At 38.9% G+C, this 57,671-nt stretch carries 62 protein-coding genes and 7 pseudogenes; 41 read left to right on the top strand and 28 right to left on the bottom strand.

From position 1 onward, the window contains the following. Nucleotides 1-38 precede the first annotated feature (38 nt). The 3 genes from PN838_RS22490 (at nt 39) to PN838_RS22500 (ending at nt 1,608) form a co-directional block, all read left to right on the top strand. A complete protein-coding gene (locus PN838_RS22490; RefSeq protein WP_272182040.1) occupies nt 39-362 on the top strand; it encodes a hypothetical protein in 324 nt (107 codons plus the stop codon). A gap of 25 nt (nt 363-387) precedes the next feature. After that, on the top strand, nt 388-1,161 hold the full coding sequence (locus PN838_RS22495; protein WP_272182691.1) for a class I SAM-dependent methyltransferase: 774 nt from the start codon (nt 388-390) through the stop codon (nt 1,159-1,161). Between the two features lie 171 nt (nt 1,162-1,332). Then, a complete protein-coding gene (locus tag PN838_RS22500; RefSeq protein WP_272182041.1) occupies nt 1,333-1,608 on the top strand; it encodes a hypothetical protein in 276 nt (91 codons plus the stop codon). Nucleotides 1,609-1,783: 175 nt separating this feature from the next. On the opposite strand, the gene PN838_RS22505 is transcribed toward PN838_RS22500, so the two are convergent. The 4 genes from PN838_RS22505 to PN838_RS22520 form a co-directional block, all read right to left on the bottom strand. Further along, entirely contained in the window at nt 1,784-2,872 is a 1,089-nt protein-coding gene (locus tag PN838_RS22505; protein WP_272182042.1) for an S-methyl thiohydantoin desulfurase family protein, read from the bottom strand. A gap of 119 nt (nt 2,873-2,991) precedes the next feature. Beyond that, nucleotides 2,992-3,126 (bottom strand): hypothetical protein, encoded by a 135-nt coding sequence (locus tag PN838_RS22510; RefSeq protein WP_272182043.1) that lies wholly within the window; start codon nt 3,124-3,126, stop codon nt 2,992-2,994. Nucleotides 3,127-3,200: 74 nt separating this feature from the next. Continuing rightward, on the bottom strand, nt 3,201-4,268 hold the full coding sequence (locus tag PN838_RS22515) for a cytosine permease (RefSeq protein WP_272182044.1): 1,068 nt from the start codon (nt 4,266-4,268) through the stop codon (nt 3,201-3,203). 62 nt (nt 4,269-4,330) lie between these two features. Next, nucleotides 4,331-6,460 (bottom strand): TonB-dependent receptor, encoded by a 2,130-nt coding sequence (locus PN838_RS22520; RefSeq protein ID WP_272182045.1) that lies wholly within the window; start codon nt 6,458-6,460, stop codon nt 4,331-4,333. Between the two features lie 195 nt (nt 6,461-6,655). Between PN838_RS22520 and PN838_RS22525 the strand changes: the two genes are divergently transcribed. Then, complete coding sequence (locus PN838_RS22525; protein WP_272182046.1) at nt 6,656-7,156, top strand: Lrp/AsnC family transcriptional regulator; 501 nt, start codon at nt 6,656-6,658, stop codon at nt 7,154-7,156. Nucleotides 7,157-7,372: 216 nt separating this feature from the next. Here the strand turns inward: PN838_RS22525 and sugE are convergent, their stop codons facing one another. Then, a complete protein-coding gene (sugE, locus tag PN838_RS22530) occupies nt 7,373-7,690 on the bottom strand; it encodes a quaternary ammonium compound efflux SMR transporter SugE (RefSeq protein WP_272182047.1) in 318 nt (105 codons plus the stop codon). 459 nt (nt 7,691-8,149) lie between these two features. Here sugE and PN838_RS22535 point away from each other — a divergent pair, with 459 nt between their 5' ends. Both PN838_RS22535 and PN838_RS22540 read left to right on the top strand, forming a co-directional pair. Next, entirely contained in the window at nt 8,150-9,130 is a 981-nt protein-coding gene (locus tag PN838_RS22535) for a sulfatase-like hydrolase/transferase (protein ID WP_272182048.1), read from the top strand. Between the two features lie 6 nt (nt 9,131-9,136). Next, on the top strand, nt 9,137-10,021 hold the full coding sequence (locus tag PN838_RS22540; RefSeq protein ID WP_272182049.1) for a HEAT repeat domain-containing protein: 885 nt from the start codon (nt 9,137-9,139) through the stop codon (nt 10,019-10,021). Nucleotides 10,022-10,391: 370 nt separating this feature from the next. Here PN838_RS22540 and PN838_RS22545 read toward each other — a convergent pair whose 3' ends face one another. From PN838_RS22545 to PN838_RS22575, 7 genes and pseudogenes are all read right to left on the bottom strand, one after another. Then, a complete protein-coding gene (locus tag PN838_RS22545) occupies nt 10,392-11,051 on the bottom strand; it encodes a universal stress protein (RefSeq protein WP_334313432.1) in 660 nt (219 codons plus the stop codon). 199 nt (nt 11,052-11,250) lie between these two features. Next, a pseudogene (locus PN838_RS22550) lies at nt 11,251-12,739 on the bottom strand (SulP family inorganic anion transporter). Nucleotides 12,740-13,139: 400 nt separating this feature from the next. Further along, on the bottom strand, nt 13,140-13,322 hold the full coding sequence (locus PN838_RS22555) for a DUF2496 domain-containing protein (protein ID WP_215964288.1): 183 nt from the start codon (nt 13,320-13,322) through the stop codon (nt 13,140-13,142). 2 nt (nt 13,323-13,324) lie between these two features. After that, nucleotides 13,325-13,597, bottom strand: a complete 273-nt coding sequence (locus tag PN838_RS22560; protein WP_215964289.1) for a late competence development ComFB family protein — start codon at nt 13,595-13,597, stop codon at nt 13,325-13,327. 129 nt (nt 13,598-13,726) lie between these two features. Then, nucleotides 13,727-14,640, bottom strand: a pseudogene (locus PN838_RS22565) (histone deacetylase family protein). Next, nucleotides 14,640-15,239 (bottom strand): primosomal replication protein, encoded by a 600-nt coding sequence (locus PN838_RS22570; RefSeq protein WP_272182050.1) that lies wholly within the window; start codon nt 15,237-15,239, stop codon nt 14,640-14,642. Before PN838_RS22570 ends, PN838_RS22565 begins: the two are co-directional and overlap by 1 nt. 31 nt (nt 15,240-15,270) lie before the next feature. Beyond that, nucleotides 15,271-16,043 (bottom strand): annotated as a pseudogene (locus PN838_RS22575) (sulfite exporter TauE/SafE family protein). 125 nt (nt 16,044-16,168) lie between these two features. Here PN838_RS22575 and PN838_RS22580 point away from each other — a divergent pair. The 16 genes and pseudogenes from PN838_RS22580 (at nt 16,169) to PN838_RS22650 (ending at nt 29,682) form a co-directional block, all read left to right on the top strand. After that, the gene (locus PN838_RS22580) at nt 16,169-16,870 is read left to right on the top strand and encodes a hypothetical protein (RefSeq protein WP_272182051.1); all 702 of its coding nucleotides are present in this window, start codon (nt 16,169-16,171) and stop codon (nt 16,868-16,870) included. Continuing rightward, nucleotides 16,858-17,520 carry a 3'-5' exonuclease gene (locus PN838_RS22585; RefSeq protein ID WP_272182052.1) on the top strand — a complete coding sequence of 221 codons (663 nt, stop codon included), beginning with the start codon at nt 16,858-16,860 and terminating at the stop codon, nt 17,518-17,520. The genes PN838_RS22580 and PN838_RS22585 overlap by 13 nt, the downstream gene beginning before the upstream one ends. Continuing rightward, nucleotides 17,495-18,115 carry a DNA polymerase domain-containing protein gene (locus PN838_RS22590; protein WP_272182053.1) on the top strand — a complete coding sequence of 207 codons (621 nt, stop codon included), beginning with the start codon at nt 17,495-17,497 and terminating at the stop codon, nt 18,113-18,115. The genes PN838_RS22585 and PN838_RS22590 overlap by 26 nt, the downstream gene beginning before the upstream one ends. Continuing rightward, nucleotides 18,112-18,345, top strand: a complete 234-nt coding sequence (locus PN838_RS22595; protein WP_272182054.1) for a hypothetical protein — start codon at nt 18,112-18,114, stop codon at nt 18,343-18,345. The genes PN838_RS22590 and PN838_RS22595 overlap by 4 nt, the downstream gene beginning before the upstream one ends. Nucleotides 18,346-18,942: 597 nt before the next feature. Next, nucleotides 18,943-21,051 (top strand): TonB-dependent receptor plug domain-containing protein, encoded by a 2,109-nt coding sequence (locus PN838_RS22600; protein ID WP_334313434.1) that lies wholly within the window; start codon nt 18,943-18,945, stop codon nt 21,049-21,051. 428 nt (nt 21,052-21,479) lie between these two features. Next, nucleotides 21,480-21,626: a hypothetical protein gene (locus PN838_RS26720; RefSeq protein ID WP_334313435.1), complete on the top strand. Its 147-nt coding sequence runs from the start codon at nt 21,480-21,482 to the stop codon at nt 21,624-21,626. A gap of 125 nt (nt 21,627-21,751) precedes the next feature. Further along, nucleotides 21,752-22,663, top strand: coding sequence for a class I SAM-dependent methyltransferase (locus tag PN838_RS22605; RefSeq protein ID WP_272182055.1), 912 nt, complete (start codon nt 21,752-21,754; stop codon nt 22,661-22,663). 45 nt (nt 22,664-22,708) lie between these two features. Then, on the top strand, nt 22,709-22,909 hold the full coding sequence (locus tag PN838_RS22610) for a hypothetical protein (RefSeq protein ID WP_272182056.1): 201 nt from the start codon (nt 22,709-22,711) through the stop codon (nt 22,907-22,909). 2 nt (nt 22,910-22,911) lie between these two features. Continuing rightward, nucleotides 22,912-23,874: a tetratricopeptide repeat protein gene (locus tag PN838_RS22615; protein ID WP_272182057.1), complete on the top strand. Its 963-nt coding sequence runs from the start codon at nt 22,912-22,914 to the stop codon at nt 23,872-23,874. Then, nucleotides 23,865-24,542 (top strand): putative 2OG-Fe(II) oxygenase, encoded by a 678-nt coding sequence (locus PN838_RS22620; RefSeq protein WP_272182058.1) that lies wholly within the window; start codon nt 23,865-23,867, stop codon nt 24,540-24,542. The genes PN838_RS22615 and PN838_RS22620 overlap by 10 nt, the downstream gene beginning before the upstream one ends. Nucleotides 24,543-24,721: 179 nt before the next feature. After that, nucleotides 24,722-25,489 carry a DUF3450 domain-containing protein gene (locus PN838_RS22625; protein WP_215964296.1) on the top strand — a complete coding sequence of 256 codons (768 nt, stop codon included), beginning with the start codon at nt 24,722-24,724 and terminating at the stop codon, nt 25,487-25,489. Nucleotides 25,490-25,495: 6 nt separating this feature from the next. Next, nucleotides 25,496-26,856, top strand: a pseudogene (locus PN838_RS22630) (MotA/TolQ/ExbB proton channel family protein). Beyond that, nucleotides 26,856-27,380 (top strand): MotA/TolQ/ExbB proton channel family protein, encoded by a 525-nt coding sequence (locus PN838_RS22635; RefSeq protein WP_272182059.1) that lies wholly within the window; start codon nt 26,856-26,858, stop codon nt 27,378-27,380. Before PN838_RS22630 ends, PN838_RS22635 begins: the two are co-directional and overlap by 1 nt. 11 nt (nt 27,381-27,391) lie before the next feature. Further along, a complete protein-coding gene (locus tag PN838_RS22640) occupies nt 27,392-27,796 on the top strand; it encodes an ExbD/TolR family protein (protein ID WP_215964299.1) in 405 nt (134 codons plus the stop codon). Between the two features lies 1 nt (nt 27,797). Next, the gene (locus PN838_RS22645; protein ID WP_215964300.1) at nt 27,798-28,412 is read left to right on the top strand and encodes a TonB family protein; all 615 of its coding nucleotides are present in this window, start codon (nt 27,798-27,800) and stop codon (nt 28,410-28,412) included. A 4-nt stretch (nt 28,413-28,416) separates the two neighbouring features. After that, complete coding sequence (locus tag PN838_RS22650; RefSeq protein WP_272182060.1) at nt 28,417-29,682, top strand: tetratricopeptide repeat protein; 1,266 nt, start codon at nt 28,417-28,419, stop codon at nt 29,680-29,682. Between the two features lie 266 nt (nt 29,683-29,948). Here PN838_RS22650 and PN838_RS22655 read toward each other — a convergent pair whose 3' ends face one another. Next, complete coding sequence (locus PN838_RS22655; protein WP_272182061.1) at nt 29,949-30,455, bottom strand: GGDEF domain-containing protein; 507 nt, start codon at nt 30,453-30,455, stop codon at nt 29,949-29,951. Nucleotides 30,456-30,790: 335 nt separating this feature from the next. Between PN838_RS22655 and PN838_RS27900 the strand changes: the two are divergent. The 10 genes and pseudogenes from PN838_RS27900 to PN838_RS22700 all read left to right on the top strand — a co-directional run. Continuing rightward, nucleotides 30,791-30,847 (top strand): annotated as a pseudogene (locus PN838_RS27900) (hypothetical protein); the annotation flags it as partial. 123 nt (nt 30,848-30,970) lie between these two features. Then, a pseudogene (locus tag PN838_RS27905) lies at nt 30,971-31,066 on the top strand (HvfA family oxazolone/thioamide-modified RiPP metallophore); the annotation flags it as partial. A 64-nt stretch (nt 31,067-31,130) separates the two neighbouring features. Beyond that, a complete protein-coding gene (locus PN838_RS22665) occupies nt 31,131-31,952 on the top strand; it encodes an HvfB family MNIO-type RiPP peptide maturase (protein ID WP_272182062.1) in 822 nt (273 codons plus the stop codon). 35 nt (nt 31,953-31,987) lie between these two features. Then, entirely contained in the window at nt 31,988-32,200 is a 213-nt protein-coding gene (locus PN838_RS22670; RefSeq protein ID WP_272182063.1) for an HvfC/BufC family peptide modification chaperone, read from the top strand. A 92-nt stretch (nt 32,201-32,292) separates the two neighbouring features. After that, nucleotides 32,293-32,772 (top strand): HvfC family peptide modification chaperone, encoded by a 480-nt coding sequence (locus tag PN838_RS22675; RefSeq protein ID WP_272182064.1) that lies wholly within the window; start codon nt 32,293-32,295, stop codon nt 32,770-32,772. 83 nt (nt 32,773-32,855) lie between these two features. Next, nucleotides 32,856-33,389 (top strand): adenine phosphoribosyltransferase, encoded by a 534-nt coding sequence (gene apt / locus PN838_RS22680; RefSeq protein ID WP_272182065.1) that lies wholly within the window; start codon nt 32,856-32,858, stop codon nt 33,387-33,389. 12 nt (nt 33,390-33,401) lie between these two features. Further along, nucleotides 33,402-34,527 (top strand): annotated as a pseudogene (gene dnaX / locus PN838_RS27910) (DNA polymerase III subunit gamma/tau); the annotation flags it as partial. Nucleotides 34,528-34,606: 79 nt separating this feature from the next. Beyond that, nucleotides 34,607-35,749, top strand: a complete 1,143-nt coding sequence (locus PN838_RS22690) for a DNA polymerase III subunit gamma/tau C-terminal domain-containing protein (RefSeq protein ID WP_272182066.1) — start codon at nt 34,607-34,609, stop codon at nt 35,747-35,749. A gap of 69 nt (nt 35,750-35,818) precedes the next feature. Further along, entirely contained in the window at nt 35,819-36,145 is a 327-nt protein-coding gene (locus PN838_RS22695; protein ID WP_215964307.1) for a YbaB/EbfC family nucleoid-associated protein, read from the top strand. Nucleotides 36,146-36,443: 298 nt separating this feature from the next. Next, a protein-coding gene (locus tag PN838_RS22700; RefSeq protein WP_272182067.1) for an IS3 family transposase occupies nt 36,444-37,500 on the top strand; the annotation gives its coding sequence in 2 pieces (ribosomal slippage) (nt 36,444-36,700 and nt 36,699-37,500; 1,059 coding nt in all). On the opposite strand, the gene PN838_RS22705 is transcribed toward PN838_RS22700, so the two are convergent. Then, a protein-coding gene (locus PN838_RS22705) for an IS3 family transposase (protein WP_272182068.1) occupies nt 37,492-38,699 on the bottom strand; the annotation gives its coding sequence in 2 pieces (ribosomal slippage) (nt 37,492-38,432 and nt 38,432-38,699; 1,209 coding nt in all). The two genes, PN838_RS22700 and PN838_RS22705, sit on opposite strands and share 9 nt — an antisense overlap. 470 nt (nt 38,700-39,169) lie before the next feature. Here PN838_RS22705 and PN838_RS22710 point away from each other — a divergent pair. Together PN838_RS22710 and PN838_RS22715 are read left to right on the top strand one after the other, a co-directional pair. Further along, nucleotides 39,170-39,385 (top strand): hypothetical protein, encoded by a 216-nt coding sequence (locus tag PN838_RS22710; protein WP_272182069.1) that lies wholly within the window; start codon nt 39,170-39,172, stop codon nt 39,383-39,385. A 39-nt stretch (nt 39,386-39,424) separates the two neighbouring features. Continuing rightward, nucleotides 39,425-40,054: a hypothetical protein gene (locus tag PN838_RS22715; RefSeq protein WP_272182070.1), complete on the top strand. Its 630-nt coding sequence runs from the start codon at nt 39,425-39,427 to the stop codon at nt 40,052-40,054. A 348-nt stretch (nt 40,055-40,402) separates the two neighbouring features. Here PN838_RS22715 and PN838_RS22720 read toward each other — a convergent pair whose 3' ends face one another. The 9 genes from PN838_RS22720 to PN838_RS22760 form a co-directional block, all read right to left on the bottom strand. Continuing rightward, a complete protein-coding gene (locus PN838_RS22720; protein ID WP_272182071.1) occupies nt 40,403-41,710 on the bottom strand; it encodes a DUF4145 domain-containing protein in 1,308 nt (435 codons plus the stop codon). Beyond that, complete coding sequence (locus tag PN838_RS22725) at nt 41,707-42,072, bottom strand: hypothetical protein (RefSeq protein WP_272182072.1); 366 nt, start codon at nt 42,070-42,072, stop codon at nt 41,707-41,709. The genes PN838_RS22720 and PN838_RS22725 overlap by 4 nt, the downstream gene beginning before the upstream one ends. After that, on the bottom strand, nt 42,057-42,674 hold the full coding sequence (locus PN838_RS22730) for a viperin family antiviral radical SAM protein (protein ID WP_272182073.1): 618 nt from the start codon (nt 42,672-42,674) through the stop codon (nt 42,057-42,059). Before PN838_RS22730 ends, PN838_RS22725 begins: the two co-directional genes overlap by 16 nt. Before the next feature lie 729 nt (nt 42,675-43,403). Then, complete coding sequence (locus PN838_RS22735) at nt 43,404-43,820, bottom strand: nucleoside/nucleotide kinase family protein (protein WP_272182074.1); 417 nt, start codon at nt 43,818-43,820, stop codon at nt 43,404-43,406. An 8-nt stretch (nt 43,821-43,828) separates the two neighbouring features. After that, a complete protein-coding gene (locus PN838_RS22740; protein WP_272182075.1) occupies nt 43,829-44,008 on the bottom strand; it encodes a nucleoside/nucleotide kinase family protein in 180 nt (59 codons plus the stop codon). Between the two features lie 91 nt (nt 44,009-44,099). Continuing rightward, nucleotides 44,100-44,771 carry a hypothetical protein gene (locus PN838_RS22745; protein WP_272182076.1) on the bottom strand — a complete coding sequence of 224 codons (672 nt, stop codon included), beginning with the start codon at nt 44,769-44,771 and terminating at the stop codon, nt 44,100-44,102. Between the two features lies 1 nt (nt 44,772). Further along, nucleotides 44,773-45,036, bottom strand: coding sequence for a hypothetical protein (locus tag PN838_RS22750; RefSeq protein ID WP_272182077.1), 264 nt, complete (start codon nt 45,034-45,036; stop codon nt 44,773-44,775). Between the two features lie 149 nt (nt 45,037-45,185). After that, the gene (locus PN838_RS22755; RefSeq protein WP_272182078.1) at nt 45,186-45,332 is read right to left on the bottom strand and encodes a hypothetical protein; all 147 of its coding nucleotides are present in this window, start codon (nt 45,330-45,332) and stop codon (nt 45,186-45,188) included. 454 nt (nt 45,333-45,786) lie between these two features. Next, nucleotides 45,787-46,014, bottom strand: a complete 228-nt coding sequence (locus PN838_RS22760) for a hypothetical protein (protein WP_272182079.1) — start codon at nt 46,012-46,014, stop codon at nt 45,787-45,789. A gap of 809 nt (nt 46,015-46,823) precedes the next feature. Between PN838_RS22760 and PN838_RS27670 the strand changes: the two genes are divergently transcribed. Both PN838_RS27670 and PN838_RS22765 read left to right on the top strand, forming a co-directional pair. After that, the gene (locus PN838_RS27670; RefSeq protein WP_370661128.1) at nt 46,824-46,907 is read left to right on the top strand and encodes a hypothetical protein; all 84 of its coding nucleotides are present in this window, start codon (nt 46,824-46,826) and stop codon (nt 46,905-46,907) included. Between the two features lie 565 nt (nt 46,908-47,472). Next, nucleotides 47,473-47,700, top strand: coding sequence for a hypothetical protein (locus tag PN838_RS22765; protein ID WP_272182080.1), 228 nt, complete (start codon nt 47,473-47,475; stop codon nt 47,698-47,700). 392 nt (nt 47,701-48,092) lie between these two features. On the opposite strand, the gene PN838_RS22770 is transcribed toward PN838_RS22765, so the two are convergent. The 3 genes from PN838_RS22770 to PN838_RS22780 all read right to left on the bottom strand — a co-directional run bounded on the left by PN838_RS22770 (nt 48,093) and on the right by PN838_RS22780 (nt 49,645). Next, a complete protein-coding gene (locus tag PN838_RS22770; protein WP_272182081.1) occupies nt 48,093-48,887 on the bottom strand; it encodes a type II toxin-antitoxin system HipA family toxin in 795 nt (264 codons plus the stop codon). A 131-nt stretch (nt 48,888-49,018) separates the two neighbouring features. Then, entirely contained in the window at nt 49,019-49,357 is a 339-nt protein-coding gene (locus PN838_RS22775; RefSeq protein ID WP_272182082.1) for a HipA N-terminal domain-containing protein, read from the bottom strand. A gap of 12 nt (nt 49,358-49,369) precedes the next feature. Continuing rightward, nucleotides 49,370-49,645: a helix-turn-helix domain-containing protein gene (locus tag PN838_RS22780; protein WP_272182083.1), complete on the bottom strand. Its 276-nt coding sequence runs from the start codon at nt 49,643-49,645 to the stop codon at nt 49,370-49,372. Between the two features lie 310 nt (nt 49,646-49,955). Between PN838_RS22780 and PN838_RS22785 the strand changes: the two genes are divergently transcribed. The 5 genes from PN838_RS22785 (at nt 49,956) to PN838_RS22805 (ending at nt 54,080) form a co-directional block, all read left to right on the top strand. Continuing rightward, nucleotides 49,956-50,090 (top strand): hypothetical protein, encoded by a 135-nt coding sequence (locus tag PN838_RS22785; protein WP_272182084.1) that lies wholly within the window; start codon nt 49,956-49,958, stop codon nt 50,088-50,090. A gap of 167 nt (nt 50,091-50,257) precedes the next feature. Continuing rightward, entirely contained in the window at nt 50,258-51,595 is a 1,338-nt protein-coding gene (locus PN838_RS22790) for a winged helix-turn-helix domain-containing protein (protein ID WP_272182085.1), read from the top strand. A 227-nt stretch (nt 51,596-51,822) separates the two neighbouring features. Continuing rightward, entirely contained in the window at nt 51,823-52,380 is a 558-nt protein-coding gene (locus PN838_RS22795) for a TolB-like translocation protein (RefSeq protein WP_272182086.1), read from the top strand. Between the two features lie 127 nt (nt 52,381-52,507). Further along, nucleotides 52,508-53,647 carry a serine hydrolase domain-containing protein gene (locus PN838_RS22800; protein ID WP_272182087.1) on the top strand — a complete coding sequence of 380 codons (1,140 nt, stop codon included), beginning with the start codon at nt 52,508-52,510 and terminating at the stop codon, nt 53,645-53,647. A 232-nt stretch (nt 53,648-53,879) separates the two neighbouring features. Then, entirely contained in the window at nt 53,880-54,080 is a 201-nt protein-coding gene (locus PN838_RS22805; RefSeq protein ID WP_272182088.1) for a hypothetical protein, read from the top strand. 502 nt (nt 54,081-54,582) lie between these two features. On the opposite strand, the gene PN838_RS22810 is transcribed toward PN838_RS22805, so the two are convergent. Further along, a complete protein-coding gene (locus PN838_RS22810; protein ID WP_272182089.1) occupies nt 54,583-55,989 on the bottom strand; it encodes an endo-1,4-beta-xylanase in 1,407 nt (468 codons plus the stop codon). A gap of 86 nt (nt 55,990-56,075) precedes the next feature. Continuing rightward, nucleotides 56,076-57,602 carry a tryptophan halogenase family protein gene (locus PN838_RS22815; protein ID WP_272182090.1) on the bottom strand — a complete coding sequence of 509 codons (1,527 nt, stop codon included), beginning with the start codon at nt 57,600-57,602 and terminating at the stop codon, nt 56,076-56,078. Nucleotides 57,603-57,671 lie beyond the last annotated feature (69 nt).

Here is a 57,671-nt window from a genome sequence, read left to right on the forward strand (position 1 = left end):
GTTTCCTCTGTTTAAGCTGTCATACAGCATGAGAGTAAATGGACATAAAAGAGTATATTGAATGTTTCGACGAAATTTCCCACTTAAGTAGGGATAAACAGTTTACCGTGCTTGAAAAGGCTCGAGACGAAATTCAATCAAACACTTCATTACCTAGTTTTGCATTTATTGCGTTTATTGTGCGAGTCAGTTTTATCTTTTTATTCTTAGGTGCCAATTATTTCCTCTGGGAGCTTTCGATTTTGAAATTTGTTGTTTCGGTGCTGTTAGGCTTACTATTTGCCAGAGTTCTTGTTTCTGAAATTAATAGCCGTTTAATGCTGAGAGGACTTAAACGAGTACTGCGCAAAAACACCGATTAACGACTAAATTGGTATACGGATGAAAATGGATTATTTGAGTATAAATAAACAAGCGTGGGACAGAAGAACGAAGGTTCATGTTGAGTCTGAGTTTTATGACGTTGCGTCATTTAAAAATGGGAAATGCTCGTTAAATCCAGTTGAGTTGAATCAAGTTGGAAATGTACAAGGAAAATCGCTACTTCATCTACAATGTCATTTTGGTCAGGATACCTTGTCATGGGCGCGCTTGGGGGCGGAAGTTACTGGTGTAGATTTATCTGCTGATGCAATCGAGCAGGCAAACTTTTTGAAGCAATCGTTGGGCCTAACAGCCAATTTTATAGAAAATGACGTTGTTCAATTCGGTCGTGAAAACTCCCAACAATTTGATATCGTATTTACGTCATACGGTGTGCTGTGCTGGTTATCCAATTTAACGGATTGGGCGCAAATAATTTATAGTTCATTAAAACCCGGTGGTGAGTTTCACCTAGTTGAGTTTCATGCTTTTAATGACTTGTTGTCGGGTTATTCTTATTTCCCTAATGATGCGCCTGATATCGAAGAAGAAGGTACTTATACCGAAAACTGCGATGGTAGTCGCTCAACCATTGTGACCTGGCCGCATTCCATTAGTGAAGTTATCAATGCTTTAATAGTTGCGGGATTAACAATTGAGTCTTTCTCTGAATACCCTTTTAGCCCTTATAAATGCTTTGATGGCTTAGAGTTAGTACCAGATTTAGGGTATCAAATGTTGCATAAGGGTCAGCAGGTTCCATTATTGTATTCAATTAAAGCAAGAAAAACCGGATAAAAAACTGTCTGTGAAAGCGACTCACTATCTGCACTACTAGTTATTTTTATATTGCCGACGGCCGGTTAAGTCGGTTACTAAAAAACGAGTTGTGAGCTTTGCGACATACACTAATTTTAGACGGCGATAATAAGCCCTTAAGGGCGATTTCAGTTGTTCACGAGGATTATAGTGTCAAATATTAACGTTGTATTAATTATTACAGTGGCTACATTTTTTAGCGTGGTTACAAGCGCTTCACCAACATCTAATGAGTTTGTGCCTTGCAATAAATTAGCTGTGGCCACGTTGCAACAATGTTTAGATAATGATGCCGACCGCTGCTGGTTTAAATCAAAAACTAAATATAAGTCATGTCGAATAGAAGTGATTGAAAATCATGTTACTGACGCTGAAAAAATAACAGCGGAGAAACAACAAATAGATGACATTAAGAAAAATATTTAATGAAGCCGGTGGGGACGAGCTCTTCGACAATACTTGGTAAGTGAATATCTAATTGTGTTTATCTGGACATTCATGTGTTTACAAATGTTGAAATACCCTAAAATAATTTGGTTTTTTACTTGAGGGCAATCAAGGTTTGTGTTGTTGGTTTAACTATTATGGCTTAAATATACCGCTAGATAGCGGGATTGTAATCTGTTTGAAGACCCAGATATTTAGGGCCAAATACATTAAGACCTTTCTCTGTTGTGAATTCTTTTGGGGCCGGCAGAATAACAATTGCTACATTCATACCATTGACAAAGTTAGGGTTGGTAACGGGTTCTAATTTGTCCATGTCTAGGCAGCAAATTAAGTCTGGAATAGTGACATCAATTTTGCCATCAAGTGTTGCCGATAAGTTTTCGTTTTTAACATTAACCCGATATTGCCTACCTGCAAACTCACCTTCGCCAGCGATGTTAAATGAGCCAATTGTAAAGCCTTCGATAGTACTAAATTCGAAGTCAGTTACTACCCCTCTAAAGCGTACTATTCCCTTACCAAATTCAGCGACGCGTGTCGCAATGTCTATGTTTTGCTCTTTGGCATATCGGTAGGCTTCGCCAATAGCCAAAGCTTTTGAAATTGTCCCCTTGATTACAGCATGTTTCATAATTGAAACCGGTAGGGCGTGATCGATAGCGGCTATGTCGTTACGACTAACCATAGCTAACGCACGGACAATGCTTTCAGCCCTTTGATCATCTATTACATTTTCGCAAATAAAACATTCACCAAATTCGTTTGCTGTAATAATTGGTGCGGCTGGTAAATTGTTTAGGTAATAAGTTGAATGTGTGATTTCAGGTACGGCCCTTCCAGCAGGATCTGCGTCCACTATCACGCCATCTATCATCGCAGCCAGATAAAATGATATTGCCGTATTGGAGCCACCTAACTCGCAGCAAATAGTGCCGTGAAACTGAGCACCTGTGTATTCCTGCAATCGTTTAAATGCAGTCATAATCGGTGGTTGCTTCGACTGGGGTAAACCTTGGTATGTATCATCTTGCTCAATCGCTAGTGCGCCTAACATATAAGGCGTACAAAGCATTTTGTCATCGTCTAACTGATCAATGTCGACAAGTTTGAACTCTTTTCCAGCGGCAAGTGCTTTTTCAATAAACTCAAAACCTTCAGCAAGTTCACCACCACCACCAGTGCCTAATATTGCACAGCCATAGAGGATGTCTGATATTTGTTGTCTGTTAAGATTTTTCATATAACTCAGCTTATAAATTCTTAAATTGACAATATTCTACATAGCGCGAAAAAATTAAATGTTTGAAAATACGACATTGCACAAACGAAAATTTTTACTATTCACGTACTATAAAAACATTAATTAGTTTGATGATTAAATTGGCATAAGAACCAGTAAACACCTGCCGAAATAACAAAGGCGTCAATTGCTTCAACACCGGAAAAACTTATCCCACTTTGGTTTGATAAATAGGTCGCGACTACGCCAAACATCCAAGCCGTAATTGCCGAAACGTTGAAGTCTTTTATGTCGGAAAGCTTTTCAATCTTATAAATACGTTTTTGATTTATGATAAAAAGTCAACCACATAGATAGCGGCGACTGGGGTAAATATGATGGCTAAACTGAACAAAAAGTCTGTGAATGAATCTAGTAGATTTAGAGTTGACGCTGCGGTTCCAAATAGACCGGCAATAACAACCAGTTTACGTTCGGCAATTTTGGTAAACACAGAACTTAATCCTAGGCCAATACTGTATAAATTAACAACATTGGTGACCCAGCTAGAGATAATGAGCAACGTAAATGCAAAAAATCCTAAACCTAAAGTGAGCATGACATTGAGTACGTCAGATTCCATTAATAAGATCCCTGACATCGCTGAAACAATATATACAAAGCTGCTTAGTCCAAGAAAAGGAAGAAAAGAAGAAATCGCCGTGTCTTTGTTTGTTTTGGCAAACCGTGTAAAGTCTGGCATCAAAACAACGCTGACAATAAAACTTCCCACGACCGCTGAAACGGCTTCGCCAAAACTAAGTTCATAGGGAATGAAAGTTGAAGTACTTGTTGGTCCTTGCCAAGTTAAGGTTTGATACAACATAAACACTAAAATTAAGGCTAGGATAGGCACAAATAAATTGGAGACTTTTTCGAGTAAAGTAAAACCCCAAATTGTGGTAATGGTAATGACGATACCTAAGCAAATCTCTAACAACCAAACGGGCGGGGAAAGATCAAACTCCTGTTGTAACAGGGCTAAACTTACTTCACTAAAGAGGTCAATGTTTACGCCATACCACCCAAGTAAAGATAGAACAAAAGCAAAAGAAATTAAATTGGCTCCCTTTATGCCAAATACAAACTTCATTGTCATATAAGAGGTTATTCGGTTATAGCGGCCAACTAACCCGGTGACATAACCTAATATTGATAAGATAAAGCCACCAAGAATGAAGACCATAAGACTGTCTTTAAATCCTAATGAGGTGCCTATTTCTAACCCTGTTATTAAACCGGGAACTGCAAATGCCAAATTACCGTTAATCATACCAATGCCGACACCTCCAACTGTTTTATTTAGTGGAACCGGCGTCGTTGTATAATTTTGAATTACGTCATCGTGTTTTGCCATTTGGCCAACTTATTAATTTAAAGTCCCCATAAGAGGACTTAAGTTTTCGTTAAAGTTCTTAGTTAAAAGCTATAGCTGGCTTCCATTACGATACTTCTAGGTTTGTTCGGTTGACGCGCTAAATCAGTCACACCATCGGCAAACAAAAAGATATCTTCAATAGTACGTTCATCAGTTAAGTTCTTTGCTGCTAATTTTATTGTCCATGAATCTGAACGAATACCAATTGAAGCATTAACAAACTGATCCGAAGATGACGTTACATCCGGCATCTCGATATCGAACGACTTAGGGCCTTCACCATAAAAGTTGCCGTGAGCAAAAAGCTGCCAATTGGCATTCAGCTCGGTTTCATAGTCAGCTGAAAAAGAAAAGTTATAATCAGCCACATAAACCTGAGAGTATCCCTCTAATTCAGGACGGTCTGAAAATTCAACAATTTCCGAATTAACCTTACCTAAACTGGCTCGTAAATTTAAGTTCTGGCTAACTTTATATCCAAGTTCAAACTCAAATCCAGACGTTTCTACGGTGTCGATACCCAAGTTTTCTAAGGTGAAGGTATCAACATTAAACTGAGTAATTTGAGCATCTGACTGTGCGATGAAAAATGCCGCGCCGTTAATTGTCAATCCGTCAAATATAGTAGATTTGAACCCCGCCTCGTAGCTGTCGGAAACTTCTTTATCAAATGTTCGGCTAATCCCTTCGGCAGGCTCATTAAAGCCGCCACTTCTAAAACCTTTTGAGTAACCAGTATAAATGAGTACGTCTTTTTGTAGTTGATAACCAATTGTTATTTTAGGTTGCCATTGCGCAAAACTTTTTTCTGCAAAAGTATCTGCTTGGTAGTTCGGATCGTACGATTGACGGTCGTCTTGGTCAAAACGCAGAGCACCAGTGAGCTCCAGTTTGTCGGTAATGTCGTAGTTAATTTGACCCGCGATACCGTATGCTTTGCTTGAATTAATATCGGCAATTGTTAAGTAAATTTGGTCGGCTGGAAAATCAGCAGCAAACAGAGATACATCGCCCTCAAAGTCATCATAAAAATTGACGGTATTGTCGCGTTCTCGATCTTGATAAAAAGCAGCGACAGACCAGCGAAGTTGTTTATCATTGTTTGATGTAAAACGAGATTCTAAGGTCGTTGATTCAACCTTAAAATGGCCTCCGGTTGCAAATGGCGCTCGGAACCAATCAGGTTCGTCAATATAGGTAGGATCTGCTGAATAGTCACCATCGTAAAAATGTTCATCATCAGATGAATTGTAAGCGGCAATAATTTCGAAGGTACCGAGTTCGAACTCTTTATTTAATTTGGCGCTAAATTCAGTCACATCACGTTCGTCAATATTGTTAACGTTTTGTGAAGTCTCAATATCAAAATCTTCTTTGTTGTGCTCCGAGACATTTTGATAATAGGCAAATCCAGCTTCGGTTGTGGTGTAGCGTCCTTGAAGGCTTATTTCACTGCCATACAATCCTTCAAATTGTACTTTACCAAATACCCCTGTCTCTTCTAGAAAGTCGCTTTCTTTATTTAGGAAAGTATTTTTAATCTGTCCATCCGTGCCCTTTGTATATGCACCAACCCTAAAATAACCATCAGTATCTTTAGTTAAGCCACCAGAAATTGTCGTCCCTAAATGATATGAACCCGCATTACCAATTGAGGCTTTAACATTGCCTTCCAATTCGTCATAGCCATCTTTTGTGGTGATCAAAATCGCCCCACCGACAGCTCCACGTCCATATAAAGCGCCTTGAGCACCACGCATGACTTCAATGCGTTCAATATCCACCATTTCTTGGTTAATAAATTCAATATCAGAGGCCGTTATACCGTCGACTACATAAGCAATCGGAGGATCGCCAACTTGAGGAGTCACTAGCCCGCGAATCGTTATTCGAGACAAGCCAGGTCTAAAGTTGTCTAGTTGACCTAAGTTAGGCGTCAAATTTGCAATATCACTAAAGTTTTTAATATTAGCATTTTCAATTGTGTTGCCTGAAATTGCGGTGATTGAATCCGGTACGCTTTGAATGGTTTCAACGCGTCCACGAGCTGTTACTGTAATCTTCTCAATATCTTGCTCAACAGAGGTTTCTTGTCCCTGAGCTAATGCGGTGGTTGATATTGAAAAACTAACAGAAGCGGCAAGTAGTGAAAGGCGATAGTTATTATTCATGTTCATTTCCAACTTAAGGCTGATTACTTGTGGTTATTTTTTATCTAATTAGTATTAAACGCCTTATTCACAAAATAATATTTTGTATTGCCCACTAATTCTGTACATTATTTAGCGCCTATTACGCTACAGCTACAAAAAATTGCCATTTAAGCTGATACCATCTCGTCCTTACCATATGGAATAAGCAAACTTATGAAAAAATCTATTAAAATAGATACGTATAATAAAAAGATTTTGGCGACCTTGCATTTGCAAGCTGATTTAACCAATGTTGAATTAGCTGAAATCGTTAATTTGTCTCCTAGCGCTTGTTTTCAAAGAGTTAAATCTCTAAAAGAAGCGGGGTACTTCAGAACTTTTCATGCTGACGTCGACTTAGACCAAATTTGTGAACATATATTGGCCTATATAGAATTTACTTTAGACGATAATAGCGCGCCACAAATCCGAAGGTTTACTTCTGAACTTGAACAAATACCAGAAATTATGGACTGCATGCAATTAAGTGGAGATGTTGATTTTATCTCACTAAGTTGCTTTCCAAACCTTAAGGCGCTCAATGATACGTGCAATGTATTATCGGAAAATAGTTCTCTTTGTATTAAACGAATAAAAACGAGAATTGTTTTAGAAAGAACAAAATGGTTTTTAGGATACCCGTTGGAAAAGCTCAAGTGGTTAGATGAACATTAAGCCCATTTGAGTTGTGCAAACGCCGCAGCGTTAACGACTTCAAAAATAATGAGTTTAAATACCAACCCTCATAACCCAACTGGTTAATAATGAGGATTGGCATCAAAGCGAGTTTTATAAATGAAAGACAGTAAATCCAAAATCGGAGGAATTTGGTTAACTCCCGCTCTAAAAGCGAGGACTGTTTATCTTTTTAATGTAAGTTATTTAATCCAGTTAATTGTGGGCGAGCTTAAGACCGACAATTCCGGCGCATATTAACCCTAAGCTCACTAGCTTTAGTACGTCAGTCGACTCATCAAATAGCAATATGCCAAATACAGCAGTGCCGACAGCGCCAATACCTACCCATATCGCGTAGGCTGTGCCTACTGGAAGTGTTTTCAATGCGATACCTAATAATAAGAAGCTGGCGATAAGCGAAAACATAGTGCCAACCGTCGGCCAAAGTTTTGTAAAACCGTCCGTATATTTTAATCCAATGGCCCAGCTAATCTCAAATAAGCCCGCAATGAATAAAATTATCCAACTCATAAATACCTCTCAAATAGTTATGGGGCCGTCCCCTAATGAAATTTGAGAGGTGAGGTCGTCCTCACTTCGTAACCGTATGAGCCTGCAGTATAACTCATGTTTAGTAAATTATTTAGATTAGAAACCTTAGCGAGTTTTTCAACTATCTTCAATTTTGTTGCCTAGATATTAAGATTTTTCTCTGATTTAACTCGAAAAATGTAGGTCAAATTGATTTTAATACAATAGCTTTTTTGTCTTTTCACCGGTTACTAAAGGGAGTGGCATCATTACGCTGCTCGCAATAAAAATTTTCACCATTAAGTTTTATTATGGTTTTTGATTTGTGAATTGTTTTAATCCTAAGCATAAGCAAATACGCTCCCCCAACCGGTGTATAACTAATTAATGAAAAATTTTAAACGTGTTTTGAAAATTACGTCAGTTTTCTCCTCTCTGAGCTTGTTACTTATTTGTAAAATGGGTTTTACAGCGCAACGCCCCAATATCTTATGGCTGACCTTTGAAGATACAAGTGCCTATGAATTAAGTCTCTATGGTAATAAAGATGCAAAACAGCCAAATATTGATGCTTTGGCAGCGAGTAGTCTGGTTTTCCAACAAGCGGCGTCAAATGCACCGTATTGTTCGCCAGCAAGGTCGACGTTAATTTCGGGAAATTATGCCACCAGTTATGGTGCCGACCATCATCGTGCAGCGGTTGATGCAAGTCCGAGCCGATTGTATTTCCCAAGCTTATTAAAAGATGCGGGTTACTTCACGAGTAATAACAAAAAACGTGACTATAACGTTAAGCTTTCTAAAACAGAGTTGGCACAAATTTGGTCTGAGTATGACAAAAAAGCGACATATAACAGCCCAAAACGAAAATCAGAGCAACCTTTTTTCTCTGTTTTTAATGGCCATATGACACATATGAGTCGTTTGACGTCTTATACCACTGCACAACGTCGAGAATTTAGTCAATCTGCAGGTGTATCAAGCGATGCTAAACCAGACTACTTACCTGATTTACCAGAGATAAATTCTGATCATCAATTTCACTTAGAAGGTGTTGTGGATGTTGATAGTTGGGTTAAGTTTTTTATAGATGATTTAAAAGCAAAAGGTCTGTATGAAAATACGATTATATTTGTTTATTCTGACCACGGCGGAAGTTCACCGATGGGCAAAGGATTTTTGTCATTTAGACACTCACTGCAAGTACCTTTGGTGATCCACGTGCCAACTAAATTTAAGCATCTCGTACCGACTAATGTTGAGGCGTTACAAAACAAGCAAGTCAGTTTTGTCGACTTTGGACCTACGGTATTAAGTTTAGCGGGCATACCAACACCTAAAGAAATGCGTGGTCAGGCGTTTTTGGGCGAACTTGAAAACCATACAAGGCAATACAATCATAGCTTTAGAACCAATCAAGAAGACCATTTTGATCCCTGACGTGGGGTGAGTGATGGTCGCTATCATTTTGTGCAAACCTATTTGAAGCGCAAGCCTATAATGCTTAGAAATGATTTCCAATGGGGCATGCCGTCAAACATTGCACTGGATGAGTTTGCAAAGACTAAATCGGGTCAAGTGTTTAGAAGAAAATATTATAGTTTCAAACGCGGTGAGTATCTCTACGACACTAAAACCGACCCTTTGGAACAAACGCCGTTAAGAAATCTCACTGCGGAACAAATAGCGGTTCATAGCGAACTGACTGCGCAAGTGAGTCGTTTTATAAGAGAAACAAAAGACTTAGGTTTTGTGCCTGTGGAATTCAAGAAAGACAAACAATTTGAGCAATGGTTGGCTGCTGATTTCAATTACAATAAGCTTTATGATCTTGTCGAACTCGTCTCGACAGTTTCGTTAAATAATGTACCTGAGCTTACCAAACTGATTGATGACAAGTCGCCAGTTATCCGTTTCTGGGCGGTTCAGGGGTTTGCTGAACTTGCTGCTCAAGGTGTTTTGAAAAGTGTTCCAAAACGCTTTATTGAGGTGGCTAATAAAGATCATTCGGCGGTAAGTGCAGTTGCTCTTGAAACGTTAGTGTATTTAGAGCAAAAAGGAGCAGTGGAGGCATTGATTAAAAATGATTCTAAACTTCAAAAGCGTTCTGCCTTAGAAACAATTGCCTATCTTCGTCCAGAGTTATTGTTGTCACATGTAAGACGTCTCGAACAATCCAATTTAAATAAAACGACAGTAAAGGTGATTAAGTCAGCGCTTGGTGTTATTAAAGCAACCGCAATTGCGTCTAAAAAACAGCTTAAAGATGGGATCGCAGTGAACAAAGAGCGACGAGAACTCTACCCACTACCGAGTGTTAAGCAGAAATAAGAGTTATTGGTTGTAAGTCTTGAGGGCAGAAGCCACATAAATAGTACGTTTCTATGTAAGTTTTACGTATTTATTATGTGGCCTTTATCGTTTTTGGCGCGGGTTAACTGAGCATTAATAATATCTATTTTACTGAAAACTTATGTTGAAAATTAGCAGTACATCAATCTAAGTGGCTAATATTGAGGGGTAGTAATTCTGGAAAATGTATCTGGGCTTATTGCCTAAATTACCCCCAATCAACTGTTACTAACTCAACTGCTACTAACTCAACTAGCACGGGGCTTCCATTGCTCACCTTAACTCTTAAGTAACAATAAATGTGCCTTGTTTAAGACACATTTAATTACTCAAACTCTAGCTAGTAAGCTTAACGTAAAACAATTAAAGGCACTGCGATACGTTCAAGCATTTTAATAGTATTACTACCAACAAAAAATTGGCGTAGCTTTGAGTGGCCAAATGCCCCCATCACTACGAGGTCAATTGCATTTTCAACTTGATAGCGCAACAGCGTTTCATTGATATTACCTTCTAATACCGCCGTCGTTACGTTTAAGCCTTTGTCCTTGAGTCTTTCGGCCGCCGAGTTAAACTTATCTATTAACAGTGGTTCATTGTTTTTTATCGAAACGAGGTGGCAGTCTATTCCGTGCAATAACCCGCCGTCGATTACTTTTTGTAGCGCTCTATCAGCCGTTTCTCGTCCATCATAGGCGATCATAAATGACCTAGGTTCCACAAACTGTTCAGGCACAACAAAGACGGGGTCACTGGCTTTACGTAAAAGGGTTTCAAGATGTGAGCCTAACGCTTTAAAATCGCCTTCATGTTCGGCTCCTTTGCGTCCAATGACAATGAGACGTGTTTGGTCTTCAAGACTCATAATTGCATCGACAATATCTCCGTGTCGTTGCGCTTTCTCAATGTTTACAACACCACTTGAGCGCGCTGCCGTTGCCGCTGAATTTAGAAGTTCATCGCCCAATTTAACAGCAAGTCTGCTTTTTTGTTCATCGAGCTCAGTCATTTCCTTTAATAACTTGGACTGTGCACCAAGGCCAATCGCGCCACTGTAGTCATCGGCTCCATGTTGTTGCTTTTTTCCAGTGTATGCAAAAAGTTAGGTTTTATCTAACTTTTTTGCTGCCCATGTTCCAGCATTTACAACCGATGTTGTTATAGCTGAACCATCAATACATGTAATTATTTTTTCCATTATAATTTCCTTAGTGTCCACCTAGTAACTTATCAACTTCATTTGGATCATTATGCACACCAAATTTGTCGACAACGGTCTCTGTTGCTTCATTCATGCCTATGATATTGACAGTCGCCCCTTCTCTTCGAAATTTGATGACGACCTTATCCAATGAAGATACTGAGGTAATATCCCAAAAATGTGCATGGGTTAAATCAATAATGACAGTACTAACTACTTCTTTAAAGTCGAAGTAATCGATAAATTGCTCCGCGGAGGCAAAGAAGACTTGGCCTTTAACTTCATAGGTGCGAATTCGTTGGTCTTCGTCAAAATTTGACTTAACCACCATGAAACGTCCAATTTTATTAGCGAAGAATAGTGTCGCAAGCAATACGCCAATAAAGACACCTATCGCAAGATTATGGGTCATAACGACCACAACAACGGTGGTTATCATAACAATATTTGATGACAGTGGATGTTTCTTCAGATCGGTAATTGACGTCCAGGAAAAAGTCCCTATCGAAACCATAATCATTACAGCAACCAAAGCTGCCATAGGAATAAGGCGTAACCATTCATCCAAAAAGACGACCATTACCAATAGAAAAGCGCCGGCAACAAAGGTTGATAATCGGCCTCGGCCCCAGATTTAACGTTAATAATTGATTGACCAATCATGGCACAACCGGCCATGCCACCAAACAGTCCTGCGCCAATATTTGCTATGCCTTGACCTTTACACTCTTTATTTCTATCACTCGTGGTGTCTGTTAAGTCGTCAACGATTGTCGCTGTCATCATTGACTCAAGTAAACCGACAACGGCAAGGCCAGCAGAATAAGGGAAGATAATCGCTAGTGTTTCAAAGTTAAGAGGTACATCAGGCCACAAAAAATAGGCAGAGTATCAGGCAGTTTCCCCATATCACTCACCGTTCGGATATCTAATCCCATGATCACGGATACTATCGTTAATGTAACAATACACACTAGAGGAGAAGGAATCGCTTTACCGATTACAGGTAAGTAGGGAAAAAGATAAATAATCATTAAGCCTGCGGTCGTCATGGCGTAAACATGCCATGTAACATTGGTCAGTTCGGGTAACTGGGCCATAAAGATCAAAATAGCGAGTGCGTTAACAAACCCTGTCACAACTGAGCGAGAAACAAAGCGCATCAACTCACCAAGGCGCAAAAATCCCGCCGCTATTTGCAATATACCGGTCAATAACGTTGCCGCGAGTAAATACTCAAGGCCATGTTCTTTGACTAGTGTAACCATAAGAAGCGCCATTGCACCTGTGGCTGCCGAGATCATACCCGGTCTTCCGCCGACGAAGGCAATTACGACAGCGATACAAAAAGATGCATACAATCCAACCTTAGGATCGACCCCTGCAATAATTGAGAAAGCGATAGCTTCAGGAATAAGGGCAAGCGCCACTACTATTCCCGCAAGCACATCACCGCGAATATTAGAGAGCCAGTCTCTTTTAATATGTTCAAGCATGAAAAATAACCTAATTGAAATTATCCTCTAAAATGAGGAATAAAAATTTAATGAAAGATGCAAACAAGTCTCGCGTTTGACGCGATAATCAGAGCTCTAAGACGAGCAAAAGGTAGGGGGAACTTATGGTGGCGTAAGTTTCAAAAAACCTCTATACAATGAAAATTTTACTCATTGTATATTACTTAATCAGTAGTTCAATTCACATTTTATATTTATTGGTAATAAAATACGTAAAAGTTGCATAACTGCTGCTATTTTCTGAGATTAAACAAAAAAATCCATCAATTGAATTTTAAGGTTATTAATTCACAGAGTTAGAAAAGTGGATCCTATTGGTAATTTTAAAACATGATAAATGGACATATATGATAATAATTATCAGCTATGTCCGTTTATTTTATTTCTGAATGGCTTTTTGTTGCAGATCTGACTTTACAAGTTCAATTGCGAGCAGGGCAACGTCAATATCGACTTTATTGTTTTCGAGAAGAAAAATTAAATCCACTGCCAGTTTCACGTGATCAGGAGCGTCCGCCAATGCATCGGTCTTAACCTGTTGTTCTAGTTGCTCTTCTAACACTTCTATTGATCTCGCCTTTCTCGTGAACTCATAAATTCAAGTGCACGTTCGATAGACTCTCGTACATTCATTTCCATTTCAAACCGTTCTGCAGCTGGTAGGTAGAAAGCCATGTCGACTTCATGGCGAATATATTTAGAAGGCAACTGGTTCAAAACGATACAACATAAATCGGACAAAAATTCATAATCAAATTTTTGATCTAACTTGTGTGCATTGATGTAATCAATTACCAGCTTTTCATAATAATTATGAATGTCGTCACTCATTTGCATAACGTGTCCTTAATTTAATGAAGATTAAAACCTTGTATCCGTTAACTTTAGCATCGAATAATTTGTTGTGACAATGCTTTGGCAATTTAGCCGCTATATTATAAGTTTTGGCAACCGATAAAGTGCGTGTTAAGTCGCGGTGAAGACATCAATAGCACTGCGAATGAGTTGCATGTGAACTTGGGTAAGTTTCGCGATATCTCGTTGATACCCACCACCAATTACCGCCATGATGGGTAAACCCAATTGTTTTGCGCGATTAAATACAAACTGATCACGCAAATAGATACCTTGGGTTGAAATGTTCAATAAGCCTAAGTCATCATCTTCATGGATATCAACTCCTGCGTCGTAAATGATAAAGTCAGGTTTAAAACTTTGCACTGCAGCGTCGAACGTTTCTTCTATTATAGGAAGGTATTCTGTATCACCGATGTGGCGGTCTAAACCAAGATCCCAATCACTTTGTTGTTTGCGCGTCGGGAAGTTTTTTCACAATGAATAGAAACCGTAAATATATTTGATTCATTTTCTGCGCACACTGCGGTGCCATCGCCCTGATGAACATCACAATCAAATATGAGGATGCGTTGAGCAAGATGATTATCTAAAAGGTATTTTGCAGCAATTGTAAGGTCATTAAATACACAAAAACCGGAGCCAAAGTCTGGGTGAGCATGATGGTAGCCCCCAGTACAATTGATGGCGATACTATGTTCTAAAGCTAGCTTAGCCGTCTCTAATGTCCCGTTAACGGCGGTTAAAGTTCGATTGACAAATTGTTGTGACCATTCAAATCCAATGCGTTTCATTGCTTTTGGTGATATTTGACCGCTGATGAAGTCTGCGACATATTGCTTAGTATGAATGGAACACAATAGGTCAGGACTGATATAACCCGGTACGGGGTTGCTGACGAGTTTATTTGGGTATGTGGCAAATGCCGTATCGAATAGCGCTTGGTATTTTTCGATTGGAAAACGGTGTCTTTTAGCGAGGTCGAGTTGGCTATAAATTGGATCGAAAACAACGGGAAGTTGCATTAATATTGCCTTTCGTCGAGTTTTTGAATTTGTTCTTCGATTTTACTGATTGCTTGACGGCAACGCCCCAATCGTTGGTGTGTGACTAGTACGTCATCTTGTAAAGTTTGGCGCTGAGCTTGCCCTGAATATTTATTAAGGGTTTGTTGTTTTTCGGCTACCATATCGACTAAACGTCGTTCAAATTCTTGTAATTTTGAAAGCTCTTCATAAAGTGAGCGACTCGATGCGCGGGCCTGTTTGGCAAATTGCTTCACTTTATTTATCTGTTTTCTATGTGTGGCGTTATACGTTTTACTTTTGGTATTAAGAACAACAGAGTTGAGTAGCCCACGAAAACAAGAAAACTGATCGGCGACTCGGACAGAAAGATGTTCCATCAGTTGTATGTTATGAATTGACCCCAACTTTTTGACGTTATTTTCGAGTTCTAATACGTAGTCTTTTAATTCATCTGAACGTGTGTAAAAAGTTGTAGAATTAAACAGATCATTTTTAGCAAACCATTTCTCGGGTAAAATAGATATCGCATTGAGTTGCTCTTTTAACGACTCAAATTGTTGACACAATATTTGATAGTTATTTGTACTTGAATTCATACGAACCAAAAATCCTACTTATTCTTAACAATTAAAACCAAGCGTCAAATGCCAACTTCAATGCCATGCAACTCACAACCACGGTAAATAGTGGGCGAATAAATTTATTACCAAAGTGGATTGCTGAATGTGCGCCAGTATAGGCACCGATCATTAAAAACAAGCCCATGGAAATCCCAATAAACCAGTTAATGTAACCTAAATAGATAAATGTCACGAGGGAAAAGAAGTTACTAATAAAATTCATTGAACGGGCGACACCCGATGACAGCAATATATTCATTTTGTACAAATACAAATTACTGACTGTCCAAAAAGCGCCGGTACTATAGGTCCAGCAAAACCGTCATAAAACCCGAGTGTGAATCCTTGGCTTGCCTGCTGAGTTTTTAATTTGGGTGTTTTATCAGGGAGTAAGTTGTGTTTCACTGCCGCTGTCCGATTAAATAAGGCGTAAAACGCACTAAAGCCGATTAAGATCGGAAGTAATTTGTTCAGTATATTTGGATCTAAATAAGAAACCGCAACAGTACCGACAATTGAGCCAATAGCAGTATACCAAAAACTTATTTTCCAAAACGAGGGATCAAAAAGTCGCTTCTTATAGAAGGTATAGGCCGCGGTTAGGGAACCAAAAGTAGCGGCAAGTTTATTTGTACCTAAGGCGACATGTGGTGGTAATCCACTGGCCAGTAGTGCTGGAACAGTAAGTAAACCACCGCCTCCAGCGATAGCGTCGATAAAGCCAGCGGCAAAGGCACATACGACTAAAATGAACAGTAGACTTGTCGACAACCCTGTCATTTCAGTCAACCAAATGGAAATCTCCAAACTATTTCTCCACGAAATCTACCTATTGCACCTTGATTGAAACAACAGCTTGTCTTATAAAAGCAGGATTATAACGTCATCTCAGTTGAAAATGTATCTTGGGCTCAAATCTAATCGGTTCACCTTATGCAATTTGTAAAGGTAGTTTACTAACACGCAATCAGTATGACCGTGACGGCCGTTGTATCTTTGAGCTTTGGATAAAGTCTAATGAGGCTAATATTCAGCTTATTATTACCGACGAACGTCCGGTCTGTTTTGCGACTCTACAAAACGTTAAGTTGTTACAAACGACATCAACTGCCTTGTATCCCTCTATTGAAATCACTCAGGTGAAACTTAAGACCTTTGCTGATGAAGACGTTTATGCAATTTACGTAAATTCACTTAGTGAGTTTTATCAGCTGCGAAAATCAGCGACTCAACAAAGTATTGAACTACTAGAGGCAGATGTAAAACCGGTAGACCGCTATCTAATGGAGCGGTTTATCCAACTCGGTGTGACTTTTACGGGGGTTGAAGTCTCAAGTAAAGGCAACTATCAACGCTTTGAACAAGTAAAAGTAAAATCGAGTCGAGAAGCTTTCCCTATGCTAAAAGCGATGTCCATAGATATAGAGTGTGATGAAAATGGCTATCTTTTTCTATTGGTATTCATGCTTTTGCCAAAGACAGTAATGATGAGGATTTTACTAAGGTCCTCTACAATGTTGAAGATTTTGCCTCAGGTATTGAAACTGATAACTCGTTACCCTACGTTGAATGGCTACAAGGTGAACGCGCGCTTTTGCAACGTTTAAATCAAATTGTAATGGAGCAAGACCCTGACTGTCTTATAGGTTGGAATTTTGTTGCCTTTGATATCCATGTACTGTCACAAGCTGCGACACGAAATCATATAAAGCTTAAGTTCGGGCGAGATAATTCACGATTGAATTATTCAGCACGTCGCGCCGACGATGATTCGAGAATGCCTGCAAGGGCTTATGCGGCAGGAAGGGTAGTTCTAGATGGCATCGAAGTGATGAAAAACGCAACGTACCATTTTAGTAGTTTTGCTCTAGATGCGGTCGCGTCGGAACTATTAGGTGAACGAAAACTCATTAGCAATGTTGACGGATTGGATAAACTGGCCGAAATTAAACGCCAATATAGAGAAGAGCCATTAGCCTTAGCCAAATATAATCTTCAAGATTGTGTTTTAGTATCGAAAATATTCAAACAAGAGAAGTTGCTCGAATTTTTACTCACACGCTCGCAATTAACCGGATTAGAGTTAGAACGCTTAGGTGGTTCGGTCGCGGCATTTACTAATTTATATCTCCCGCAAATTCATCGTAAAGGTTGGATAGCGCCTAACTTAGTTAATGCTGAGGACTATTTGCACAGTCCAGGCGGTTTTGTCATGGATTCGAAACCAAGGCATGCACGACGACATCCTAGTTTTTGACTTTAAAAGTCTGTACCCGAGTATAATTAGAACCTTTAATGTTGATCCGATTGCTCTGCAAGAAGGGGTTAGGTTACCTGAAGCAGAGGCGATTCCAGGCTTTAGAGGCGGTCAATTTAGTCGTGAAACGAGTATATTGGCCACTATCGTAGATGATTTGTGGACTGCACGTGAAAAAGCTAAAAAGCAGAATAATACGGTTTGGTCTAATGCGATAAAAATCATTATGAATAGTTTTTATGGGGTATTAGGTTCTGCAGGATGTCGTTTTTATGATACGCGTTTAGCGAGTTCAATAACGATGCGGGGTCATTGGATTTTAGCCCAGTCTAAAATTTGGTTTGAAGAAAAAGGGCTCGATGTTATTTATGGAGATACTGACTCTATATTTGTTAGCTTGCATGGCTCTAATTTTGAACCCAAAGATGCAGTTTCATTAGAACAAGAACTAAATACTTGGTGGGATATAAAAATTCAACGAGAGTTCAAATTACATAGCCGACTTGAAATTGAATTCGAATCGCATTTTAGTCCGTTTTTATGCCAACGATTCGAGGCATGGAAAAAGGATCAAAGAAACGTTACGCGGGTATGAAACTGCAAAAGAATGCAGATCCAATATTGGTATTCAAAGGAATGGAATCAGTGCGCAGCGATTGGACCGATTTAGCTAAGGAATTTCAAACCAAACTGTTTCAATTGGTATTTAATAAACAACCCGTGACTGACTACCTTAGGTCGATAATTGCAGAGTTGTTTTCAGGTAACCTAGACAATAAACTGGTTTATAGAAAAAAATTCGGCAACACCTCAACGAATATGTAAAAACAACTCCGCCTCAAATAAAAGCAGCCAAATTGGCAAATAATCTTTACGGCCACCCCAAATACCGTAGAGGTAGCGTTATACCTTACGTTGTGACGATAAAAGGGCCTCAAGAGTACACTAGCTGCGATAACCCTTTGCATTATCAACATTACCTTGGAAAGGCAACTTTTTCCAATTGCATCGGCAATACTAGAAAATATTTCCCCAAGTGAATTGTCTGTCTTTGACCGTCAGATGACGCTTAATTGGTAGCAACGCACCATATATTGTATATCATTTCACTTTTGTCGACTTTTTATTCACTAAATGAATAACTTATTCGTAACAAATAATTGCGCTTAATTATTTGTTATTAAAAAAATATACATTTTATTACAAAATGTTACCAATCGCCTAAAAAGTATACTAATTTTGCATTGCGGTGGTTGACCTGTGGAAATATAGAGGTAATATCGAGACCGTTTGCTGCCCTTTGATTGCGCTTTTATCAATTACTGATTGATTATTGTTCAATTACTGGTCGGAGCCGTTACGGCTAAAACTTATAATTCATAAAAAATGAATCACTAATAAAGTGGTCCAGGAGAAAACTTCATGTTTACAAATAACAAACTAGCTAAGTCTGTTCGCTTAGCAATCATGTTTGGTGCTGCAGCTACAGCACTACCTGCAACTCAAGCGTTCGCGGCTGAAGAAGAAGCTGAAGAAGTTGAACGTATTGAAGTTACGGGTTCTCGTATCAAACGTACCGACCTTGAAGGTGCTTCACCAGTTAACATCATTACTGCTGAAGACATGAAAGTTGAAGGTAACTTCACGGTAGCTGACGCACTACGCGGCAGTTCATTCAACTCGTTCGGTTCGTTCTCTGAGAAATCTGGTAGTTCTGCACAGTCTCAAGCAACATTAAACCTACGTGGTGCTGGTTCTAACCGTACGTTAATCTTGTTAGACGGTAAACGTCTTCCAGGTTCTCCTACTTTAGGCGGTCAATCTGCTAACCTTAACGCAATCCCTATGGCTGCTGTTGAACGTATCGAAATCTTAACAGATGGTGCTTCTTCAACTTACGGTTCTGACGCGATTGCTGGTGTTGTAAACATCATCTTGAAAAAAGATTACGAAGGTCTAACTGTTAATATCGGTTCAGGCTGGCGTACACGTGATACTGATGTTGGTGGTACTCCAACTTCAAGCGAATTTTCAATCATTGCTGGTTACAGCAACGATAAAGGTAATATCACTTTCTCATTCGACCATCAAAAACGTGAAGGTATTTCTGATGGCCAACGTGCATTCACAGCTGCACGTGCTGAAGATTTAGATGGCGATGGTGACATCGAAATCTATTCTGATGAAACAGACGGTTGGTCTTACTACGGTGCAAGTGTGTTTGATCCAGCTTTCGATACACTATACTCATCTCCACTTTGTGATGATTTAATTGCTGAATACGGTGAAGATACATTTAAAGAATTTGACGGAACAACTGCATGGGGCCCAGGCTCTACAGTTTGTGGTTTCGCATATGCTAACGTTTCTTATAACCGTGCTTCTATCGACCGTAACACTGTATTCGTAGACGCAAACTACGAAGTAGCTGAAGACGTTGAATTCTTCACTCGTGCAATGTTCGTTCAAAACAAATCTTTCGGACGTTATGCTCCTCCAGCGGCTCCATGGGAAAATATGTCAGCTGACAACCCACATAACCCTACTGGTTTAGATGGCGCTTACGGTCTATTCCGTTGGGTTGGTATCGGTAACCGTGACGGTAACGTTCATGATTACAACCAAGATTACTTAATGGGTCTACGTGGTTTCTCTACCATCGCTGGTTTGGATGTTGACTGGGAAGTTTACTACCATAAAAATGTAGCGGACAACAAATCTGTTGGTCAATACTACTTGTCATACGGTGGTCTAGCTTACAATGAGAAAAACGACATTGATTTAGGTTCAGAACAGGGTATAGCTAATATGAAAGCTACTACACTAACTGAAGATTCTTCAACGTTTGACCAATATTATGCTGGTGCTGGTTTTGATGCATTCGAACTACCTGGTGGCCAAGTGGCTCACTACATTGGTATGGAATACATGGAAATCAACTTCGCCTCTATCTATGACGGTCAGTCTGCTGCTGGTCTAGTTGGTGGTTCTGCTGGTAACTCTGCTGAAGGTATGCGTGATATCACTGCATTCTTCTATGAAGCAGCATTACCTGTAACTGACGATGTTGAAATGAACATTGCTGCTCGTTACGATGACTACTCTGACTTTGGTGATAACCTTGCACCAAAAGTATCTGTTCGTTGGCAAGCACTTGACAACTTAGTTGTACGTGCATCTTACTCAGAAGCGTTCCGCGCACCTGGTTTGGATGAACTTAATGCGGCGACTACGTTCTCTGCTGAAGCAGCAACGGATTACATCAGCAACCCTGATGCAGCTGAGCGTCAATATGATACTTACTACAAATCTAACTCTAACTTAGGTCCTGAAACATCTGAGTATATGAACTTTGGTGTTGCATACGACATTACTGATGACTTCGCTGTTAAAGTTGATTACTTCAACTTAGACATCTCAAACGTTGTTCAAACTAAAACTGTTAACGGTCTTATTAATGACCAAGCAAATGGTAACTTAACGCCATTAGCACCTATGGTGCAAATACAGACAATGAAACGTTTTATCTAATCCGTGCCGGTGGTTCTTTAACTGGTAACATCCTAGAAGCTGGTACTGGTTACTTCAACGGTGTTGGTTTCGGAATTGAAGGTGTCGATTTAACGTTCACTGGTAATATCGAAACAGATTTTGGTGATTTCAGCGTTAATGCTGTAAACAGCTTTATCTTAGATTACGCTACAGATAACGGCGGCGACTCTGTAAACACAGCTGGCTGGTCTGGACAACCTGATCACCGTGCAGTATTTACATTCGGTTGGGCTCTAGATGGACATAGTGTTACTTGGAACACTAACTACATCGCAGATACTTCTGAAGATGAGCAGTTAATTACTAAAGATGAAGCTGGCGCTGACCTAGCTGAAGACGATTGGTACTACCAAACGGAAGGTAAACTTGACGCTTGGATTATCCACAGCCTTAACTACTCATACAACATGGGTGATTACGGTCGTGCATCACTTACTATCTCTAACTTAACAGACGAAGATCCAGTATTATCTTCAGCTGGTGTGTATGAGAACCCGGATTTATATAATAACTTCGGTCAAGACGTACGTGTAAGCTACACAATCAGCTTCTAATATTGATTTAAAAGCGAATAATATTAAAAAGCCGATTCTTTGAATCGGCTTTTTTATGTATTATTATTATGAAATTAGACAGTTAGTCGTAAAGTGTAACTACAAATTTTAGATGATTGGACAATATGCAAACGCAAAAGTACTGGGATAATTATTGGCAACAGGGCCATATTACGTCATTTGGCAATGAAATTATGGGGACGTACAGTGGCGCGATAAAACACTTTTGGCAACGTTATTTAGGCGATACTCAACCGAACACAAGATTGCTAGATATGTGTTCTGGGAATGGCGCACTACCTATGTTGTTTCTGCAGTTTCAGCCAAAATTATCGATAGTTGCTACGGACTTAGCACAATTAGATGAAGCGAAACTTGAGCAGCAAGTTAAGCGTCAATTTCCGGCATGCGAAATAGAATTTAAGAGCCGTGTTGATTGTACGGCACCAAATTTAAATGGGGACAAATTTGACATAGTGACGAGTCAATTTGGAATTGAATATGCGCCATTAGAGCAGGTTATTCCGGCGGCCTATGATTTGTTAAATAAGCACGGCAAATTTGCAATTATCACCCATGTTTATGATTCGCGTTTTATCAAGCAAAATACTGTAAGTTGGGCGTTTGTAGGGGAAGTTAGAAAATCTGGATTAACTGACATACTTAGGGCGCAGATCGCATCGGAAGATAATAACTCATCTGAAAAAGTGAGGGCTTCACATCAATTACAAAAAGTGACAGCGAATCTTAAAGCATTTGATAATGTTGAATATGGCTTGCTCAATATAGATGGTTTTATACAGATGTCGTTAGGCATGCAAGACAGCAACAAACTTGAACAACTCATCGCATTATTTGATAACGAAATGTTAAATTATCATTCTAGGTTGTCTGAATTGGTAAAAGCATCACGTACAGAAGAGCAACTTTTAGAAATTGTTACTTTGGCATCAAATTGTGGGTTTACTTTACAACAAAGTCATCGGGTGCAAGATCAAACTGGCATTCTTGGTCACGGATTTGTTTTTACAAAATAGCTTCTGTTTTATTATAGTTATAAATTACTAAAGTTCGAGGTATCCATGAACACCCCACACATTCGACAACAAATTGCTCAGTTCTTTCAGTTTGTCAAACAGGGGAAGTACGGCGACGCTGCACAGTTTGCAAGCTTACCTCACATCCAGAATATCAAAGACCCACAAGTCCAGCATGCGCGAGGGGTGACGTTCTTAAACATTGGCCATGAGCAACATGCACTAGACGCTTTTTTACTTTTTTAACAATGGCGCCTGAACATCATCCTATTCACAATATTGTTGCCGATCTTAGCGCTAAGCAGGGCAAATATGAGCAGGCCAACACCCACTTTGCAAAAGCAACAAATTTGGCAAGTCATGTATATCAGTACTGGTTTAATTGGGGCCTTTGTTGGAGTCTTCAAAACCAACATGAGTTAGCGAAAGCGCATTTTCTAAAATCACTGGCAATTGAGCCGGGCTTTGCGAAAGCCCGTTTTGAACATGCAAAAGCCTGCCTTGCACTTAAAGATTATGTTGGCTCGGAGCAAGCTTTAACAACGCTTTTTAAACAAGAAACTCAGCAACCTCCTTGGAAATGGCATTATGTTTATGGTCAAGTACTTGAGGGACTTTGTCGAACTGAAGAGGCAAGTAAGCAATATCAGGCTGCCTTGAGCCTGAGCGTCAATGACCAAGAGTCAGATGTACTTTATGAATGTCTTGCATTGTTGCATGTGAAGCTTTGTGACAATGAACAAGCACTATCTTGGTTAACGAAAGGGGTTGAAAATCACCCGACTAGTCGAGTTCTGCATAAATTGTTGTCTAATTTAAAATATGAAATGAACGCACCTAATCCCCTTCGTAATTATGAATCAGTCTCTGTGAACCACTTTAATACTGAGTTACAACATGATTATGTTTCATTATTGATGTCTCAAGGTAAACTCGATGCGGCAAAATCTGCACTAGTTAAATTTAAGCGTAATAAACCCAAAACCAATGCATTTACCAATCTCGATTGTCAAATAGCAATCAAAGAACATAGGTACGACGAGGTTTTGTCGGCCGTACCTACGACTTTGGATATGAATAACCCCGGGGCCAGACAACTTTGTGAGTATTCTACTTTAGCTAATCTGGCATTAGGAGATTACGTTACTGCGGGTAAAAAATCGATTTATTACTCGATGCAGATGCAACGAATCAATATTATTTGGCGTTAAAATCGACAGAATTAAAGTTAACTAATAAAGATGCCTATGAACAGCTGATAAATTTTCATTCATTAGTAAGTTTTTGTGAAATTTCTGTTACGGCTGATTATTCTTCAATTTTAGACTTTAATGAGCAACTTATGGCGGCATTGAAGTCTATCCATACGATGCAAAAACAACCATTAGGACAGTCAGGTAATGGCGGAACTCAGACCCCTAGTTACTTGTTTGACCATCCACATAAAGTTATTCAAGATTTAAAAATATCCCTCCGCAATTCATGCTCAGAACACCTTTCAAATATCAGTAAATTACCTTATTTGGAACATCCTGCGTTAACTCGGTTTAGTGATCAGTTTAATATAGTAACTGCGTGGTCTATGTGGCTTAGAGACGGCGGTTATCATGTTCCCCACTGTCACCCTAAGGGGTGGTTTAGTAGCGCATACTATGTCAACACACCGGAGTGCATCACTCAGGGCTCTGAACAGGGGCAAATTTACTTCGGGAAACCTGGAATTGTGACTTATGATGAGATAGTCGAAGACTATGCGTTAACACCTAAAGCGGGTCACCTAGCATTGTTTCCATCTTACTATTGGCATGCAACTAAGCCATTCGTTAGTGATACGCCTCGTGTGGTTGTCGCCTTTGATATCCTACCAGTAGCCAAGTGAACAATAAGTAGACGGTTCAGGAAGAATAACGAAAATATTAAGTAAATCGGGCGATTTTGTTAATTGACATTACAGATTATGTTTGGGACACTCGATGGTCGATATTCCGTGACTTTAGTCACTGAATGGAGAGTAAAAACTCTAAAAGAGAACTTAAACACATACATTGGTTGGGAACTATGTCAAAGATGAAATTAAGTCTAGTCGCGTCAGCGTTAGTAGGGGCGGTAGCATTTACCGGATCTGCTTTTGCAGCGGATCCACTAGAGAAAATTCACGCAGCAGAACGCGTTATTCACAAAGCAGCTGCTAAATCTCAAACGAAAATTGACGCGATTCAAGAACAGACTCAAGATCTGGTTATTGAATATCGTAGCGTCGTTGACGAAATGGAGATCAATAAAGTTTATAATGATCATGTTGCGAAATTAGTAGCAGCACAAAACGACGAAATTGCTTCTTTGGAAGAGCAAATCGCTGAGATCGAAAATACAAAACGAAATGTTGTTCCTCTGATGTATCGAATGATTGATATGTTGGAAAAATTCGTAAAAGCAGACATTCCGGTTAAATTGGAATTGCGCACACAACGTATTGAACGTTTACGTGCAACCATGGTAAACCCTAACGTAAGTACTTCTGAGAAATATCGTCAGGTACTTGAAGCTTACGAAATTGAAAAAGATTACGGTAGTGCTGTCGAAGCATGGCAAGCAACTGAAACGTTTGATGGCAAACAAATTACTGCTGACTTCGTTCACGTAGGTCGTATTTCATTAGTTGCACAGTCTAAAGATCTTAAGAATGCATGGGTGTGGAATAACACTTCTCGTTCTTGGGAAAAATTAGGTGACGAATACCTAAAAGATGTGACTAAGACAATCCGTATGGCTCGTAAACAAGCGCCATTAGATCTAATTAAACTACCAATTTTTGCTGCGGAGTAATAACACATGAAAAAGGTATTTAATTCATTGGTTTTAGCCGCTGCTTTAGCAACTGCAGGTATCGCAACTCAAGCGAATGCAGCAGGCGAGCTAGACAATTTATTGCAACAAGTTAAGAAAGACCGTATTTCAGAAGGTCAACTTAACAAGAAGCGTGAGCAAGAGTTTTCTTCTGCTCGTGCTGACAAACAAGCATTGTTGAAAAAAGGGCAAGACGAACTTAAAGCTGAGAAAGACCGTGGCGACCGTTTGCAAAAGCAATACGGACAAAATGAGAAAACGTTAGCTGTTCGTGCTCAAGAATTGAAAAATGCAGAAGGTACTTTGGGCGAAATGTTTGGTGTTGTACGTCGTGCAGCTACTAATACAATCGGTTCAATTACTGCATCTAACATTTCTTCACAGTATCCTGGTCGTGACAAACTTTTAGCAGAACTTGCTGAAGCTAAAAAACTTCCTACGACTCGTGAATTAGAAGAGTTATGGATTGCATTACAAACAGAAATGACTGAATCAGGTAAAGTAGTTAAGTTTGAAACTGAAGTTTCACAACTTGCTGGCGGCCAAACAGTTGAAACTGTTACTCGTGTTGGTTCGTTCAACCTTGTATTAGACGACGGTAGCTACGTTATTTATAACGACGCAACTGGTAAAGTTCAACCTTTAGGTAAGTCTGCTGAATCTCACTTCCGTTCATCTGCTAAAGAATTAGCAAATGCACCAGCGGGTTCATTTGTACCTTTCTATGTTGACCCTAGCCGTGGCGGTATCTTGCGTCTTAACACGCAAAAAGCAACTTTAGAAGACCGTTATCACCAAGGTGGTACTCAGGTTACGTAATTACAGCGGTATTGGCTATTGGTTTCCTAATTGCCCTATTAAGCTTGTTCACTACGTTAACTGAAGGTTCTAAGATGAAGAAGCAGCTTAAAGATACTTCAAATCCATCTGAGAATAACGCGTTAGGTCGTATCTTAAAGATTTATCATGATAACCGTGGTTCAGATGTTGAAAATCTAGAACTTAAGTTGGATGAAGGTATTCTACGTGAAACGCCTCGCATCGAACGTGGTATCAACACAATCAAGATCCTTGCTGCTGTAGCGCCTTTGTTAGGTCTATTAGGTACGGTAATCGGTATGATTGAAACGTTCCAACAAATTACGTTATTCGGTACTGGTGACCCTAAACTAATGGCTGGTTCAATCTCTATGGCACTTGTAACAACTGCTATGGGTATCATTGCTGCACTACCACTAATCTTTACACACAGCATCGTTGCTGCACGTGCTAAAACTATCATTCACATCTTAGATGAGCAAAGCGCTGGTATCATTGCTGCTCATGCTGAGAAGGAGAAAGCCTAATGATATACCTGATGGGTCTATGGGAATCCGTCAGGGATTTTATTGGCACTGGCGGCTTTGTTTTATACTTTGTCGCATTCGCCCTACTTGTTATGTGGGCGTTAATGATGGAGCGTTGGTGGTTTTTGACAGTTGAGTTTCCAAAATTGCGTGATTCTATTATTGCAAGATGGGATGCTCGACCAGACACGACTTCATGGAGTGCACATAGGAACCGTGATGCTTGGGTTTCTGAGGCATCCGAACTATTAAACGCAAGAATGTTAATTATTAAAACTCTTGTTGCGATGTGTCCGCTGATTGGTCTATTAGGTACAGTAACCGGTATGATTACTGTATTTGACACAATGGCGTCGCAAGGTACTGGTAACCCTCGTTTGATGGCTTCTGGTATTTCAATGGCGACAATCCCGACAATGGCGGGAATGGTTGCTGCGCTATCTGGAATCTTCTTCAGTACGCGTCTTGAAACAAGAGTTAAAGTGGCAAAAGAAAAGCTAGTTGATAGCTTGCCACATCACTAGGAGATTGAACTATGGCACGTAAACAACGTTTTCGTGAAGATGATGATGCCGCAATTGATATGACTCCGATGCTAGACATCGTATTCATCATGTTGATATTCTTCATCGTTACAACGTCATTCGTGAAAGAAGCTGGTATTGAAGTAGTTAAGCCAAAAGCAGCTGCCTCAAAGCCAAACTCTAAAGGCAACATATTTATCGCTATCAAAGCTAACGGCGAAGTTTGGATGGACAAACGTCTAGTCGACATCGAACGTGTAGCTGCAAATATCGAGCGTATGTTGGCTGAACAACCGACTGAATCTATCATCGTGCAAGCAGATAAAGAATCTAAACACGGTGTTGTGGTTAAAGTAATGGACGCTATCAAGTCGGCTGGTGAACTAAAAATCATCATCGCAGCGGAGAAGAAATAGTATGTTGAGATTGATTGCATCACTTGCGGTTGGTGTAGTAATCACATTCGGCTTGTTTGTTGTTATGGCTGAGCTTATCTCTGGAGGTGCAAAATCCAAAGATGAGCAACGTGAGAACATCATCGTTGAAATAAATACTACTCCGCCGGAAAGTAAAGCGCAGCAGCGGAACCGTGTTCCGCCGCCGCCTCCGCCTCCGCCTAAGCAGCCGCCTAAGCCGCAAACGCCTGAACCTGAACCTGAAATTTCTGACAGCACCAGCATGGGTATTCGCATGCCTACTGTTGATGTCGGTGGTGCAAGTGCAGGACTAAGTGGTCCAGGTGCATTGGTTAGAGATGGCGACGCTACACCTATTGTACGAATTGAACCAAAATTCCCGACTAAAGCTGCCCGTGATGGTATTGAAGGTTGGGTTAAGTTGAGCTTTGAAATTAACAAACTTGGTGGTGTTGAGAATGTCGAAATTATCGACGCTGAACCCAAACGTGTTTTCGACCGCGAAGCAAGAAAAGCGCTACGTAAGTGGAAATACAAGCCAAAAATGGTTGATGGAAAACCTCAGCACCAAACTGGTTTAAGTGTACAACTAGACTTTAATTTGGGAGGAGGTTAGTAATATGAATAACACATTGAAACTAGTCCTTTCAGCTTCATTAGTTTTAGGCGCACTTGTTGCTCCTAAAGCTAAAGCAGCGGTTCCAGCTGAGAAAGCTGAATTAGTTCAGCAACTTAAGAAACAACGTGGTGGTAAAGCGTTAGGTCCGAGAATCGGTAAGAAAGTCCAAAAGGCTTTTGAGTTGTATTCAGCGGATGATATTAAAGGCGGTTTGGAAATCCTTTTAGAAGTTGATGCTAAAGATGATTTCGATAAAGCCTATATCGATCGTTTTATCGGTAATATGTATGCGCAGGAAGGTCAAGTTGACCTTGCGTTAAAACACCTTACTAGTGCTAAAGACATCGACGAATTACCGTTTGATGATCATAAAGGCGTGCTTAAGCTGATTGCCGATTTATCGATTCAAGAGAAAAAATATGAAGATGCGTTGGTAAATTACCAAGCGTTTCTTGATTTTTCTCATGACGAAGATCCGAACGTTTACTTGCGTATCGCAAATGCACATTATGAGTTGAAAAACTATGATGCGGTGCTTGCACCAGCAAGAAAAGCGATCACTTTGTATGAAAAACCAAATCAAAACCCGTATGTGTTAGTTATGGCGTCTTACTACGAACGTAAGATGTATCCAGAAGCGACGAAAGCGGTTGAAGACTTGGTTAAAACTTTCCCTGACAATGCTAAGTGGTGGACTCAATTAGGCATGTTTTACATGTTAACTGAGGATTACCAACGTGGATTGTCAACAATGGAAGTTGCTCATAAGCAAGGTTTCTTAACTACGCAATCTCAAGTTAAACAGTTAGCACAACTTTACGCATCTAATGGCATTCCTTATAAAGCTGCCATTATTCAAGATGAGTTTATCGCTAGTGGATTGATTAAGAAAACAGAACAGACGTTGTCAGTTATGGCGAGTACCTATCAAAATGCAAAAGAGTATGCGAAAGCAGCGAAGTATTTTGGTGAAGCCGCTAAGATTGAGAATGACGCAGACTTGTACCGTAAGCAAGGCACAGCGTATATGGTAATGGAACGTTTTGATAAAGCTGTAGAAGCTTTTGATAAAGCGCTTAAATTTGGCATAAAACGCAAAGGTCCTGTCTATATGGGTATAGCAGAAGCACAGTTTTATTTAGAAAACTGGAAAGAGTCCTACGCGGCTATCCAAGAAGCTAAAAAAGACAAAAACTCTGCTAAATCAGCTGCAGGCTGGGAAGGTTATATTAAAGACACAGCAAGCCGAAAAGGCACTGTTCTTTAAATACGTTTTCGTAAAAAAAACCGCCTCAAGGCGGTTTTTTTGTATCTAAAGCAAACAAATTTTAGTTTAGCTATTTTTAGTATCCGACAGTCCAATATTTTTTAGTATCCGACAGTTCAATATTGTTCGCTATAAACACGACAAACCACAAACAGCCTTGCGGCGACTTTTATTTTTCGGGAGGATTAGCCTCCGTCCTAAGTATTCAATTATATCAATATTCACATTTAAATCGTCTGTTCAGTACGTTGGCCGAATCATGACAATTAATGCAATTTATAATATTGCAACTCGCATGCGTTTGGTCCCTTGCTTTCCGCTTTAAACGTTAAATCCTCTGTCAAATTAAACAGTTGTTCCAACTCTATGTCGTTATTAGGTAAAACGTTTAATGCACCGATGGAAAAGTTAATGTTAATACCTAGTTGGACGAGTTCGGAAACGCAATCAGTTAAGATCCTTTTAGCGACAGTCTCGGTGCCGTTTTCATCTAAATTAAAAAGCCCGATGGCAATTTCATTTTCGTGGAAGCGACAAACTAAATCAGTTGAACGTTTAGTTGAGTTTTCTACATGTTCGGAAACAACTTTAAACATTTTACGGTCGAGTTCTTGATTTACATTAAGATGGGTATGGATGATCATAATCGTGAGAGCGTCTTTTTCTCGCATCATTCTATTCCATTCGCGTTGGAATACCTCGGCGAAGTAGGCTTCACTATATAGACCGGATAGATTGTCACGAAATGATGTTTCTAATCTGCTAAAAATCATAGTGTTTCTTCATTTGTATTACTGGTATTTTTGATTATAGTTGCTAATTGTCATTTGTTGGTCAATAAAATATTAGAGTTTTGACTATTTTTATTGAAATAAAATGGATAACCGTCAGGTCATCTATGTAAGCAATGTTGAAAGGCGATATTATTTGTCGTTAACATTATCTATTATAAGCTCAACATAATCGTATTTTTGTAAAACAGCAAAATTCGAAATAAGGGGAACTCCATGAAATTGAATAAAAAATGACACTCGCTGCAATCGGTGTAGCTGCACTCGGAACTTCAGTTGTCGGTAATGTCCATGCTGCGGGTTTTCAAGCAGTAGACATGAAAGGCGGCTATGAAGTCCAAACATTTGAAGCTAAATGCGGCGAAGGCAAATGCGGCGGTGATAAAGCGAAAAAGAAGCTAAATGCGGCGAAGGCAAATGTGGCGGTGATAAAGCGAAAAAGAAGCTAAATGCGGCGAAGGCAAATGCGGCGGCGATAAAGCGAAAAAGAAGCTAAATGTGGCGAAGGCAAATGCGGTGAAGGTAAGTGCGGTGGCCATAAAGCGAAAAAAGCGATAAAGAGGCCAAATGTGGCGGTACTCAAGCTTAAGTAATTTAGGCAATAGTATTAGTAATGAAATAAGAGCCAGCTAGTCTGGCTTTTTATTGAGGTGAAGTGTGGAAATATCTGGTTCGGGTTTAGGATTTAGACGTGGAATGGAAAACGACCTCACAACAATCGTTGAGTCGAATGTTAATTTTGTTGAGGTAGCGCCGGAAAACTGGATGAGACTCGGTGGCAAGTTTCAACATACTCTGGCGGAAGTAAGCCGTAAAATACCATTAACGACTCATGGACTAAGTCTGTCAATAGGCAGTCCTGACCCATTGGATATTGAGTTCGTTCGTGAAGTTAAAACCTTTATGAGCAAATTTAATGTCCGTCATTACACTGAGCATTTAAGTTATTGCTCAGCGAATGGCCATATGTACGACTTAATGCCGATCCCATTTACCGAAGAGGCTGTTCGCTATGTTGCGGAACGAATTCGACTCGTTCAGGACGTATTAGAACAGCAAATAGCCATCGAAAATGTATCTTATTATTTAAAAACGGGTCAGGAGCTTTCTGAATCTGAGTTTTTGAATGCTGTGCTGGCGGAAGCGGATTGTAAATTACTATTTGACGTTAATAACGTATATGTCAATTCAATTAACCATAAGTACAATGCAAAAAGTTTTATTGACAAGGTTCCGTCAGAACGAATTTTGTATGGCCATATTGCTGGACATTATGATGAGGCCGTCGATCTAAAAGTCGACACGCACGGCGATGACGTTAAACCCGATGTTTGGGCTTTACTTGAATACGCTTATGCAAAACACGGTGTTTTTCCTACGTTATTAGAGCGTGATTTCAATATACCTCCAATGTCTGAGTTATTAGTTGAAGTGGATATGATTACGGCGATTCAAAATAAATTTAAACGCACGTTATAACGCAATTATCAAAAGCACTAAGGGTGAGTTTTTAAATGACTAAGTTAACCGAGGCTCAGTTACATTTAGCGCAACAAATAAGAACGGGTGTTACGCAAAGCAATAATAAAGATGAACAAAGGCGCGTCGAGATCTATCAAGAGTTATTTTTCAATAATCTAGAAGACTTTTGTGCCACTACCTTTCCCGTTTTAAAAGCACAATGGGCACAAAAAAGTGGCTTGCACTTGTTCGGTCGTTTTTATTGAACACCAATGTGAAACGCCTCACTTTATAGAAATAAGTGAGGAGTTTTTAACGTATCTTGCGCAATCACTATGGGACTTTAGACGAGCCATGGATGCTTGAACTTGCGCACTATGAATGGGTGGAGTTAGCAAGTGCAACTGCAATGGGTGACTCGGGAGAAGATGTGGTTTCCGATAGAGAAGCGGTTGTTGCTGAATTTGATCAAGAATTAGTAGCGGTTGGGCAATTTTCACAATACTTGGTTAGCATACCTGAATCTACTTGGCCACTAGCTTATAATTACCCAGTTCATACTATTTCGGCAGATAACAAGCCCTTAGAGCCGACACCTACGTACATTGTGGTTTATCGGGACCCAAGTTACGAAATTCAATTTGTTGGCACTGACGCGCTTACCGTCCACTTGATGACATTTATTCAGCAACATAACCAAGTGAGTTTCACGCAATGTATCGATTTTTTAACGTCGGACGCAATTCAACTAGAACAGGGCGGTGCGCAACAATTTGTGCAACAGATGTTTGCCGAATTTAATCAACGTCGGGCGATAACGTTAACCTTACAAATTTAATCTTAAAGTTTTGTTCAGTTTAGTGTTTTGCCTTCTAATCCAATCTGTCATACTGCGATAAGTAAATATGAGTTGGATTAAAAATGTCAGACATAATAAAAGACAGTATTAAAACCATTCCTGACTACCCGAAACCGGGCATTCAATTTAGGGATGTGACCTCGTTAATGCAAAACCCTGTCGCGTTTTCGGCGACAATTGATAGGTTTGCAGCGCAATATCAAAATAGTGGGATCACTGCTATTGTCGGAACGGAAGCGAGAGGTTTTATCTTCGGAGCACCATTAGCTTATAAAATGAACGTACCGTTTATCCCCGTTCGAAAACCAGGTAAGTTACCTCGTGACGTTATTTCTCAGGCATACGTACTAGAATACGGTGAAGATATTTTAGAATTACACACAGACGCCTTATCTGCCGATGATAAAGTATTAATGGTTGACGATTTATTAGCGACTGGTGGTACGATTGAAGCGACAACCAAGTTAATTCGAAAACTGGGGGCGCACGTTGAAGACGCGTGTTTTGTCGTTAATCTACCTGAGTTGGGCGGTGAGAAACGTCTGACTAACTTGTCAGTTAATAGTTTTTATTTAACTGAATTTGAAGGCGAATAAAGGTCTATATTAATGAGCTATCAGGTACTGGCAAGAAAATGGCGACCAGCAAAATTTGCTGAATTAGTTGGCCAAGAACATGTAAAGTCGGCATTGATCAACGGTTTAACAAATCAAAGATTACATCACGCCTATCTTTTTACTGGTACCCGAGGCGTAGGCAAAACGTCTATAGCACGTATTTTTGCAAAAAGTCTTAATTGTGAAACGGGCATTACCGCGGAACCATGTGGTCAATGTGCGACTTGTGTTGATGTTGACGCCGGTCGGTTTGTCGATTTAATCGAGATTGACGCTGCATCACGAACCAAAGTTGGTGATACTCGTGAAATATTAGACAACGTACAATATGCACCTACTCGTGGTCGTTATAAAATATACCTTATCGACGAAGTTCATATGTTGTCCCGCCACAGTTTTAACGCTTTATTAAAAACGTTAGAAGAGCCACCAGAACACGTTAAGTTTTTACTCGCGACAACCGATCCTCAAAAACTACCCGTCACCATCCTGTCTCGTTGTTTGCAATTTAATTTGCAGGCCTTAGACATAGTGCAAATCGAGCAACAATTACAATCGATTTTACAGGCGGAGCATATTCAATACGAAGCACCTGCACTGACATTAATCGCAAAATATGCCCATGGTAGCATGCGAGACGGGTTGAGTTTGACCGACCAAGCGATTGCACAGTCGGGGAAAACCTCACGCTGAGTATTGTCCAAAGTATGTTGGGTACGGTTGATATTGCCTATGGAGCCAAAATGTCTTTACCGCGATTTTGACGGGCAATGGCGAACGTTTAATTGAAGTATTTAACCGACTTGAAAAACAGCGCCCAGACTTTATTAAAGTCCTTGATGATATGTTAACGCTTTGCCATCAGATAGCGATGGCTCAGGTGTTGCCAGCGGCGGCAAAATTGAGTGTCGAAAATGAGGCTTTTGTGCTAAAAGTTGCACAAAATATTCCTGCAGCTCAAATTCAAGTTTATTATCAATTGTTACTTCAAGGTAAGAAAGACTTACCGCTAGCGCCTGAGATCACCCGTGGTTTTGAAATGTTGTGTTTGCGATTATTGGCTTTTAAACCAGTTGAAGCAGCAAGTGTTACCACAAGTGAGCAACCTCAGGCTGAGTCACAGGAAAGCGTAAAAAAACCTTGAATCTTCATTAAGTGATCTTTTAACTCAACCACTACCAGATGAAAATAAGCCTTTGGAAGTAAGTGAACAGTCACTTACATCAACTCATCAAGGTTCAGTTAATGCTGTACAAAAGCCGTATGAAACTCCAGAAATAAGTCCTAAAATTGTCACAGAGGTTGAACCTAAGGTTGAACAGAAAGTTGATCCTCGAGAATTAGCCGCTAATCAGCAACCCCCAGTTGATAATAAGCAGGGCGATGACCTTCAGGCTACGCAAACATTTAAAAATCAAGAGCGTGGTCAGGAACAGAAGCAAACTACTGCACAAGCAGCAACACAACCAATTGTTGACCCTATACTAGCAGGCTATGAAGACTACCAACATATCTCTAATCAAACGGCTGAACAAGAGCACGAACTACTCTCGCAACAAGCATTTTATCAAGACATGGCTGAAAGTCAGGGTTTTGACCCAAGTTCAGAGTTTCAGCAAGGGGCCGCTCATTTCCCTGAGCAATCATTAGGACATATAGAACCACCACCTCAAGAGCCGTCAGTAGTCGCACAAATGCCTCAATCAAACAGTGCACTAAACTCTACTTCAGAATTAGAAAACCCAGTAATGGCTATTTTGGCGAATCGTGGGTTACCAACAAATTTGGCTAATGTTGCATCGAGTGTGCAAACCGCTGAAATTGAAAAACTCGAGAGCAATAGTTCGGCGCAAGAACCTCAACAAAGCCAAGAGCAAGTCCCGGTTGAAAAAGTCATTGAAGAGAAATTAGAAGAACTACCTGACCTAAAACCAATTGAGCACGACGAAGTTAAGTTTGCCCACGAAGTAGACGAATGGGCTCGGATGATAGAGGTGTCAGATTTAGCCGGATTAGGCAGGCAGTTGGCCCGCAATGGCGAAGTTAAAATTGACGGCAATCAAATTGAATTAACAGTTAAACAAGAATTTGCTCATTTGTTAAACGAACGATCAGAAGCAGAACTCACAGACGTGGTTTCAAGATTGTCACCAGCGTCTAATTTTGTTATCAATAAAAGTGAAATTACCCAAGCGTCACCCGCTGATATACAGAAAAATATTAATGTAAATCGACAAGAGCGTGCCGAACAAAGTATTGCTGAGGATGGTTTTGTGCAAACCTTGTTAAACGAATTTGGCGGCAAGATAATCCCAGGTACGATAAATCCGGTTTCTTAGTTCGCAAACTTGAAACCAAAATTTTTGACCACATTAACAGTGGAATAATGACATTCAGAGGACAGACCTATGTTTAAAGGTGGAATGGGCAACATCATGAAGCAAGCCCAACAAATGCAAGAAAAAATGCAAAAGATGCAACAAGAAATCGCTAAGATGGAAGTTGTTGGCGAGTCGGGTGCCGGTCTGGTTAAAGTTACTATGTTGGGCAGCCACAATGTTAAACGTGTGGAAATTGACGACTCTTTAATGGAAGACGACAAGGAAATGATTGAAGACTTGTTAGCCGCTGCGGTAAACGATGCAGTGCGTCGTGTTGAAGAGATGAATACAGAACAAATGGCGAAAGTCTCTGGCGGCATGGGCATGCCTCCTGGTATGAAGATGCCGTTTTAATCTAAACCCTTTGAATTAATTGACTTTTATTTACTTCCAAACGTTGGGGGTCATATAGGGGTCAAAGACTCATAACATAACAGCTCTGAGTATTAGATATTCAGAGCTGTTTTGTTTTTGTGAAATACAAATTCATCAACCTTATCGTTATTCATTAGGATCTTTTTAGTTTGGCCTAATTTCTCCGCGAGCTTGTTAATATAGTCAGGCTCTTGTAGTGGGATCTGTAACCCTCCCATAAAATCAGAATGTTAAAAATAGAGTTTTCCATTTAAAGTAACCCTAGATGGAGAACAACATGAAAAAATCGAGATTTACTGAAAGCCAAATATTTGCCATTTTAAAAGAAGGTGAATCTGGTGTGATGACGGTGCCGGACCTGTGCCGTAAACACAATGTAGGCCAAAGCACTTATTACAAGTGGAAAGCTAAATATGGTGGCATGGAGCAGTCAGAGCTTAAACGCATGAAGGAGCTTGAGGAAGAAAACGCCAAGCTCAAAAAAATGTTTGCCGATGTGAGTTTACAAAATGTGGCACTGAAGGACATCATTGAAAAAAGCTGTAAAGCCAGTGGAGCGCAAGGAATTGGCGCAGTATGCGGTAATTCATCATGGTCTTGGCGTTGTGCTGGCGTGTAATGCATTAGGAATAAGTCGTTGCACTTATTACTATCAGCCTAAGTTGGTTGATGATAGTGAAATTATCACGGCTGTCTCAAAGCTCGCTCAAAAGCACACTCGTTATGGGTTTCGTAAGATATTTAAACGGCTGCGTTATATGGGCCATGGGTGGAACCACAAGCGAGTCTATCGTATTTACTGCGGTCTTAAGTTGAACTTAAGGCGTAAAGGTAAAAGACGATTACCCACGCGTGAGCCTGAGCCGCTTACCGTTCCTGCACAGGCCAACGATTGCTGGTCAATGGACTTCATGAGCGACAGTCTGTACTCAGGAAAGTCGTTTCGGACGTTTAACGTCATTGATGATTATAATCGCGAGTCACTCGCCATAGAAATTGATTCAAGTCTGCCAGCAGAGAGGATCATACGAGTGTTAGACCGCGTTGCTGAATATCGCGGCTATCCTAAACGGCTCAGGCAGGACAACGGGCCTGAATTTATCTCTCATAAACTTGAGCTATGGGCCGAATTTCATGGCATCAAATTAGATTTTATAAAGCCAGGAAAGTCGACTCAAAACGCGTTTATTGAAAGATTTAATCGCACCTATAGAAATGAAGTCTTAGACTGTTATTTGTTTAACAGCTTGACGGAAGTACGAGAAATAACAGATAGTTGGATGGTCGAATACAATTATGATCGACCACATGAATCATTGAACGATCTACTGTAGTGGTCTACTGTTTTTGGCCACGGTTTTATAGTTTAGCCAGTATCTTCTCTCTGACTCATTTGGTGCCAAACCGCCATTATGCTGATGCGGCCTAACTTGACTGTAATAGCCAATAATATATTTCGTGATATCTATCTTGGCTTCATTAAAACTACGATAGCCTACCGTTGGAACCCATTCTGTCTTTAGACTTCTGAAAAATCGCTCCATCGGTGCGTTGTCCCAGCAATTTCCGCGACGGCTCATGCTTTGTGTTATCTGGTAACGCCACAGCCTCTGCCTGAATTTACGGCTTGTGTAATGACTGCCTTGGTCACTGTGAAACATCACGTTTTCAGGTCTGCCACGTAGCTCGTAAGCCATTGTTAGTGCTTTGACTGTTAAATCGCTATCAGGTGAGTGTGACATTGCCCACCCAACAGGTTTTCGAGCGAACAAATCAATCACGACCGCTAAATAGGCCCAACGATTTCCTGTCCATATGTACGTCACATCGCCGCACCAGACTTGATTGGGCGCAGTTACATCAAACTGACGTTCAAGCAAATTAGGTATTGCCACATGCTCCTTTGAGCCTTTCTTATAAACATGTTGTGGTATCTGACAACTCACTAAATTAAGCTTTTTCATTAACTTAGTAGCCCGGTATCGACTCAACGTTACGTCACTTTCATCTTGTGTAATGATTTCACTGATTGTTCTGGCACCTGCGGAGCCACCGCTTAACTCATGAGCATTCTCAACCTTCTTTAGTAATACTTGATGCTCGACTGACGGCGAATTATCTCGTTTCAGCCAATATTTAAAGCTGCTACGATTAACACCGAAGACATCACACAATATTTTTATTGGATACCTGACTTTATGGCTCTGATTGAGTTTTTCGATTAATTCGAATTGTTCAGTGAGTCCGACATCAACAGAGCCGTAGCCTTTTTTAGAATTTCCTTTTCTAATTCAATGCGTTCAATTTTCTTTTCAAGCTCTCTTATCCTAAGCTGCTCGGGAGTCATGGGGGTTGCTTTAGGCGCTTTGCCTTGCCGTTCTTCTTTTAACTGTTTAACCCATTTACCAATCGTCGAATAACCCACATTCATGGCCTTAGCTGCTTCTTCATGGGTATAACCATGATCGAGTACCAATTGTGCCGTTTCTAATCTAAATTCTGGGCTGAAATTTTTACGTGACTTCTTAGCCATTATCTTCACCTAATACTGCTATGATTCAATCATAACATCCTCTAATTAGGTGGCCAAAATCACTATGCCACTACAGTTAGAAAATATAACCCACCATCCAGTTTCTGGGGGTAGGAAAGAAGGCTCTGAAAAAATTAGCGCCAATACCAATTCGTTGGTTGTTTAAAAAGAAGAAGAATTAGTTACAGATCTACAAGCAAAAACCGCTTTCCACTTGGTATGAAAGAGGCAATTAATTATTTGACTTACATAAATGTCACTCTAATCCACCTTTAGGATATCGGCAATAAAGCCAATTTAAACTCATCTTTGTCCATTTTTGACTCTGACTCGCCGTTTACTATCACAATTCAAGGAGGAAATTATTTTTCATTAGCTCGACCCTAGTTCGGGGTTTTAACCCCTGTGGTGTGTAAATAACATACCCACCTATATAGGGGGGTAATTGGAATTGAATTGGGGGAGATATTATGGCAAATTCTGGAGAAGTCGATAAGTTATTTAATGCATACGGTAATTTTGTAAGTAGTACGTCAGATAAAATTATGAAACTAGCTGAAAATAGGTTTTACCTAGCGTCCTCAACACAAAATCAAGTAGGGTTTAAATTTGCTGTGATTGATGTAAGTAAGGCTAGGTGTGATGATTTTTCTAATTGGCTCCATACATTAACCAACGATATGTAGTGGTCAAGTTAAATTTAATTTTAAATAAAAGGACAACCTATGAACAATGTATTTTTTAGACCTTGGGTAGGAAACCGTTACGGAAAAGTTGATTCGGTTTTTAGCAAAAAGATTTTAATTCTTGGTGATTCACACTATACAGATGAATCAGAAGTTACAGAGTTACTTGCAAATAAACAGCAATCAAGCGATTTTACAACAGGGGTAATGAATGACTACTTGAGTGAGGATGTAAAAGGTAATTGGAAATCTACTTTTACAAAGTTTATGAATAGTTTCGTTCAAGGCACAAGCCATGAAGAGTTTAGTCGAGAAGAGTTATGGGGTTCTGTAGCATTCTATAATTATTTGCAAATACCAGCAGGAACAAAGCCAAGACTCACACAACATTATGACTATACCAAAGAGACCGATAGGAAAGCCTTCTTGGAAGTTATTGGAGAGCTTGAGCCAGATGTAATAATAAGTTGGGGAAATAAGGCTTGGGATGCGATGCCTGAAGATTTTGGATTTGGAAATTATGTTGCTAATAAAAAGTTTAGTGACTTCTACCATACGTACCCGTTTAAAGAAAACAGGTTAAAAGTGCTAGGAATAAATCACCCTTCAAGTGCTTATAAATCATCTTACTGGTCAGGCGTATTTACTGAAACTCAAATTAATGCCTAATTTAGCCTGAAATAGCTTAGATTTGAGCTGACAGTTATCTGTTTTAATCGGTGACTGTCAGTTAAAGTTTACTGAGTAACCATCGGCTTGAAAGCTTTGCCGTTCTGTAACAACACTTCAAGTTTTGAAGCGCTGTGCCGTTAGGAAGACTCGCCTAATATTTGATCTAGATATGGGAGGGTTACAGTTCGACGGTCAGTTGTTGGCACAAAACTATTATTCGACTGTTACAGTCCAGTTAGGGCGCATCAACATAACGGCGGTTTGGCCCGGTAATCCTCCCGGCCAAAAACTGTTGACCACTGCAGTTCAATCTAAAAAGAGAGATACAGTGTATCTCTCTTTATTTTATTTCCCGCAGCAATTTTTATACTTTAAATTAGAATGGCAAAAACAAGGTTCATTTCGTCCTAATTTAGCTGTTTTAGCACAAGACTTTTGTGCCCCTATTTTTACTTTGTCACTTTTAATTTGGTCTAGTAATCCAGAAAATAGCTTACGTAATTTCAAGTACTTTTCATCAAGGAAAGAAGCGGCATCTAAGTTACCATTGGCAATTGCATGGTATAAGTAATTTTGAGCTAGTTCATCATCTTTATTAACTAATTCTCCTCGGTGGTATAACTTACCAAGTTCAAACATTGATTGATTACAACCTAGCAGTACTGCTTCTTGAAAACTCTCAACGGCTTTATTGCTATTAATTGGGCAAGCTTTGCCTGAAGAATATAAAACACCTAACTTTTGAAATAAAAAGACTGTATTCTCAGCTTTTTTATGGGTAAGGTATTTATGTGCCTTTTTATAGTCTTCAGTTAAGTAATGGCACCAACCTAAATAAGCGTAAGCAGCGTAAAAGCCTCTTTTTGCTAATGCGTTTAGTAATATTGTTATCTCAGTAATATGTAGGTTATCTACTTTATTGTTGAAACATAAAAGAGCATATTTGAATAAAATTTGATGACTTGCCTGAGCAATCGTTATTTGTTTATCGCCAGAATTAATAACATCAGTTACCGTTTTCTTTGAGCAAAGTTGAAAAGCGCTTTTATAAGACTCAGCAGCAAATGAATGCATAGCCTGCGCGCGCACAGTGAAAGATTTATCTTCTAACGCTTGGCTTTCAAAAGCTTCACCCATTTTTTCGTAGAAAATACCTAAACTTAAATACTTTTTGTGATCACAAGAGTTTAAACTGTTAAACCATAAATCTTTGTGCTCTTGACCTCCCTCGTTTATTAACTCGTATTTAGGTATCCGCTCACCAAGCCCTAAGCTCAGATAAGCGCTTTCCAGTAAGTTTAATACTTTTGTTCTTGAGGCTAGCGCCTTATCCAGCAATTCTTGGTTGCTTAGCGCTTTATCATGAACTCCATCATTTGTTAACTCTCTAACGTTATGAAAAAGTTCCCTATCTGCACCATGAATAGCGTTAATATTTGCTAGTTCATTTATTTGCTCACATAAATTTTTGCTTGTGAATTTATAGCTATGGCGTTGTTCATATAGCAGACACAACGTCTCTAATACCTTACGAAATTTAAACAAACTAACATCAGGGTTCACATTCATTAGTAATAGTGCATTTTTGTAATCTGATGCGATGGATTCTTTAAACAAGGCAGCAAATTGTTGATCGTTATTTATAGTACTCATGCTACTGCTCCCGATTTTAACGCGACATTATTTTGTTTATTTTTAAGCTGATACTCACTATTACTAATAAGGCTGATTGTATTATCCTTTTTGTATCGACTGGCAAATGTCTCCCAATTTATTTCACAGATTTCTAACGCTTGCTCTACACTTACATCTAAAATTAAATCACCATAAACGTATCCATTTTGATTTGAGCTATTTTGATAAAAACGTCCTTGAGGATTAATCATTAAATAAGAATTTGTCATCGCTTCGTTATCTTCTGCCACCATGACTTCTTTTAATGAAGCATGGCGTTTTACAAACCCAGAAAACTGCTCATCAGACACTAATAAGTTGTCATTTAATACTGGCAACACCTGAAAACCTTCCATTTTTCGGGTTTTATTTTTGTTATTAGCTGCTCAAATGATTCTTGGTAATTAAGGCTATTAACAACGGTGTTTACTTTTATTATGATGGATGGGTTAACGTTACGAAGCTGTGCAACCGCTTTAATTAAATCGTGACGTCCAAAAGATTCATCTTTACGATCTATTCGACCAATATTTTTACGTGCAATTAAAGATTGGCTGTCAAAGCTGATCCCTATCATTGAAAACATAGCGCCATAGTTGTTTATGAAAGAGTCTGTTAGGTAATGGCCATTAGTAATTAGTGATAAATTAAAGCCTAGCGACTTTGTTTTTATGATTAACTTTGCAAAACGTTTTTTAAGAATTAACGGCTCCCCACCTGCAAAATTGATACGCACACTTTTGTAAGGGAAAACTGCTTTTACATGGTTGGTATTATCGTCAAAAAAGTAATTAGCTAACTTTTCAAGCATTAACTCTGCGTCTTGGCCATTAGCGTGTATTTCATTAGGGCGGTCCCATTTTGCGTAGCAAAATTTGCATGAGTAATTACATACTTCTGTAACATGATAATTAATAACTAATTCATCAATAGTCTTATTCATGTGAACCTCCTAACACAAGGCTCAATAATGTTGTTTTGATAGCTGAATCAGCTAATGTAAGTTCATTGGTTTCATTGAGTAATGAAAAAGAATTAAATGGTGCATTATAATCTCCTAATATCACCGCAGAGTACGGTGACTTCAGGAGCCAGTATCAAACTGTGAAATTCACAAAAAGAGAAATAACAAATTATTTCACCCTAAATTCGCACAAACGTTTAATTTTTTAGATTAGATAGTCAGTTGCTATAATCCGCCACCTTCTCGCAAAAATTTGCAAGTGGAATGTATACCACTTACCAGTTAAGAAACGGTATCAGATTTACCCTTTGTTTACTGCAAAGTCGATACCGCACTAAATTAAAGCGACTGAACGAAATATGAGGTTGGGCGGTATTACCGTTAATATAGAAAATAAAACAATTACAAAGTAGTAAGTCTATTAAATGGTAAGTTGTCTTTAAGGAGGAATGTATTATAGACGAGCAACGCTAAAGAATTAATTAGTGGGAAACTAATTTGAGCAGAGAAAGATCTAGTTCAAGTCTGACCTTAGTACCTTTCATGAATTATGCACGGTAAAACCAAAGAATTAAGTGGCTTCACGAGTCATTTTTGTACATTCTTCATTCTACTTTTTCTGTTTAATATATACGTTTATGCCTCAAAAAAGGGGATTGTGAATCCAATAAATTTACTCATTTCTCCCCTTAATTAATAACCCTATTTTTAGTTGTAACCGCCAGAAATGACGCGTTCAACTTCACCTTTCATTAGTTGATAATTTTCTGCTATCGAGCGACCACACTTTTGTGATGTATCAATCTCTACAATTGGAATATTAAACCATTGGAAAATCTTTTTATAAGCTGTTTCTACACAGTTATTTTGCGTCACGGCATCTCCATACCACTGAATACAACCTCCTCTAGCCTCAATTCTACTGTTTATCGTTTCTGCGTCGGCCTTAACAAAAACAATGACTTCTGGAAGATGGATGTTTTGAGTAATGCTAAGTGTATCAAAAATATTCTTAACGAGTTCTTCTCCAAGCATAATTGTCTGATACGCTAAAGTTGAAAAAATATACCTGTCAACTATAACATTTTCAGACTTTAATGCTGTTGAGACAGCATGACTTCTCAAAAAGTTATTTAGTAAAAAAACAGAAAAGCACTCTCTTTCGACTCATAGGTATCAATGACTTTTCTCAGCTCCAGTGCTTCTTCAATTACAGCTGAATGAACAACCGAGTTTTTTTCTTTTGCGTAGAGAGAGCTTAGTGTTGTTTTTCCGCAGGCATCAAGCCCTTCAAAAGCGATAAATTTATTCATTATAATCTCCTAATGTCACCGCAGTAGGTGGTGACTTCAGGAGCCAGTATCAAACTGTTAAATTCACAATAAAGGGGAGAAAGTAAACATTTTAATATTTATTGAGCAATAAGCTATATTCTTCGTATTCTGCTTTTTTAGCGTTGTATAAATTTACAAGCCATTGGCCTTGTTCGTTAATAAAAGCATCTGGATTGTCAGTAATTAGTTTACCTAAAACACCAAATTCGCCTTCTAACACGGCTTTTAGTGCTAAATCAGAAGGGCTCGATTGCGTATCAAATTCAATAGAATTAGCAATCATCTCCAATGAGCTATATTGACCTTCATTAAAAGGATATGGGATTTCATCTTGTGACCAATCTATATTTTCGGCTGATAGAAAAAGCCTTAAGTCACCAATACGCTTATCAAGTGCTTGAAATAGTAACTTTTTAGCCTTCCACTCCTTGGCAAATTGCTCAAAACTTTCAGTATTGATTTTTTCTCCATTGAGCCAATTTACAACTGATTTTTTATCTTCAAATAACGTATCTAGAATAACCAGATTACGAATAAATATATGATTTCCGGCCTTGATGGGCTTGGGCACATAATCGACTGACTCAGATTTTATATCTACCTCATCGAGTAGTTTAGCTTTGAGTTTTTTGTCTTTAACGTAATAGTTTAAACGACTCCTTAAACGCTCTGGTAATAAGTTGCGGTCAATTCCTAAAGCTTGGCAAGCAACTGCTGCAATACTTTTGTTTTTACTGGTCATGCTAATCACCATAACAACCAAGGCGTTGTTCTACTTTATGAACGGTAAAAGCTCCTCTAGCAACGTAAGAGTAATTGATTTTGTATGTATCAACTTTACACCGTTTTGCTACTCTATAAATTGCGCCAACACACATGCTCGCCAAATTAGCTTCTTTAAGGGATGTACTTAAAGAACCAAGTAGCGATTTCTTTTGTTCTAAAAACTCTGAGCAATATTTTTTCCATTCAAAATTTCTTTTTTTAATGAATGATAACCAGTGCACTGTCCCGCTAAGTGCGCTTCAGTTAAAGAAGTAGAAAGCCTTTCTAATAATGAATGTTGTTGCTCTTTTTTTCTTTACAAGCAAGATCTATGTCAATATTTGCAAAACTGCTGGTACTGAACAGGATGCATATGACTAATATAACCCCTTTAAGCATTAGTTGTTCCTGCTTCCGTTAAGTCATTTTTAGCTACTTCTTTTGATGGTTTTTCGTCAGGTTTAAAATTAATTTGACCCGAAATAAATAAACTAATTATTATGATGTCATCAATCCAATAAGCGTTGTATATACTCACAATAAGAAAAGGGATAATGCATAGCAGGTTTACTTTTATTAGTATATTTAGTGAATGAATACCTAATAAGCTGACACTAAACCGAAAAGGAGTGATAGCTAATTTTTTATATTTCGCAATTAAATTGCACGCTGTTGTAATATTTACAATCCAAAACCAGCCTATTAGGAACTCAATGAACAAATTGTCCTGAGTTTTATGTAACACAAATAAGCTAATAGCCGCGAGCGTTAAAATAACTACTAGTGTGATTAGAAAGTGAAATAACGTGTGAGTCCAACGACTTGGTTTTGATAACTGATCTACTTGTTTAGCTCTTGACGTAAAATAAAACTTAGGGAATTGATCTCAAGAACAGGTTTTTCTAGCTGCGATAAATATTCAAAAGCAATCGCATACTTGTTTTTGTATGTTACAAATCCACTTTCCGATAACTGGAAATCTTCGTTTTCGTCTAGTAATGTATTTTTTGTTCTAAATACGCTATGGCATCTAACGCGGTATTTACTTTTTTATCACTTTTATCAAGTTCTTTAGGTACTTTAAATCCTTTGTCTTTTTTTAGATATGTAAGATTTACTCTCCATTGCTTTATTAATTCATACTGAGATACATACTTTTCTTTCGTTTCGGCTGTTTTTGCGTTTTCACTGACGAATGAAGGTTCAATTGTACTTTCCATACTTCCTTTAAATTCCTTTTATAATCGACTAAAGTTTAAACAGGGAGTCGACAAAACTAATCTAGACACTTCATCGCTTTTCTTGAGGTCGGTTTAGATTCAGTCAATTTAAGCTATTACAACGGTATAATTCGAATTTTCACACAAGGTATTTGAGTTGTCCATCATCAGGTTTATGAGTTGTGATACGAGATTTTACAAGAACCTAACTCCATCTCTCGGCTGCTCTGGGTTGGCTGAGCTTTGCCAGAACACGCTTCCGAGGCTTATTGCTAGCTTCGTTTTTACAATGCCTTCTTGATTACAAAGTAAAACACGTAAGTGCTTTGAATCATTATTCACAGGTTTAGTATTCATATAAATAGCGAAGCGTCTAGGGGCCGCGACCTTAGAAAGCAAATTACCCAATATGGGGTAGTGTGTCAATAAACTCGTTGTTATAGCCACTAACTAATGTGTAGTTAAGGTATATACAAGAATGTATGAGCTACGGTCATAATTATTTAACTTGTAAGATGACCTTTCGCCCAAATTTAACATTGCAGTGGTACAGTGATCTTGGGAAAACCCAACTAGGTTGCGCCTTATGAAATGCGCTTATCAAAAAGCCATTCGCGTAAAATTCAGTCGAGTACATACTTAGTGCAAGAGTTCCAAAAGCAAAAGAAACGCTCGGTTTAGCTGATGCGCTCAAAAAGCTAGATGAATACGAGCTTCTAATCTTGGATGATATCGGCTATGTCAAAAAAATCGACAGCGAGAGCTAAGTGCTATTTGAGCTGTTCACTTACCGTTAAGAACGAGGCAGTATGTTAATCACATCAAACCAGGGATTCAGTGAGTGGGACAGCATATTAGGCGACAACATAATGGCCGTTGCGGCAATTGACTGATTAATCCACCACAGCGAAATTTATAAACTAGAAGGAGAAAGCAGGCTATTAAAATCAATTCAAAAAACGGTAAAGTTAATTGACGCCGACCGGACAAGTTAGTTGACGTCTAATAAGAAGCTCAACTGTCTCATGCCATGGCCAGATTTCTAGGTTTATCTCGTAATATAATTTGTGACTTGTATACAAGTTAAGGCTGATAGGGGAATATGATCATATTAGCCTGATTATTACTACTGAATTTTGGAGTTTCGATAGTTAGTCTTTTATTAAACTTAGCCTTATAACCCAAACTTCTCTTGCCCAATGTTATATTTATGGCACAGGTCTGGCTTTCAGTAAATCTCGATTTTTCATATTATTCTCCATCAAGGTTTACTTTAAATAGAAAACTCTATTTTTAATATTCTGATTTTATTGGATGGTTACAAATAAACTCGCTTTTAATTCAATTTTTCATTTCAGTATTTGATTTTTCTGATATAAAAAGAATAGTTGTTTGAAGACGAAGACGAAGACGAAGACGAAGACGAAGACGAAGACGAAGACGAAGACGGGAATAGAAATGGAAATTAGAAACTGTAAATTTGAATATGAATGCCCCGAAAAATGGGAATCACTAGTAAAAACAGAACAACAAAACGTTAGATACTGCAACATTTGTGACAAAGGTGTACATTTTTGTAAAAATGAAAAAGAGATCTTCGAATTAATTAAAGATAATAAATGTATCGCGATTGAAGTGTCAGATACCCCTGAAATGGTAATGATGGGGAGCATGATTAATATTTGATGAAAATTGAACAACAATATTGTGGCCAACATTTAACTATACTGAGTAATCATCGGTTTGACAGCTTTGCCGTTCTGTAACAACACTTCAAGTTTTGAAGCGCTGTGCCGTTAGGAAGACTTTCCTAATATTTGATCTAAATATGGGAGGGTTACACCACCGGTATCCATCTGGAGAATCAAAAAATGAAAGTCCCATTACATCCGTTAATCCCATCAGATCTCGCTGAACTGTTCTAATCGTAATGTCTGGGGCGTATGCTAGTAATTGATTATGTATTTCTTTTGTAGTGAGTGCTTTTGGACTAACCGGAACCACCTTCAACATTTCGAGAGTTCTAGTTAGCGCTTTTACTTTTCTAGCTGGCATATCTCATCTCATTTTATAAATATTTATAGTCTAAAATCGTCATGCAATTGTGACCAGTGGTGCCTCAATATGTCCTTATGTTCTTGGTCCATTTGGAGCTCTTTTAGCAATTTAGGCCATTCAGTTCGAGCGTTGTTCATGACGTCTATGAGGTGTACTTTAATGGCTTGCCAAGGCATGCCAACCCGCTTAGACCAGATTTCAAATGAGCTCATATTTGCTTGATACCAATTTTTATTTTTGGCCATGTTGAGTGCAAATTCGGTCTCACCTTTCACATATGGCAGAGTAGAAACTATGTCATAGGCAGGGGAAATGCTAGGTCGTTGAGAATTGGTATATATCACTGACCAGTTTTTAAGGTATGCGTCACCATTAGCGAGCAATATGTTTACAAGTAAACGTCGCGCCATTTGTTGGACGTCTTTTAAGGCTTGATGGCTATATGAGTATAGAGCCTCGGCGATTTGTTCATAATTATGCTTTTTATATTTCTCATGAGAATAGACTTGGAATATTTGTGCAAAATCTTCGGTATGGATCCTTTGCCCACTCTCTCTATCAAATCGTTTTATGGCGTAAGCATGTTTCTCATTTGGGAGTTGGATGTCTGGCAAATTATCTAACTCTGACAGCTCAACGAGTTTTATTTCTGGAATATCAACACCTACCGCTTCAGCAAGGCGCATCGCCGTATATTCGTTGTAAGGTACAAACTTGTGAACAGTGGATGGTGTTTTGATGATCCAACTGTCGTGATTAGCATCGTCGCCTATATTGAATCTTCCGTCTTTGTTGCGGACTGAAGAAAATTTCATCTGTACGCCAGCAAGAGAGAACTTATTTTGTTGGTGTTCAACATTAACTTGTATGGCTTCAACTTGATCACGGTGGTCTATTGCCCATTGTGGGAGCTGGCCTGCTAGAATCGGTGATGCAACTATACCACCTATAGTAAACTTCCTCCCATATGAGCCATTAAAGGAAACTCATTTTCGGTATGAATTTTAAGCGATTGAGACATCCACTCTCTCAATGCTCCCTCTGGAAGCAGATTCGATAATACAGGCGGCATACGTTGGGAACTAATTAATGGCTCTTGTAAGAGACGCTCATCTATCAGTTGCGACATGGTAAATGTATTGCGCTTGTTAGCAGGTAATGCGATATAGTTTGGGGACAAGACTAAAATGTTCTTGCCACCAGAGTAATGAGAAATAACTCCTATTTCTTGGTTACCAATACTCAGACTCAGACCTTCAACATGTTCTATTCGTTTTGTATTCACTAGCCTAATCCTCTAGGTGTTTATGTTTGCTAGCCCAAATACTTTCGGTGTCTGGCGACAGTGAGGTTGTTGTGTCTTTTGATTGGCGGCAGGATCTACAACGGTTAGTTCCATGCTTAAACCAGATAGAATACGAAGTAAGGTTGATACTTTAAGATCTTGACCAGACTCTACGCGTTGATATTGCTGCTGAGACATTCCAATAAGCATACGCATATCCTTCTGAGACAATTGACGAGATTTTCGCTCTTGTATTAGAAAGTCGCTTAGTTCATTTAAGGTTTTCATAAAACAACTTAATTATTGTTTATAGATAATAGTACAACTTATATATTGTATTTTACAATTTGACAACATAAATGTTGTTTTTGGTAAGCATTACATCATATAAGTTGTATTTTCTGGGGAGGATAATTTGTGAAAGTGCATACAGTTCTGTTGAAAACTGAAGCAGCATTCAAACCTAATATAACAACAGCCCAAATCTTATGAAGGTAAACTCACATAGTGAATTAGAATTTGGATTTACAATTTATAGGTATACAGTTCATAACTAAAAAAGTTACAAAGTGTATACCGTTTGAGTCTAAATTTACTATTGAGTGAAATATCTAAGTCTAATAAAGCTGGTGGTTCAGTCTATGATACCGCTGAGCTTGCTTATATGTTGAACAAAACCGTAGACGCTAAATTCACTAAATTTTTATCTGACGTTGTGAAAAAGGTTCATTGATCAGAGTCTGCAAAGGCATTTTCTACTCTGCACTCACCCCACCAGTGTAATAGCTTACTTAGCCGTTACATTTGTACTGGGTCTAGCCTCGCTTTAATGCTTCTATCATTGAATATTTGTGTGACTTTAAAGATAATATCGAATAATTAAACTAGAGAAATAATATAATGTCAGTTTCCTGCTATGAGTTTTTAAACTATCACTTTTTCTCGGAGACACGTACTTTATTAAATATTCAGACGAACCAAGAAACATACCTAGAGCCGAAAGTAGCAGACTTATTGTTGTATTTTTTGCAAAACCCGCAACGGGTTATCTCAAAAGATGAGTTAATTAAAGACGTTTGGCAAGATTCAGTAATAACCGATAATTCTATTAGTTGGGCTATATCTCAATTACGAAAAGCTTTAGACGATCACCCCAAAGCGCCTACCTTTATAAAAACCTATCCAAAGAAAGGTTACCAATTTTTACCCGCCCCCAATATTGTTAAAAGCAATGTTGTTATGAACAACGTAAGTATTAAGTATGTTGATAAAAACACAAAGCCCACTTCTTCACAGAGTATGATAGCAAAGCAAAGACCTCGCTTTATCAATACGAATTATTTGATATTAACGATTTTTGTGATTTCATTGCTTAGTTTGTTTTATTTCCAAAGCCAAGTTGATAGCTTAACTAAGTTAGAAAATATTCAAAATATAACGAATTTAGATGGCGCAGAAGAAGATCCTAGATTATCTCCTGAAGGAAATTTACTGCTATTTAGGCATAAAGCAAATACTTCTGATAGTACCTTTCAACTCTATATTGCAGACTTAAATGCTCAAAATGCAGTGCACCGATTAACCCATGACAAGGCGAATTATGTGAATGCTATTTGGGGAGACAACATTGAAAAAATATTTGCCGTTAAAGTCGAAAAAAACAACAACGATTTCCGCTGTACAATAAACTCATACGATTTACAGTCGCTTCAAGCGCTGGTGACATTACACAAAACACTTCACCAATGTGACGGAATGTCGGCAACGAGTCTTGCCTATCATCAAGCAACCAATACTTTATATTTTACTGATAAAATTGACGATAATAAGTATGCAGTTTATAAATTAAACTTAACGTCTAATAAAATTAAGCAACTTACCACCCCAGAAAAAGAGGGTTTAGGGGATAACTTTATCAGCCTTGATTTAGCACAAGAAAAACTACTTATTTTACGAGACTCGTTTTGGTCAAATACTGAATTTGTCAGCTTGAACCTTCAGACAAACCAACTTGAATCATTACTCTCAATACAATCTCGCTATTACAAAGCTTACTTTAGCCCTAACTCAGAACAAATCTGGTTAAATTCAGGTAATGACGTGCTGGTTAGCTATGATCCTAAAAAAGAGCAATCGACACCACTTTTAACTAATACATTCGGCTGGAACTACAACCTTTCGCCAGAAAGTAATACTGATGCTTTTTTAGTGTTTCAGATCCTAATTATGGCGACATAATCATAAACCGAAATAGTCAGTTAAAAAAATTAACCACACAATATACTGAACTCCTCCCCACTATTTCATCGGACGGTAAAACATTATCCTACGTTTCAAATAAAACGGGCACACCTCAAATATGGCTTAAAAATTTAACCAATAAAAAGGAAACTCAACTAACAAGTACCAAAGAATATACTGAGTACAGGCAACTCGTTTGGTCGCCTGACAATGAATGGTTGTTAGTGACAAGTCAAAATAAAATTGAAGCATATCACCTAAAGAGGGGCATCAAAATGTTAGTGACAATCGCTGACTTTGGTATTTTCTATCCTTCATTTAGCTTAGATGGCGAAACAATTTACTTTTCATCAATTGTTAGTGGTGATTGGCAAACCTTTCAAGTGCCATTTAAATCAAAAACAACCAACATAAGCCCTGTTATCCCTCACCCTGCTTGGTTAGTTAAACAACTAGACGAGTCCACGCTGCTATATAGCAAGCCTCATATGGAAGGATTATTTACCTTTGATATAACATCCCAAACTAGTTCTCAATTATTTAAAAATTTCCCTAAAAACGACTATTGGGTGTTGGCAGATAACAAGCTGTATTTCAGGCAAACTCAACCCTATAAATCGTTACGAGTAACCTCTATTGATAATTACTTACCGAGAGAGCTTGTTCAGTTACCTAATGACACCAACGAGCTGTTTTCGATTACTCATTCAGGTGATACATCCATATTTTCTGTTCAAAGACAAAAGCAATCCGACATCAAAAAGGCAAAGATAATTCACTGATTTATAACAACTAATAATTTCCTCATAAAACTCTCACCTAACGCCAAAGCCTTATTTTTTGTTATTCGCTAAAAGTAATCTTCTTTTCCTGTGATTACAAAACTTTTTTGCGTAAGGAACATTATTTATGATCAAGTATAAATTAATTTTAAAAATTATATTATTTAGTACCATTCTTTTGATATTTGGTTGCGCTGATGAACAAGCCCCAAAAACTTGTAAAACCTGTAAAGATGCGAACCTTTCAACAGAAGAACTATTTGCCCAGTTAAAAACATCACACGGTGTTCCGTCATTAGCAGGCTTAATTTGGCAAAATGGTACAATGCAAGAACTGGGGGTAACAGGACTTCGTAGTGTAGATAGTACAGAAGAAGTTACAATTGATGATTTATGGCATTTAGGCTCAATCACCAAATCAATAACAGCAACATTAACAGCAAGGTTAATAGAGCAAAACGTTTTATCTTGGGAAACCACTCTCAGTGACGTTTTTTCGCCAGCGATAATGAATATTCCTCAAAAGTATCGACATACAACAGTGCGTCAACTACTAACACACCACGCTGGGTTAATGTCTGACATTACCAAAGTGAGTGGCTGGGGAGATTATTTCCATGACAATCAGGAAATAACCATACAGAGACTTGAACTAACAAAGAGTTTATTAACAGAATCAACAGGAAGTGTCGGTAAATTTTCATATACCAATTCGGGGTATGTAGTTTTAGCAAGCATGTTAGAGCATTTGACAGGTACGCCTTGGGAACAACTAATTACGAACGAAGTGTTTATTCCCCTTGAAATGTATGATGCCGGTTTTGGCGCTCCAGACTCAGGTTATAATTATTCCCAGCCTTATGGTCATTTAAGTAAAAGCGGTATTTTTTCCGTAGCACCGATGGACAAATTTTCTGACAATCCACCTGTAATGGGACCTGCTGGAACAATACATATGAGCTTATCTTCACTATTAAAATTTACTAATGCCCATTTGTTAGGAGCGAACGGCGATGAAAACTATTTAAGCAGCTCGAGTTTCGAGGAATTACACCAACCATACGGTAATAGTGGATACGCTATGGGCTGGTATGTAGACTCATCAAACAATCTATCACATATGGGAACCAACACCATGTGGTATGCCAAGGTAGGTTTTAACACTAAATCACAACTCATTGTCATTTCATTGACCAATATCGGTGGCAGTAAAGGTGATGATGCTACAGATGATCTCACAAATATTTTAATGAAAAGAAATCAATAACTTAATTGTTATTGACGTATGAATCTCAGAGATTATCGTTTTGCTAAAAGTTAATACACAGTAAATAAGCAAATAGGTCAATAAAGTAAAATCAAACCGTTTTAAGCCCGTTTTTCATCAATCAGGGGCCAACAGTTAACTCAAATAATGCACTATGAAACGTTACATACAAGTAGTCAAGTTAAATTGACCACGGTTTTATAGTTTAGCCAGTATCTTCTCTCTGACTCATTTGGTTAACTCGATTATAGATGAGCATAAAAATTTAGTAGGCTTAGAAATGGAAAGCTACGCTGTATATACTGCAGCGGCACTTACTGAAGAACCAAGACCTTTATGTGTGTCGATGAAATCAGTCTGTGACTTTGGTGACGAGCAAAAGTCTGGCGGATATCATGATTACGCATGCTATACAAGCGCGCGAGTTTTTTAGAATTCATTAACAAATATTTTTAGATTTTTAAGCAATAACGGCTATCAGTTAAAATTAAAAAATTCGATGAGCGTTTTACAGCTTGAATTGATTTAGGAACATATTGAATGTCCGAGGAGCTATTCGTTAGTCAATTTCTCTGTTCTTTAGTATGATCATTTTGGAATAACTTTTAAAATCGATTAATCTAAACTTAATTTTTGGTAAGTATAACCTAGAGCTTGCCAAAGTTTTTCTCACAAAGCGGGGGTCAAATAGGGGTCAAAAATTCAGTGTTTTTTAATGTTTCTCAATTATGTTAAAAATTAGCCCCCAGTAATCATGGGCTTTCAGCACTTATCAGCACTCAGTAAAACCCCAGTTTCTTCTGGTATGAAGATGCCGTTTTAATAGTATTAATTAGGCAGTGAATTTCCAGCTGTTTTGACAGTTAGAATAAAAAGCCGACGTAGGAATTGATTTCCTACGTCGGCTTTTTTGTGGGTGCAATACCATCTTATTTTTATGCTTTACGTTTTGTGATTACAAGCCTTGTTAAGAATAGCGATAATAGTAAAGACCATGGCATTGAGCCGCCAGAACTAGAAGATGATTCTGGCTCTACTTCAGGCGTCACAGCTTCTGTGATATCGATAATGTTGACTGTAACGGTCACTGCTAATGTCGAGCCAAAGTCACCCGTAGCCGACACCGATAAAGTGTAAGAGCTAGTTGATTCATAATCTAAACTACCAGTAGAACTTAATGTAATGTTACCTTCATCATCAATAACAAATGGAGATGTATTGTTATTAATAGTGAAGCCAGTAATCACATTTGTCGTGTCGGTAAAGGAGAGTTGGCCGACAGATGCTAACGCTGCTGCATCTTCTTTAATGGTAAACATTTGGTCGGCATTTATGGTTGGGATATCGTCGTTGATATAGGATTTAAGCCATAGTAAAGCTGGGCGTTCATTACCACTTTTGTCTATTAAGTAGGCGCCTTCAGCATCACGCCACAAGCCTGGACGCCAGCCCCACAAGGTAATGCCTTTTACGGCAGAATGGTCCCAAAAGATAGGGAATAGGCGTTTATATGACGCTAACTGGACAGCGTCGTCGGTGCCATCTATATCCAGCTCTGTGACATAAATATCTAATCCGGTTGCGGCAAGTAAGTCTAGGTTATTTTTGAGATTTGAGCTCGCTCCTGTTGTTGAGAATGCATGGGCTTGAAAGCCTACACTGTCAATTAGGTCACGTTCTTTTAGCAAGTTAACTATTTTTACATATTCTTTTGTGAGATTGGTTTCATTGATAATGCCGTATTCATTGATCAGTAAATTACTGTCTGGAAAGTAATGACGGGCGAGTTCGAAGGATTTTATGATCCAGTCGTAACCTGTTGTTCCGTCGCCGCCTAATGCTTCGCTGTAATTTGCCGCCGGGGACGAACTAAATCTTGGGTTTTCACCATTTGGTGGCGCATTCAGCGGTTCATTTACAACCTCGATAAAATCAATGTCACTATATCTATTTGCCAACGCAGCAAACCATTCTTCAATCTCTGCAAGTTGTTCGTCTTTAGGGAGTGTATCCATCCAACCGGGTTGTTGGTTTCCCCAGATTAATACATGAAGTTTAAAAGGGATATCGTTGTTTACTGCCAGCGCATAAGCCTTATCTAGCTCGTTCCAGTTCATAACGTCACGAGTGCGTTCTACGCTGCCCCATTTTCCGGCGTTTTCAGGTGTAACTTGATTCCAGTAGTCGGCAAAGTCTTGCACCTGCGCTCCGGCATAGACATTACCTAGAAATTTAGCATTACCCTCGGCGATTGGTGGCTTTGAAAGTGCATTGGCATTTAGCGCCAATAACAAACATGAGGCTGAAACTAAACCTAACGTCTTTTTGATGTTTTTTAACATACGAATAAACTCTTACTGCGTTGTTGATTGAATTCCATGATTTCGTATTTACAGTAAGAGTGCTATTGCGTTTGACCCGCATAGTATTATGATTTTTCGTTGTCCATTTTTGGTGCCAAGCAGTGCTGATGAATAAATTCCTGTTGTGTTGGCATAACCTCAACAGACTTTGTAATAACACTTTGAATAAAGGTTAATCTTCGTTCAAGTTCTTCCTCTGGAATTGAGTCTACAAGCGGGTGGTAACCCTTAGGGTGCATACGTTGCCCATGAAAAACTTCAAGCCAACTTGTTGGGTTAAACAATTCCATATTATTGCGGATGATATTGCCGTTAGCACTAAATTGGTCAATTTTTTGTTGCAGACTATCCGGGATCGACATTGTTCGGCAGTGGTTCCAAAATGCCGAGTCATCACGTTCTGTGGCTTTATAATGAAGGATGATAAAGTCTCTGATACTGCAATATTCAAAGTCGGTTTGTTGGTTGTAGGCATCGATGTCATGTTGATTAAATTCGAGATCAGGGAAAAAGACCATAAGCCTAGCAATCGCGGTTTGCACTAAATGAATATTAGTGGACTCTATGGGTTCAAAGAAACCGCTAGATAAACCGATAGCAACACAGTTTTTGTTCCATGATTTTTTACGTCGTCCGGTGGAAAATTTTAATAATCTTGGTTCGGCCAGCGGTTTGCCATCCAAATTATTCATTAATATATCGCGTGCTTCCTCGTCACCCATAAACTTACTGCTAAATACATGACCATTACCCGTTCGATGCTGAAGGGGAATGCGCCATTGCCATCCAGCCGTATGGGCTGTTGAAGAGGTGTAAGGCTTTAACGGCTCGGTGCGTTCGCACGGCACGGCCCATGCGCTATCGCAGGGTAGCCAATGGCTCCAGTCGTCAAATCCCGTTTTTAAAGCTTCTTCTATCAGTACGGCTCTGCCACCTGAGCAGTCGATAAATAAATCACCTGCTACCACTTCGCCACTTTCTAGTACAAGTGATTCAATAAACCCGTCACTTTCACGAAGACGCGTTTCAACCACTTTTCCTTCTGAGCGTATAACGCCGCGTTGTTCAGAGTACTCACGTAAAAATTTCGCATATAATCCGGCGTCAAATTGGTAGGCGTAGGCAATGTTCGACAAGGGCGAATTGCCAGCGTCGATTGACCGCATAAACTTATTTTGATGACCTGCGATGGTGTTTAAGGAATAGGCTCCAATATCTGGTACTTTGTTTTTCTGGCGCATTTTCCACCAATAATGAAAAAACGGAATACCGTCAATGTTCTGGCCAATTTCACCAAAAGCATGGGTATATTTGTCGCCAATTTGACCCCAGTTAACAAACTCAATACCGAGTTTGAATGTACCTTGAGTGCGTTTAATAAATTCATTTTCGTCGATACCTAAAGTCCGATTAAATATTTGGATTTGCGGTATCGTTGCTTCGCCAACACCTACTGTGGAAATATCATCAGACTCGATTAAGCGGATATTGCAGTAGTTTTGTTTTAGTAATTTGCCCATGGTGGCAGCTGTCATCCAACCTGCAGTACCACCACCTAAAATAATAATGTTTTTGATTCTTTTATCGGACACGTTTGAAACCTTTAGTAATTCTATTAAATGAATTTTTTCATTATTTATAACACAAAAAGCACACCCTAG

The sequence above is a fragment of the Psychrosphaera algicola genome (assembly GCF_028401425.1).
GTDB lineage: Bacteria > Pseudomonadota > Gammaproteobacteria > Enterobacterales > Alteromonadaceae > Psychrosphaera > Psychrosphaera algicola.

Coding starts and splice junctions, on each gene's coding strand:
- PN838_RS22780 (WP_272182083.1), bottom strand. CDS start 49,645: ATGAAAACCTTAAATGAACTAAGCGACTTTCTAATACAAGAGCGAAAA.
- PN838_RS22800 (WP_272182087.1), top strand. CDS start 52,508: ATGATCAAGTATAAATTAATTTTAAAAATTATATTATTTAGTACCATT.
- PN838_RS22490 (WP_272182040.1), top strand. CDS start 39: ATGGACATAAAAGAGTATATTGAATGTTTCGACGAAATTTCCCACTTA.
- PN838_RS22650 (WP_272182060.1), top strand. CDS start 28,417: ATGAATAACACATTGAAACTAGTCCTTTCAGCTTCATTAGTTTTAGGC.
- PN838_RS22695 (WP_215964307.1), top strand. CDS start 35,819: ATGTTTAAAGGTGGAATGGGCAACATCATGAAGCAAGCCCAACAAATG.
- PN838_RS22560 (WP_215964289.1), bottom strand. CDS start 13,597: ATGCAAATGAGTGACGACATTCATAATTATTATGAAAAGCTGGTAATT.
- PN838_RS22810 (WP_272182089.1), bottom strand. CDS start 55,989: ATGTTAAAAAACATCAAAAAGACGTTAGGTTTAGTTTCAGCCTCATGT.
- PN838_RS22615 (WP_272182057.1), top strand. CDS start 22,912: ATGGCGCCTGAACATCATCCTATTCACAATATTGTTGCCGATCTTAGC.
- PN838_RS22720 (WP_272182071.1), bottom strand. CDS start 41,710: ATGAGTACTATAAATAACGATCAACAATTTGCTGCCTTGTTTAAAGAA.
- PN838_RS22715 (WP_272182070.1), top strand. CDS start 39,425: ATGAACAATGTATTTTTTAGACCTTGGGTAGGAAACCGTTACGGAAAA.
- PN838_RS22510 (WP_272182043.1), bottom strand. CDS start 3,126: ATGTTTGGCGTAGTCGCGACCTATTTATCAAACCAAAGTGGGATAAGT.
- PN838_RS22495 (WP_272182691.1), top strand. CDS start 388: ATGGATTATTTGAGTATAAATAAACAAGCGTGGGACAGAAGAACGAAG.
- PN838_RS22670 (WP_272182063.1), top strand. CDS start 31,988: ATGACTAAGTTAACCGAGGCTCAGTTACATTTAGCGCAACAAATAAGA.
- PN838_RS22605 (WP_272182055.1), top strand. CDS start 21,752: ATGCAAACGCAAAAGTACTGGGATAATTATTGGCAACAGGGCCATATT.
- PN838_RS26720 (WP_334313435.1), top strand. CDS start 21,480: ATGGGTGATTACGGTCGTGCATCACTTACTATCTCTAACTTAACAGAC.
- PN838_RS22515 (WP_272182044.1), bottom strand. CDS start 4,268: ATGGCAAAACACGATGACGTAATTCAAAATTATACAACGACGCCGGTT.
- PN838_RS22595 (WP_272182054.1), top strand. CDS start 18,112: ATGAAACTGCAAAAGAATGCAGATCCAATATTGGTATTCAAAGGAATG.
- sugE (WP_272182047.1), bottom strand. CDS start 7,690: ATGAGTTGGATAATTTTATTCATTGCGGGCTTATTTGAGATTAGCTGG.
- PN838_RS22505 (WP_272182042.1), bottom strand. CDS start 2,872: ATGAAAAATCTTAACAGACAACAAATATCAGACATCCTCTATGGCTGT.
- apt (WP_272182065.1), top strand. CDS start 32,856: ATGTCAGACATAATAAAAGACAGTATTAAAACCATTCCTGACTACCCG.
- PN838_RS27670 (WP_370661128.1), top strand. CDS start 46,824: ATGTTAATCACATCAAACCAGGGATTCAGTGAGTGGGACAGCATATTA.
- PN838_RS22745 (WP_272182076.1), bottom strand. CDS start 44,771: ATGACCAGTAAAAACAAAAGTATTGCAGCAGTTGCTTGCCAAGCTTTA.
- PN838_RS22600 (WP_334313434.1), top strand. CDS start 18,943: ATGTTTACAAATAACAAACTAGCTAAGTCTGTTCGCTTAGCAATCATG.
- PN838_RS22710 (WP_272182069.1), top strand. CDS start 39,170: ATGGCAAATTCTGGAGAAGTCGATAAGTTATTTAATGCATACGGTAAT.
- PN838_RS22610 (WP_272182056.1), top strand. CDS start 22,709: ATGAACACCCCACACATTCGACAACAAATTGCTCAGTTCTTTCAGTTT.
- PN838_RS22570 (WP_272182050.1), bottom strand. CDS start 15,239: ATGAATTCAAGTACAAATAACTATCAAATATTGTGTCAACAATTTGAG.
- PN838_RS22765 (WP_272182080.1), top strand. CDS start 47,473: ATGGAAATTAGAAACTGTAAATTTGAATATGAATGCCCCGAAAAATGG.
- PN838_RS22790 (WP_272182085.1), top strand. CDS start 50,258: ATGTCAGTTTCCTGCTATGAGTTTTTAAACTATCACTTTTTCTCGGAG.
- PN838_RS22525 (WP_272182046.1), top strand. CDS start 6,656: ATGAAAAAATCTATTAAAATAGATACGTATAATAAAAAGATTTTGGCG.
- PN838_RS22655 (WP_272182061.1), bottom strand. CDS start 30,455: ATGATTTTTAGCAGATTAGAAACATCATTTCGTGACAATCTATCCGGT.
- PN838_RS22590 (WP_272182053.1), top strand. CDS start 17,495: ATGCACGACGACATCCTAGTTTTTGACTTTAAAAGTCTGTACCCGAGT.
- PN838_RS22535 (WP_272182048.1), top strand. CDS start 8,150: ATGGGTTTTACAGCGCAACGCCCCAATATCTTATGGCTGACCTTTGAA.
- PN838_RS22520 (WP_272182045.1), bottom strand. CDS start 6,460: ATGAATAATAACTATCGCCTTTCACTACTTGCCGCTTCTGTTAGTTTT.
- PN838_RS22770 (WP_272182081.1), bottom strand. CDS start 48,887: ATGAAATTTTCTTCAGTCCGCAACAAAGACGGAAGATTCAATATAGGC.
- PN838_RS22740 (WP_272182075.1), bottom strand. CDS start 44,008: ATGAATAAATTTATCGCTTTTGAAGGGCTTGATGCCTGCGGAAAAACA.
- PN838_RS22675 (WP_272182064.1), top strand. CDS start 32,293: ATGCTTGAACTTGCGCACTATGAATGGGTGGAGTTAGCAAGTGCAACT.
- PN838_RS22645 (WP_215964300.1), top strand. CDS start 27,798: ATGTTGAGATTGATTGCATCACTTGCGGTTGGTGTAGTAATCACATTC.
- PN838_RS22730 (WP_272182073.1), bottom strand. CDS start 42,674: ATGAATAAGACTATTGATGAATTAGTTATTAATTATCATGTTACAGAA.
- PN838_RS22545 (WP_334313432.1), bottom strand. CDS start 11,051: ATGACTGAGCTCGATGAACAAAAAAGCAGACTTGCTGTTAAATTGGGC.
- PN838_RS22625 (WP_215964296.1), top strand. CDS start 24,722: ATGTCAAAGATGAAATTAAGTCTAGTCGCGTCAGCGTTAGTAGGGGCG.
- PN838_RS22640 (WP_215964299.1), top strand. CDS start 27,392: ATGGCACGTAAACAACGTTTTCGTGAAGATGATGATGCCGCAATTGAT.
- PN838_RS22635 (WP_272182059.1), top strand. CDS start 26,856: ATGATATACCTGATGGGTCTATGGGAATCCGTCAGGGATTTTATTGGC.
- PN838_RS22760 (WP_272182079.1), bottom strand. CDS start 46,014: ATGGAAAGTACAATTGAACCTTCATTCGTCAGTGAAAACGCAAAAACA.